The organism is Micromonospora echinaurantiaca, assembly GCF_900090235.1.
Taxonomy (GTDB): Bacteria; Actinomycetota; Actinomycetes; order Mycobacteriales; family Micromonosporaceae; genus Micromonospora; species Micromonospora echinaurantiaca.
In genome coordinates, this window is the sequence record NZ_LT607750.1 from 168911 (window position 1) to 224303 (window position 55393).

General features: G+C 73.2%; 56 protein-coding genes and 2 pseudogenes (2 of these 58 cut by a window edge). 27 read left to right on the plus strand and 31 right to left on the minus strand.

What is annotated here, in order from left to right; genetic code table 11:
- Nucleotides 1-5: 5 nt before the first annotated feature.
- Complete coding sequence (locus tag GA0070609_RS00790) at nucleotides 6-650, plus strand: hypothetical protein (RefSeq protein WP_088997401.1); 645 nt, start codon at nucleotides 6-8, stop codon at nucleotides 648-650.
- Here GA0070609_RS00790 and GA0070609_RS00795 read toward each other — a convergent pair.
- The 3 genes from GA0070609_RS00795 to GA0070609_RS34740 are packed head-to-tail and all read right to left on the minus strand — an operon-like array spanning nucleotide 583 to nucleotide 1993.
- Entirely contained in the window at nucleotides 583-1083 is a 501-nt protein-coding gene (locus tag GA0070609_RS00795; protein WP_197700204.1) for a DUF6640 family protein, read from the minus strand. The two genes, GA0070609_RS00790 and GA0070609_RS00795, sit on opposite strands and share 68 nt — an antisense overlap.
- 30 nt (nucleotides 1084-1113) lie before the next feature.
- A complete protein-coding gene (locus GA0070609_RS00800; RefSeq protein WP_088992008.1) occupies nucleotides 1114-1863 on the minus strand; it encodes a siderophore-interacting protein in 750 nt (249 codons plus the stop codon).
- 1 nt (nucleotide 1864) lies between these two features.
- Nucleotides 1865-1993 (minus strand): hypothetical protein, encoded by a 129-nt coding sequence (locus GA0070609_RS34740; protein WP_269459266.1) that lies wholly within the window; start codon nucleotides 1991-1993, stop codon nucleotides 1865-1867.
- Between the two features lie 98 nt (nucleotides 1994-2091).
- Here GA0070609_RS34740 and GA0070609_RS00805 point away from each other — a divergent pair, with 98 nt between their 5' ends.
- Nucleotides 2092-2814, plus strand: coding sequence for a TetR/AcrR family transcriptional regulator (locus tag GA0070609_RS00805; protein ID WP_088997402.1), 723 nt, complete (start codon nucleotides 2092-2094; stop codon nucleotides 2812-2814).
- Between the two features lie 64 nt (nucleotides 2815-2878).
- Here the strand turns inward: GA0070609_RS00805 and valS are convergent, their stop codons facing one another.
- Nucleotides 2879-5443 (minus strand): valine--tRNA ligase, encoded by a 2565-nt coding sequence (gene valS / locus GA0070609_RS00810; RefSeq protein ID WP_088992009.1) that lies wholly within the window; start codon nucleotides 5441-5443, stop codon nucleotides 2879-2881.
- A 187-nt stretch (nucleotides 5444-5630) separates the two neighbouring features.
- Here valS and GA0070609_RS00815 point away from each other — a divergent pair, with 187 nt between their 5' ends.
- Nucleotides 5631-7064: a hypothetical protein gene (locus GA0070609_RS00815; protein WP_157748033.1), complete on the plus strand. Its 1434-nt coding sequence runs from the start codon at nucleotides 5631-5633 to the stop codon at nucleotides 7062-7064.
- Nucleotides 7065-7133: 69 nt separating this feature from the next.
- On the opposite strand, the gene GA0070609_RS00820 is transcribed toward GA0070609_RS00815, so the two are convergent.
- From GA0070609_RS00820 to GA0070609_RS00850, 7 genes are all read right to left on the minus strand, one after another.
- The gene (locus GA0070609_RS00820) at nucleotides 7134-8702 is read right to left on the minus strand and encodes a S1 family peptidase (RefSeq protein WP_157748034.1); all 1569 of its coding nucleotides are present in this window, start codon (nucleotides 8700-8702) and stop codon (nucleotides 7134-7136) included.
- A 79-nt stretch (nucleotides 8703-8781) separates the two neighbouring features.
- Nucleotides 8782-10662 (minus strand): ABC transporter ATP-binding protein, encoded by a 1881-nt coding sequence (locus GA0070609_RS00825; RefSeq protein WP_088992012.1) that lies wholly within the window; start codon nucleotides 10660-10662, stop codon nucleotides 8782-8784.
- A complete protein-coding gene (locus tag GA0070609_RS00830; RefSeq protein WP_088992013.1) occupies nucleotides 10659-12488 on the minus strand; it encodes an ABC transporter ATP-binding protein in 1830 nt (609 codons plus the stop codon). The genes GA0070609_RS00825 and GA0070609_RS00830 overlap by 4 nt, the downstream gene beginning before the upstream one ends.
- Nucleotides 12489-12525: 37 nt before the next feature.
- The gene (locus GA0070609_RS00835) at nucleotides 12526-13041 is read right to left on the minus strand and encodes a methylated-DNA--[protein]-cysteine S-methyltransferase (protein ID WP_088992014.1); all 516 of its coding nucleotides are present in this window, start codon (nucleotides 13039-13041) and stop codon (nucleotides 12526-12528) included.
- On the minus strand, nucleotides 13038-14573 hold the full coding sequence (locus GA0070609_RS00840) for a DNA-3-methyladenine glycosylase 2 family protein (protein ID WP_088992015.1): 1536 nt from the start codon (nucleotides 14571-14573) through the stop codon (nucleotides 13038-13040). The genes GA0070609_RS00835 and GA0070609_RS00840 overlap by 4 nt, the downstream gene beginning before the upstream one ends.
- Nucleotides 14574-14758: 185 nt before the next feature.
- Nucleotides 14759-16105, minus strand: a complete 1347-nt coding sequence (locus GA0070609_RS00845; RefSeq protein WP_088992016.1) for an FAD-binding oxidoreductase — start codon at nucleotides 16103-16105, stop codon at nucleotides 14759-14761.
- The gene (locus GA0070609_RS00850) at nucleotides 16102-17001 is read right to left on the minus strand and encodes an LLM class flavin-dependent oxidoreductase (protein ID WP_157748035.1); all 900 of its coding nucleotides are present in this window, start codon (nucleotides 16999-17001) and stop codon (nucleotides 16102-16104) included. The genes GA0070609_RS00845 and GA0070609_RS00850 overlap by 4 nt, the downstream gene beginning before the upstream one ends.
- A gap of 64 nt (nucleotides 17002-17065) precedes the next feature.
- Between GA0070609_RS00850 and GA0070609_RS00855 the strand changes: the two genes are divergently transcribed.
- Complete coding sequence (locus GA0070609_RS00855) at nucleotides 17066-17458, plus strand: winged helix-turn-helix transcriptional regulator (protein ID WP_088992018.1); 393 nt, start codon at nucleotides 17066-17068, stop codon at nucleotides 17456-17458.
- A gap of 96 nt (nucleotides 17459-17554) precedes the next feature.
- A pseudogene (locus GA0070609_RS34005) lies at nucleotides 17555-17983 on the plus strand (hypothetical protein); the annotation flags it as partial.
- A 266-nt stretch (nucleotides 17984-18249) separates the two neighbouring features.
- Here the strand turns inward: GA0070609_RS34005 and GA0070609_RS34010 are convergent.
- A pseudogene (locus GA0070609_RS34010) lies at nucleotides 18250-19209 on the minus strand (EamA family transporter); the annotation flags it as partial.
- On the opposite strand from GA0070609_RS34010, the gene GA0070609_RS00865 reads away from it, so the two are divergent.
- The 3 genes from GA0070609_RS00865 to ychF all read left to right on the plus strand — a co-directional run bounded on the left by GA0070609_RS00865 (nucleotide 19115) and on the right by ychF (nucleotide 21652).
- Entirely contained in the window at nucleotides 19115-19618 is a 504-nt protein-coding gene (locus GA0070609_RS00865) for a MarR family winged helix-turn-helix transcriptional regulator (RefSeq protein WP_231928483.1), read from the plus strand. The pseudogene GA0070609_RS34010 and the gene GA0070609_RS00865 sit on opposite strands and share 95 nt — an antisense overlap.
- A gap of 88 nt (nucleotides 19619-19706) precedes the next feature.
- Entirely contained in the window at nucleotides 19707-20441 is a 735-nt protein-coding gene (locus GA0070609_RS00870) for a Type 1 glutamine amidotransferase-like domain-containing protein (RefSeq protein WP_088992020.1), read from the plus strand.
- 125 nt (nucleotides 20442-20566) lie between these two features.
- Entirely contained in the window at nucleotides 20567-21652 is a 1086-nt protein-coding gene (gene ychF / locus GA0070609_RS00875) for a redox-regulated ATPase YchF (protein ID WP_088992021.1), read from the plus strand.
- On the opposite strand, the gene GA0070609_RS00880 is transcribed toward ychF, so the two are convergent.
- The gene (locus GA0070609_RS00880) at nucleotides 21642-21905 is read right to left on the minus strand and encodes a hypothetical protein (protein WP_088992022.1); all 264 of its coding nucleotides are present in this window, start codon (nucleotides 21903-21905) and stop codon (nucleotides 21642-21644) included. The two genes, ychF and GA0070609_RS00880, sit on opposite strands and share 11 nt — an antisense overlap.
- Before the next feature lie 67 nt (nucleotides 21906-21972).
- Nucleotides 21973-22437: a GNAT family N-acetyltransferase gene (locus GA0070609_RS00885; protein WP_088997404.1), complete on the minus strand. Its 465-nt coding sequence runs from the start codon at nucleotides 22435-22437 to the stop codon at nucleotides 21973-21975.
- Between the two features lie 174 nt (nucleotides 22438-22611).
- On the opposite strand from GA0070609_RS00885, the gene GA0070609_RS00890 reads away from it, so the two are divergent.
- Nucleotides 22612-22875, plus strand: a complete 264-nt coding sequence (locus GA0070609_RS00890; protein WP_157748036.1) for a hypothetical protein — start codon at nucleotides 22612-22614, stop codon at nucleotides 22873-22875.
- Here GA0070609_RS00890 and GA0070609_RS00895 read toward each other — a convergent pair.
- Together GA0070609_RS00895 and GA0070609_RS00900 are read right to left on the minus strand one after the other, a co-directional pair.
- Nucleotides 22872-23300 carry a VOC family protein gene (locus GA0070609_RS00895; protein WP_088992024.1) on the minus strand — a complete coding sequence of 143 codons (429 nt, stop codon included), beginning with the start codon at nucleotides 23298-23300 and terminating at the stop codon, nucleotides 22872-22874. The genes GA0070609_RS00890 and GA0070609_RS00895 overlap by 4 nt on opposite strands.
- Before the next feature lie 140 nt (nucleotides 23301-23440).
- A complete protein-coding gene (locus GA0070609_RS00900) occupies nucleotides 23441-23863 on the minus strand; it encodes a hypothetical protein (protein WP_197700206.1) in 423 nt (140 codons plus the stop codon).
- Between the two features lie 179 nt (nucleotides 23864-24042).
- On the opposite strand from GA0070609_RS00900, the gene GA0070609_RS00905 reads away from it, so the two are divergent.
- The 3 genes from GA0070609_RS00905 to GA0070609_RS34745 all read left to right on the plus strand — a co-directional run bounded on the left by GA0070609_RS00905 (nucleotide 24043) and on the right by GA0070609_RS34745 (nucleotide 25585).
- Nucleotides 24043-24654, plus strand: a complete 612-nt coding sequence (locus tag GA0070609_RS00905; RefSeq protein WP_088992025.1) for a TetR/AcrR family transcriptional regulator — start codon at nucleotides 24043-24045, stop codon at nucleotides 24652-24654.
- A 26-nt stretch (nucleotides 24655-24680) separates the two neighbouring features.
- Nucleotides 24681-25346, plus strand: a complete 666-nt coding sequence (locus tag GA0070609_RS00910; RefSeq protein WP_088992026.1) for a lysophospholipid acyltransferase family protein — start codon at nucleotides 24681-24683, stop codon at nucleotides 25344-25346.
- A gap of 107 nt (nucleotides 25347-25453) precedes the next feature.
- A complete protein-coding gene (locus tag GA0070609_RS34745; protein WP_269459267.1) occupies nucleotides 25454-25585 on the plus strand; it encodes a hypothetical protein in 132 nt (43 codons plus the stop codon).
- Between the two features lie 46 nt (nucleotides 25586-25631).
- On the opposite strand, the gene GA0070609_RS00915 is transcribed toward GA0070609_RS34745, so the two are convergent.
- The 4 genes from GA0070609_RS00915 to GA0070609_RS00930 form a co-directional block, all read right to left on the minus strand.
- Nucleotides 25632-27464 carry a glycoside hydrolase family 15 protein gene (locus GA0070609_RS00915; protein ID WP_088992027.1) on the minus strand — a complete coding sequence of 611 codons (1833 nt, stop codon included), beginning with the start codon at nucleotides 27462-27464 and terminating at the stop codon, nucleotides 25632-25634.
- A 99-nt stretch (nucleotides 27465-27563) separates the two neighbouring features.
- Nucleotides 27564-27926 carry a PH domain-containing protein gene (locus tag GA0070609_RS00920; RefSeq protein WP_088992028.1) on the minus strand — a complete coding sequence of 121 codons (363 nt, stop codon included), beginning with the start codon at nucleotides 27924-27926 and terminating at the stop codon, nucleotides 27564-27566.
- Between the two features lie 5 nt (nucleotides 27927-27931).
- Nucleotides 27932-28702: a class I SAM-dependent methyltransferase gene (locus GA0070609_RS00925; RefSeq protein ID WP_088992029.1), complete on the minus strand. Its 771-nt coding sequence runs from the start codon at nucleotides 28700-28702 to the stop codon at nucleotides 27932-27934.
- Between the two features lie 15 nt (nucleotides 28703-28717).
- Entirely contained in the window at nucleotides 28718-29599 is an 882-nt protein-coding gene (locus tag GA0070609_RS00930; protein WP_088992030.1) for a LysR family transcriptional regulator, read from the minus strand.
- A gap of 113 nt (nucleotides 29600-29712) precedes the next feature.
- Between GA0070609_RS00930 and GA0070609_RS00935 the strand changes: the two genes are divergently transcribed.
- Nucleotides 29713-30105 (plus strand): VOC family protein, encoded by a 393-nt coding sequence (locus tag GA0070609_RS00935; RefSeq protein ID WP_231928485.1) that lies wholly within the window; start codon nucleotides 29713-29715, stop codon nucleotides 30103-30105.
- 76 nt (nucleotides 30106-30181) lie between these two features.
- Here GA0070609_RS00935 and GA0070609_RS00940 read toward each other — a convergent pair whose 3' ends face one another.
- Nucleotides 30182-30868, minus strand: a complete 687-nt coding sequence (locus tag GA0070609_RS00940; RefSeq protein ID WP_088992031.1) for a hypothetical protein — start codon at nucleotides 30866-30868, stop codon at nucleotides 30182-30184.
- Nucleotides 30869-31063: 195 nt separating this feature from the next.
- Nucleotides 31064-31369 carry a 4a-hydroxytetrahydrobiopterin dehydratase gene (locus tag GA0070609_RS00945; protein WP_088992032.1) on the minus strand — a complete coding sequence of 102 codons (306 nt, stop codon included), beginning with the start codon at nucleotides 31367-31369 and terminating at the stop codon, nucleotides 31064-31066.
- 183 nt (nucleotides 31370-31552) lie between these two features.
- Here GA0070609_RS00945 and GA0070609_RS00950 point away from each other — a divergent pair, with 183 nt between their 5' ends.
- Entirely contained in the window at nucleotides 31553-31993 is a 441-nt protein-coding gene (locus GA0070609_RS00950) for a (deoxy)nucleoside triphosphate pyrophosphohydrolase (protein ID WP_088992033.1), read from the plus strand.
- A gap of 136 nt (nucleotides 31994-32129) precedes the next feature.
- Here GA0070609_RS00950 and GA0070609_RS00955 read toward each other — a convergent pair whose 3' ends face one another.
- The 6 genes from GA0070609_RS00955 to GA0070609_RS00980 form a co-directional block, all read right to left on the minus strand.
- Nucleotides 32130-33224, minus strand: coding sequence for a succinate dehydrogenase/fumarate reductase iron-sulfur subunit (locus GA0070609_RS00955; RefSeq protein ID WP_088992034.1), 1095 nt, complete (start codon nucleotides 33222-33224; stop codon nucleotides 32130-32132).
- Nucleotides 33224-35155, minus strand: a complete 1932-nt coding sequence (locus GA0070609_RS00960; protein WP_088992035.1) for a fumarate reductase/succinate dehydrogenase flavoprotein subunit — start codon at nucleotides 35153-35155, stop codon at nucleotides 33224-33226. Before GA0070609_RS00960 ends, GA0070609_RS00955 begins: the two co-directional genes overlap by 1 nt.
- Before the next feature lie 13 nt (nucleotides 35156-35168).
- Complete coding sequence (locus GA0070609_RS00965; protein WP_088992036.1) at nucleotides 35169-35975, minus strand: hypothetical protein; 807 nt, start codon at nucleotides 35973-35975, stop codon at nucleotides 35169-35171.
- Between the two features lie 280 nt (nucleotides 35976-36255).
- Nucleotides 36256-37689 (minus strand): TldD/PmbA family protein, encoded by a 1434-nt coding sequence (locus tag GA0070609_RS00970; RefSeq protein ID WP_088992037.1) that lies wholly within the window; start codon nucleotides 37687-37689, stop codon nucleotides 36256-36258.
- Complete coding sequence (locus tag GA0070609_RS00975; RefSeq protein WP_088992038.1) at nucleotides 37686-39122, minus strand: TldD/PmbA family protein; 1437 nt, start codon at nucleotides 39120-39122, stop codon at nucleotides 37686-37688. Before GA0070609_RS00975 ends, GA0070609_RS00970 begins: the two co-directional genes overlap by 4 nt.
- Before the next feature lie 33 nt (nucleotides 39123-39155).
- On the minus strand, nucleotides 39156-39704 hold the full coding sequence (locus GA0070609_RS00980) for a Uma2 family endonuclease (RefSeq protein ID WP_088997407.1): 549 nt from the start codon (nucleotides 39702-39704) through the stop codon (nucleotides 39156-39158).
- 244 nt (nucleotides 39705-39948) lie between these two features.
- Here GA0070609_RS00980 and GA0070609_RS00985 point away from each other — a divergent pair, with 244 nt between their 5' ends.
- The 5 genes from GA0070609_RS00985 (at nucleotide 39949) to GA0070609_RS01005 (ending at nucleotide 46074) form a co-directional block, all read left to right on the plus strand.
- Nucleotides 39949-41049, plus strand: coding sequence for an ABC transporter ATP-binding protein (locus GA0070609_RS00985; protein WP_088997408.1), 1101 nt, complete (start codon nucleotides 39949-39951; stop codon nucleotides 41047-41049).
- Between the two features lie 55 nt (nucleotides 41050-41104).
- Nucleotides 41105-42226: an ABC transporter ATP-binding protein gene (locus GA0070609_RS00990; RefSeq protein WP_172899262.1), complete on the plus strand. Its 1122-nt coding sequence runs from the start codon at nucleotides 41105-41107 to the stop codon at nucleotides 42224-42226.
- Nucleotides 42223-43224, plus strand: a complete 1002-nt coding sequence (locus GA0070609_RS00995; RefSeq protein WP_088992039.1) for an ABC transporter permease — start codon at nucleotides 42223-42225, stop codon at nucleotides 43222-43224. The genes GA0070609_RS00990 and GA0070609_RS00995 overlap by 4 nt, the downstream gene beginning before the upstream one ends.
- A gap of 11 nt (nucleotides 43225-43235) precedes the next feature.
- Complete coding sequence (locus GA0070609_RS01000; protein ID WP_088992040.1) at nucleotides 43236-44222, plus strand: ABC transporter permease; 987 nt, start codon at nucleotides 43236-43238, stop codon at nucleotides 44220-44222.
- Between the two features lie 106 nt (nucleotides 44223-44328).
- Nucleotides 44329-46074 carry an ABC transporter substrate-binding protein gene (locus tag GA0070609_RS01005; protein ID WP_088992041.1) on the plus strand — a complete coding sequence of 582 codons (1746 nt, stop codon included), beginning with the start codon at nucleotides 44329-44331 and terminating at the stop codon, nucleotides 46072-46074.
- Between the two features lie 172 nt (nucleotides 46075-46246).
- On the opposite strand, the gene GA0070609_RS01010 is transcribed toward GA0070609_RS01005, so the two are convergent.
- Entirely contained in the window at nucleotides 46247-48388 is a 2142-nt protein-coding gene (locus tag GA0070609_RS01010) for a S9 family peptidase (protein WP_088992042.1), read from the minus strand.
- Nucleotides 48389-48474: 86 nt separating this feature from the next.
- Here GA0070609_RS01010 and mshB point away from each other — a divergent pair, with 86 nt between their 5' ends.
- The 3 genes from mshB (at nucleotide 48475) to GA0070609_RS01025 (ending at nucleotide 50408) form a co-directional block, all read left to right on the plus strand.
- Nucleotides 48475-49401 carry an N-acetyl-1-D-myo-inositol-2-amino-2-deoxy-alpha-D-glucopyranoside deacetylase gene (gene mshB, locus GA0070609_RS01015; RefSeq protein WP_172899263.1) on the plus strand — a complete coding sequence of 309 codons (927 nt, stop codon included), beginning with the start codon at nucleotides 48475-48477 and terminating at the stop codon, nucleotides 49399-49401.
- Nucleotides 49402-49418: 17 nt separating this feature from the next.
- Nucleotides 49419-49856, plus strand: a complete 438-nt coding sequence (locus GA0070609_RS01020) for a hypothetical protein (protein ID WP_088997409.1) — start codon at nucleotides 49419-49421, stop codon at nucleotides 49854-49856.
- A gap of 81 nt (nucleotides 49857-49937) precedes the next feature.
- Nucleotides 49938-50408, plus strand: a complete 471-nt coding sequence (locus GA0070609_RS01025; protein ID WP_088992044.1) for a hypothetical protein — start codon at nucleotides 49938-49940, stop codon at nucleotides 50406-50408.
- Nucleotides 50409-50444: 36 nt separating this feature from the next.
- Here the strand turns inward: GA0070609_RS01025 and GA0070609_RS01030 are convergent, their stop codons facing one another.
- Entirely contained in the window at nucleotides 50445-51404 is a 960-nt protein-coding gene (locus GA0070609_RS01030; protein ID WP_088992045.1) for a GNAT family N-acetyltransferase, read from the minus strand.
- A gap of 79 nt (nucleotides 51405-51483) precedes the next feature.
- Between GA0070609_RS01030 and fdxA the strand changes: the two genes are divergently transcribed.
- The 5 genes from fdxA to GA0070609_RS01055 all read left to right on the plus strand — a co-directional run.
- The gene (fdxA, locus tag GA0070609_RS34015; RefSeq protein ID WP_088992046.1) at nucleotides 51484-51810 is read left to right on the plus strand and encodes a ferredoxin; all 327 of its coding nucleotides are present in this window, start codon (nucleotides 51484-51486) and stop codon (nucleotides 51808-51810) included.
- On the plus strand, nucleotides 51807-52913 hold the full coding sequence (gene dapC, locus GA0070609_RS01040) for a succinyldiaminopimelate transaminase (protein ID WP_269459287.1): 1107 nt from the start codon (nucleotides 51807-51809) through the stop codon (nucleotides 52911-52913). The genes fdxA and dapC overlap by 4 nt, the downstream gene beginning before the upstream one ends.
- Before the next feature lie 97 nt (nucleotides 52914-53010).
- Nucleotides 53011-54036, plus strand: a complete 1026-nt coding sequence (locus tag GA0070609_RS01045) for a prephenate dehydrogenase (protein ID WP_088992048.1) — start codon at nucleotides 53011-53013, stop codon at nucleotides 54034-54036.
- A gap of 74 nt (nucleotides 54037-54110) precedes the next feature.
- Nucleotides 54111-54749 (plus strand): SIMPL domain-containing protein, encoded by a 639-nt coding sequence (locus GA0070609_RS01050; protein WP_088992049.1) that lies wholly within the window; start codon nucleotides 54111-54113, stop codon nucleotides 54747-54749.
- Nucleotides 54749-55393, plus strand: the 5' portion of a protein-coding gene (locus GA0070609_RS01055) for a nucleoside/nucleotide kinase family protein (RefSeq protein WP_088992050.1). It continues 3 nt past the right edge of the window; 645 of the gene's 648 nt are visible here — the first part of the coding sequence; the start codon lies at nucleotides 54749-54751; the stop codon falls past the right edge of the window. The genes GA0070609_RS01050 and GA0070609_RS01055 overlap by 1 nt, the downstream gene beginning before the upstream one ends.
- Nucleotides 55373-55393 carry the 3' portion of a hypothetical protein gene (locus GA0070609_RS01060; protein WP_088997410.1) on the minus strand. The gene runs 2625 nt beyond the window's last position, so only the last 21 of its 2646 coding nucleotides appear in the window; its start codon lies beyond the right edge, outside the window — the gene reads right to left on this strand; the stop codon is at nucleotides 55373-55375. The genes GA0070609_RS01055 and GA0070609_RS01060 overlap by 24 nt on opposite strands.

The following is a 55393-nucleotide window of genomic DNA, read 5'->3' on the forward strand; positions in this document are numbered from 1 at the left end:
GACGGGTGAGTGCAGAAGCGGGACGCGTCCTGCCGCGCCAGCCGTACCCGGCCGCGCGGCACTGGCTGGTGAGCCTCGCGGCGGCCGGGCTGGCCGCCGCGGTGACCACGACGGCGGCGCAGGGCAGCGGTCACTTCCACTGGTGGGCCGGGTTCGTGCTGATCCCGGGCGCGCTGATCGCGGCCACCGGCGGCCCGCTGCTGGCCCGCGGCGGCGGGCGGGCGTTCGCCGGGTACGTGGTCGCCTGCCTCGGCACGCTGGTCTTCGCCGTCGGCGCATTGCTGATGTTCGGCGTGATGGGCCGCGGCTGGCCGGTCATGATCATCCTGCCCTGCCTGGCGGTCGCCGGCACCTACCTGTGGCGGCCGGCGCATCCGCTGGCCCGCGGGCTGCACCGGGCCGCCGCCCTGCTGGCCCTGGCCGGCGCCCTGCTCGGCGGCACCTTCCAGCTGATCCGGGCCGGTCTGGTGGACTTCGGCGACACCGGCTGGTGGGGCGCGTACCTCATGCTGGCCGGGGTGATCGTGCTCGGCAACGCGGTCGAGCTGACCCGGCACCGGATGCCGTACCGGCTCCAGGCCATCACCCTGCTGGTCGGCCCGGCCGTGATCTCCTTCCTGCTCGGCCTGCGCTTCCTGCGCGGCTGGTGACCGCGCGACGGCCGGGTCCGCCGGCAGTCCCCGCCGCCGCGGCGAGCAGAGCCAACATGACGATGGCCAGGAAGATCTGCCCGTGCAGGCCGAGGACGAAGACGGTCCGATCGGCGAACTCCGGGTCGTAGGCGGCCGTACCCGGGAACAGCAGCGCGCCGATCATGCCGAGCCAGGGGGTGGCCAGCACCACGGTGGCGCAGCGCAGCTGGGGGCGCGGGTCCACACCCCGCCGGGTCGTGAGCACCAGACCGGTGAGACCGAGCAGGACGGTCATCACCAGGTACTGGGCGTCGTGGAACTTGGCGTGTGGTGGCCAGTGGGGATTGTGGACGTGCTGTGCCGCCAGGTCGGGGATGACCAGGTCAGCGAGGACCGCGCTGACCGTGGTCACCAGTCCGACCACGATGATCAGGATCCGGGGGAGGGTCATGATTCTCCTCGTGTCGTGGTCGCCGCCGGTTCAGTGCAGGCCCCGCTTGCCCGGGGCCCAGAACGGTTTGACCTTGATGGCGGTACGCGGCCAGTGGCGCTCGCGGACCAGGAAGTCGCGTACCAGCTGACAGGTCCTGGCCTCGCCGGCCACGTACGCGGCCCCGGCCTCGCCCGGTAGATCGAGGTCGGCCACGGCCGCGAGCAGTACCGGGGAGGACGTGGCCGGCCGCCCGCGGCGATGGACGCGGCGCAGTGGCCGGGTTCCGGGCATGGGCAGGTCGTGCTCGGGGGCCTCGCTCTCCAGCACCCCGTGGACCTCGGCCGAGGCGTCCAGCGCCCGGATCATCGGCCCGAAGGCGGCGCTGGCGGTCTCCTCCCCGATGAACACGTGGTAGGGCGCGGGGCGGGTGAAGAGGTCGCCCTGCGGCCACCAGAAGGTCACCCGGTCACCGACCCGGGCCGCGCGTGCCCACCGCAGCCCGATGCCGTCGCCCGCGTACAGGTGGATGCGCAGTTCGATGGCCCGCTTGTCGGGGTCGAGCTCCCAGATGGTGTACGTGCGCAGCGTCTCGGCCGGGCGCAGGATGCCCGACACCGACAGCGGGTCCATCAGCTGGATCCGGATGTGCTGGCCGGGGGTGTAGGGGAAGGCGACGGGCTCGTCGGCCACCAGCCGCAGCCGCCGCATGGTGGGGGTGACCTGCTCGGTGTCGGTGACCGTCGCCTCCTTGGCGTACTTGCCGAAGACGCTGACCAGGGGGTTGCGCGTGCGGGCCATGTCAGGAGTCCTCGGGTCGGCCGGCCGGGCCGGGCAGGCCGCGCCGGAGGTGAGCGGACCTGGACATCCGCCACCACACGGCGGTGAGGAGCAGCAGTGCGCCGGAAAGGAGCCACCAGCGAGGTTCCATCGACTTCTCCTTAGAGTCTCTAGACTATTTAGAGGTTCTAAGAAAACATACGTACCCTAAGCTGTCAACGGCGGAACCGGGCGACAAGAGGGGTGACGATGTCCGCACCAACCGGCAGGCGAGCGAGACTGCGTCAGGCCACCGTGGCGGAGATCCACGCGGCGGCCCGGAAGCTGCTGGTCGAGCAGGGATCGGCCGCGGTGACGATCAACGGGGTCGCCCGCGAGGTGGGCATGAGCGGCCCGGCCCTCTACCACTACTACGCCGGCCACGACGAGCTGGTCGGCGCGGTGACGGCGGGCTTCTTCCGCGAGATGGCCGCCGCGATGGAACAGGCCCGGGACGCCCACTCCGACGCGCCGGTCGGCGAGCGCATCCTGGCGGTGTGCCGAGCCATGCGCGCCTGGGCCGTCGCCCATCCGGCCGAGTTCGGCTGGATCTTCGCCAGCCCGATCGCCGCGCCGAACCGCCGGCCGGGCTCCCCGCGGCACCAGGCCGCCCAGCGGTTCGAGCAGGTTCTGCTTGACCTCATCGTCGAGCTGTGGCGGACCCGGCCGTTCCCCGTGCCCGACCTGGCCGACCTGCCCCCGTCCCTGCGCGAGCAGCTGACCGCCTACTCCGCCGCCATCGACGGGCAGCTGCCGCCGGAAGCCGCGCACCTCTTCCTGACCTGCTGGATCCGGCTGTACGGGCTGCTGTGCATGGAGGTCCTGCACCAACTGGACTTCGCCTACACCGACCTGGAGCCCGTCTACGAGGAGTGTCTGCGCGAGCTCGCCGGCCTCCTCGGCTTCGGCTACTCCGGGAGGTCGTCCGCCTGAGGCCGCCCCCGGCGCCCGGGACGGCCGGAACCCCGCCGCGCTGGCGGGCGCGGCGGGGTCGCGGTCAGAACGCGCAGGCGATGACGAGTTCGGGCGTACGGTCGGGAAGCAGGTCCAGTTTGCTGATCCGACCGGCGGCCCGCAGGTCGTCGGCGACCAGGGTCAGCTTCTCCAGCAGCGCGGCCGGGCCGAGCGCCTCGGCCAACGGCACCTCCGCCTTCATCGACAGCTTTCGCTCCGACTTGGCCCGCCGCACCTGGCTGAGCGCGTCACCGGCCAGCCGCAGCAGCTCCGGATCGCCCTCGCCCTGGATCGCCCGGCCCACCTCGTAGGTGGTCGGCCACGGCGCCCGGTGCACCGAGCCGTACCGCCACCAGGACCAGACCTCCTCGGTCACGAACGGCAGCACCGGGGCGAAGAGCCGCAACTGCACCGACAGCGCGTTGGCCAGCCCGGCCCGCGCCGACTCGGCTCCCGGGCCGGAGCCGTAGGCGCGCTCCTTGACCAGTTCGATGTAGTCGTCGCAGAACCGCCAGAAGAACGCCTCGGTGGCCAGCAACGCCGCCGTGTGGTCGTACGCCTCGAGCGCGGACGTCGCGGTGGCGACCAGGCCGGAGAGTTCGGCGAGCATGGCGCGGTCCAGCGGCTCGGTCGCCGGCGCGCGCAACGCGTCGGCGGCGCCCAGCCCGAGGGCGAACCGGGACGCGTTGAGCAGCTTGGTGGCGAGCCGCCGGCCAACCTTGATCTGCGCCGGATCGAAGGCGAGGTCCATGCCAGGCTTGCCGTTCGCCGCCCAGTACCGGACCGCGTCGGAGCCGTGCTGCTCCAGCAGCGCCATCGGGGTGACCACGTTCCCCTTGGACTTCGACATCTTCTTCCGGTCCGGGTCGAGGATCCAGCCGGAGAGCACCGCGTCCCGCCAGGGCAGCACCCCGTGCTCGGAGTGGGCCCGCACCACGGTGGAGAAGAGCCAGGTGCGGATGATCTCCTGCCCCTGCGGGCGCAGGTCCATCGGGAAGACCCGGGCGAACAGGTCCGGGTCGGTCTCCCAGCCGCCGACGATCTGCGGGGTCAGCGACGAGGTGGCCCAGGTGTCCAGCACGTCCGGGTCGCCGACGAAGCCGCCCGGCCGCCCGCGCTGGGACTCCTCGTACCCGGGCGGGGCGTCGCTGGACGGGTCGACCGGCAACGCGGACTCCGCCGGCGTGAGAGGGTGGGTGAAGTCCGGCTCGCCAGCGTCGTCGAGCCGGTACCACACCGGCACCGGCACGCCGAAGAAGCGCTGCCGGCTGACCAGCCAGTCGCCGGTCAGGCCGCTGACCCAGTGCTCGTAGCGGTGCCGCATGTGCTCCGGCACCCAGCGCAGGTCCCGCCCCCGGGCCAGCAGCGCGTCGCGCAGCGCGGTGTCCCGGCCGCCGTTGCGCAGGTACCACTGCCGGGTCGAGACGATCTCCAGTGGCCGGTCGCCGCGCTCGTAGAACTTCACCGGGTGGGTGATCGGTCGCGGCTCGCCGACCAGGTCACCCGCGTCGGCCAGCAGCTCGACGATGGTCCGCCGGGCGCCGTTGACGGTCTGCCCCGCCAGCGCCGCGTACGGCTGCGCCGGCACGCCGGCCGGCGGTTCCGGCAGCAGCCGGCCGTCCCGCCCGATCACCACCCGGGTGTCCAGTTGGAGCTCGCGCCACCAGGTCACGTCCGTCAGGTCGCCGAAGGTGCAGACCATCGCGATGCCGGTGCCCTTCGCCGGGTCGGCCAGCGGATGCGCGCGCACCGGCACCTCGACCGCGAAGAGCGGGCTGCGCACGGTGCCGCCGACCAGGTCGGCGTAGCGCTCGTCGTCGGGGTGGCAGACCAGCGCCACGCAGGCCGGCAGCAGCTCCGGGCGGGTGGTGTCGATCAGCACCTCGCGCCCGCCCCGGCCAGCGAACCGCAGCCGGTGGTACGCGCCGGGACGCTCCCGGTCCTCCAGCTCCGCCTGGGCGACCGCGGTGGCGAAACCGACGTCCCAGAGGGTCGGCGCCTCCGCCTGGTAGGCCTCGCCCCGGGCCAGGTTGCGCAGGAACGCCCGCTGCGAGGTGGCCCGGGCCGCCCGGCCGATCGTGGTGTACGTCAGCGACCAGTCCACCGACAGGCCGAGCCGGCGCCACAGCGCCTCGAAGACCTGCTCGTCGGCGACCGTCAGCCGCTCGCACAGCTCGATGAAGTTCTGCCGCGAGATCGGCGTCGGGTCGCGGCGGGCGGCGTCGCTGACCGGGGTGGCCGGCGGCCGCCAGCCCGGGTCGTACGGCAGGGCGGGATCGCAGCGCACCCCGTAGACGTTCTGCACCCGCCGTTCGGTGGGCAGGCCGTTGTCGTCCCAGCCCATCGGATAGAAGACCGCCCGACCGCGCATCCGCTGGAAGCGGGCCACCAGGTCGGTGTGCGTGTACGAGAAGACGTGCCCCATGTGCAGCTCGCCCGATACGGTCGGCGGCGGGGTGTCGATCGCGTACACGTCCGAGCGCTGCTTCGAGCGGTCGAACGCGTACGTGCCCTCCTCCTGCCAGCGGCGCGCCCAGGTCTCCTCGAGCCCGTCCAGGGTCGGACGCTCGGGGACGCCGGCGCGGGCCGTCCTCGCCGTATCGGTCATCCGTCGATCGTAGGCAGCAGCCGGTGCCCGGACCACGCGTTAACCCGCGCGCCGCGACCGAATTCGGGCCGCTCGGCCCGCCGACCGGGAGCGGCCCGCCGCCCGGTGTCCGACCGTCCCGGGCGGGGCAGCGGCGGGTTGATCGGTTGTGACACCATCGGCCTCCATCGCGCTCGGGAGGCCGCTCATGGCTGTGGAACCGCAGTCCCGTCCCGCCATGCCGGTCGGCGAGACGGTCGCCGGCGCGTTGGCCGCGCTCGCCGTGGGCGCGTACTTCGCCACCGAGCCGGTACGGGTCGCCGTCTACGCCGGCATCGAGGGCCTGATCAGCCCCGAGTGGACGGTGACCGGGCTGCTCGCCGCCCCCGTCCTGCTCCTCGCCCTGGTGGCACCGCTCCTGCTCGCCCGGGCCGGCGGCTGGTGGCTGGCGGCCGCCGGCCTCACCGCGCTGGCCGTCGTCGACCTGGTGCCGGCGCTGACCGGCGAATCCGACCAGCTGCCCCGGTCCACCGCGATGATCCTGGTCGCGGTGTCCGGCGGCGGCCTGGCGGTGGGCGGGACGCTGCTCGCCCTCGCCCAGCTCGGCCGGCGGTCGCGGCAGGTGGTCGCCGTCGCCTTCGCGGCCGGGGTGGTGCTCCAGCCAGCCACCCCGCTCGCCGACCCCGGCCGCTCCGCCGACACCGCCGTCGACCTGGTCGCCTGGGTTGCTCTGCTGCTGGTGGCGGGCGCGGCGCTGCTGACCGGCGGTGGCACGTTCACGGTGCCCGGCCCGCCGGTCCGGCGGGGCGTGGTGCCGCTGGTCGTCGCCGTGGCGGCGGCCGCGGCGGCCGTGCGGTGGTGGCTGGTGGAACGGTCGTCGCCCCGGTTGCCCGACGAGCGGGACGTGCTGGCGGCACACCCGCCGGACCGGCCGTACCAGATCGGGTTGGCCGTGCTCGCCGCGATGGTGCTGGTCGGCTACGCCTGGTACGCCTGGCGTGCCACGGGCGCCCGCTGGGCGCTGGCGGCCTACGTGCTGGGCCCGGCCACGCTCTACGTCTTCGGCGGCCGCCCGGACCGGGCCTCGGCGCTGCTGCTGCCACTGGTCCTGGCGGTCGTCGCCGTCGCCGTCGTGGTCACCCGGTACGCCGAGCGGGCGCTGCCCTGGGACGCGGTGGCGCTGCTGCTGCTCGGCGGGGCGTACGCGCTGGTTGCGGAGGTGTCGTTCGGGCGCGAGGATGCCACGACCGCCGGGCATCTGCTCGTCCTCGCCTTCGCCCTGGGCTGGGTCGCCGCCTTCCTCCGGGCGGCGGGCCGGCCGGATCCGGCGCCGGAACCACCCGCCGGGCTGCTGACCCTGGGCGTCGCCGCGCTGCTGCTCGGCTGCCAGCTGGTACTGCCGGTGCTGCTCGGCGCGGGGGAGGACCAGCCCGGGGTGCGCACCTGGGGGGTGCCGGCGTTGGCCGCCGGGGCCGCCCTGGTGGTGGTGCTGCTCTTCGCCGTCGACCTGTCGACCCGTGACCGGCGGCGCACACCCCCGACCGACCCGGCGCCGGTCGCCGCCGACCCGGCGGATCCGGCGTCGGTCACCGGTGGCCCGGCCGAGCCCGCTGCCGGCGAGCGGGCCACCGGCCCGGCCTGAGCCACCGCCGCGCAGGCCCGTCACCCCCGCTGGCCGCGCCGCCCGTGGACGCGGCCAGGAGGGGGCCGGTCAGGGTGCGATCGGGCCGAGCAGCGGGCCGCGGGTGGGCAGCTGGAAGCCGAGCCCGGTGCGCGCGTTCACCCGGTCGAGGATGGTGGAGACCGGGGCGTAGTAGTTGCGCTCGTTCGGGTTGGTGCAGGCGCCCTGCCCCGGGTCACCGGTGGAGAGGATGCCCAGCGCCGTGCCGGTCGACTCGACGAACAGCGGGCCGCCGCTGTCGCCCGGCCGGGCGCAGATGTACACGTCGATGCCGCCGCTGGCCTTGCCGAAGACCTCCCCGCACCGGGTGCCCGGCACGTAACCGGCGCCGGCGCCCGAGTCGACGTACGTCTCGCCCGCCTTCGGCGTGTACGCCGACCCGGTGGCGCAGACGATCCAGCCGACCTGGACCGCGCTCGCCGCGACGTACCCGGTGATCGGCACGTCCCGGCTGCCCTCCTCGTCGGTGCAGTTCGGGTTGTCCGACACGCACCAGTAGTTGACCAGGTTGACCGGGTCGGTGGTGGCGCGGCGCGGGTACGCCCAGCGGTCCGCCGCACCCGGCTGGTACGGGATCACCGCGTAGTCGTTCGGGAAGGTGGCGTTCTCGGCCAGCACCGGGCTGGTCGACTCGACCCCGATCGGCACCTTCGGCCCGAGGAACTGGTGCCAGGTGCGGTCCTGCTCCTGGTGCCGGCCACCGACCACGCAGTGCCCGGCGGTCAGCACGTAGTACGCCCCGGAGCGGGCGCGGAGGTTGAAGCCGGAGGTGCAGCCGCCCACCGTGTCGTCGTCGCGGGGCACGTCGAGCCGGATGCCGCCGCGCATCGGCGCCTGGGCGCAGTAGCGGGGGTCGCACGCCTTCTGCACGGTGCCGGCGGGCAGCCGGGTACGCGCCCGCGCCGGCACCCCGGCCGCGCCGAGCGCGTCGGCCAGCCGCGGGTCGTCGGCGGCCACCACGTCGCCGGTGAGCACCGCCACCTCGTTCGCCTGTACGTCGACCACCACGTCGCTGCCGGCGGTGGCGTCCAGGGCCGAGGCGAGCCGGGTCGTCCCGGCGGTGAGCTGCCGCAGCGAGTGCCGCACCGGCACCACCTTGACGTGTGCCGCGTCCGGCAGGCCGGCCACCGCCGCGCGCAGTGGCGCCGGGTCGGTGGCTGCGATGGTGAGCACGCCGCCGCCGGCCTGGTCCAGCCACATGCCGGCGTACTGGTCGGGGAAGCGGGTGGTCAGTTCCTCGGCGAGTGGCGCGGAGAGTTCCTGGAGGGCGAGCCGGCGGGCCGCCTCGTCGGCGCCGACTCGGTAGCGGGCCCGCAGGTAGGAGGTGGACGCCGGGCCGTCCTTGGCGACCGCGTCCGCCGGGCGGGCGGCGCCGGCCGCGGCGGCCGAGCCCGGGGCAGTGGACGGGCGGGCCGCGCCGAGGCCGGCCGTCCCGGCCGGTTCGCCCGGATCCGCGTCGGCCGTGCCGGTCGTCGCCGCGGCGGGCGGGCCGCCCGCCGGCTCCCGGTCCGCCCCGGACGCCAGCACCACCGCCGTCGTCCCCAGCACGCAGACGGCCGTGGCCAGCCCTGCGATGATCATGCGCCGTCGTGTCCGCACGCCCACACCTTCCCCCGTGTGTCCGGCGCCGCGCCCACGATCCTGCCGAGGCGGCGGCGCAGTGGCTGGCTGATTGTAGTCAGAGCAGCGATTCGCGCCACTGCCGGTGCAGATCGGCGTACCGGCCGCCGCCGGCGGCGAGCCGCGCGGGCGGGCCGTCCTCGACGATCCGACCGCCGTCGAGGACCAGCACCCGGTCGGCGATCTCCACGGTGGAGAGCCGGTGCGCGATCACCAGCGCGGTGCGGTCGCGCAGGATGGTGCCGAGTGCGCGCTGCACCAGCCGCTCGGTGGGCACGTCCAGCGACGAGGTCGCCTCGTCCAGGATCAGCACCGTCGGGTCGGCCAGGAAGGCCCGGGCGAACGCGACCAGCTGCCGCTGCCCGGCGGAGAGCCGGCCGCCGCGGCGGTGCACCTCGGTGGCGTACCCGTCGGGGAGGGCGGCGATGAAGTCGTGCGCGCCGATCGCCCGGGCGGCCGCCTCGACGGCGTCGTCGTCGGCGCCCGGCCGACCGAAGCGGATGTTCTCCGCGACCGTACCGCCGAACAGGTGGGTCTCCTGGGTGACCAGCACCACCGCCCGGCGCAGCTCCGCGTCGGCCACGTCCCGCAGGTCGACCCCGTCCAGGCTCACCGTGCCGGCGAGCGGGTCGTGGAACCGGGCGAGCAGCTTGGCGATGGTCGACTTGCCCGCGCCGGTCGGCCCGATCAGCGCGACGGTCTGCCCGGCCGGGACGGTCAGGTCCAGCTCGGTGAGGATCGGCGTCTCCGGTCGGTAGCCGAAGGTGACCGCGCGGAAGGCCACCGCCCCACGCGGCGGCCCGGCGGGCAGCGGTACGGGCCGGGCCGGCTCGGCCACCGCCGGTCGCTCGTCGAGCACCCCGGCGAGCTTCTCCAGCGCGGCCGTGGCCGACTGCAACGAGTTGTAGAACTGGCTCAGCTCCTGCATCGGTTCGAAGAACCGCCGCAGGTAGAGCAGGAACGCCGCGAGCACGCCGACGCCGGTGGCCCCGCCCAGCACCCGCCAGCCGCCGTAACAGAGCACCACCGCCACGGTGACGTTGCCGATCACCTTGATCCCCGGCGAGTACGTCGCGATCAGCCGGAACGCGTCCCGGCTGGCCCGCCGGTAGTCGTCGTTCACCGCGTCGAAGATGCGCTGGTTGCGCGGCTCCCGGCGGAACGCCTGGACCGCGCGGATGCCCCGGGTCGACTCGACGAAGTGGACGATGACCAGCGCCATCGCCTCCCGGGTGTGCCGGTACGCGCCGGCCGAGGCGCGGGCGAACCAGCGGGAGAGCCAGAACAGGAACGGAAAGGCGAGCAGCGTCACGGCGGCCAGCGGCAGGTCCAGCCAGAGCAGGATGGCGGCCACCGACACGATCGACAGCACGGCGAGGACCAGGCTGTCGATGCCGCCGTCGACGAGTTCGGCGATCGAGTCGAGGTCGCTGGTCAGCCGGGAGACCATCCGCCCCGACGTGTACCGCTCGTGGAACGCCACCGGCAGGCGCAGGAAGTGCCCGTACACCCGCTGGCGGAGGTCGAGCAGGACGGCCTGGCCGAGCTGCGCGGAGCGGGTCAGGAAGCCGCGCCGGGCCAGGAACTCGACGGCGGTGGCCGCGCCGAACGCGCCGGCGACGGCGACCAGCGGGCCGGCGTCGCCGGCGCGCAGCGGCGGGATGGCCCGGTCGATGCCGAGCATCACCAGGTACGGCCCGGCCATCGCGGCCGCGTTCTGGCTCAGCAGCAAGGCGACCGCCGTGCCGAGCCGGCGCCGGTGCGGGCGGAGCAGGTCGCGCAGCAGCAACCGGCTGCGGGCCCGCAGCCGGGCCACCGCCTCGGGCGTGGCCTCCTCGGCTCGGCTGCGGTCGGCCTCCGGGTCGGTGGCGATTCCGCGCCACCGGGCCAGGTCCGGCCCGTCGTCGGCCTCCTCGCCGGACCCGGCCTCGGCGGTCACGACCGCACCAGGCCACGACCGCCGGGCGCCGGTTCGGTGGTCGCGTCCGGCGGCTCGGCGGAGAGCACCGCGCGGTACGCCGGCACCGTGGCGAGCAAGTCGGTGTGCCGGCCCACCGCGGCGATCCGGCCGCCGTCGAGCAGCGCCACCCGGTCGGCGAGCGCGATGGTCGACGGCCGGTGTACCACCAGCAGCGCCGTGGTCTCCCGCAGCACCCGCTTCAGCGCCGCTTCCACCAGCGCCTCGGTCTGCACGTCGAGAGCGGAGAGCGGGTCGTCGAGGACGAGCAGCGCCGGCCGACCGAGCACCGCCCGGGCCAGCGCGAGCCGCTGCCGCTGCCCGCCGGAGAGGGAGAGCCCCTGCTCGCCGACCCGGGTGGCCAACCCCCACGGCAGGTCGTACGCGAAGTCGGCCTGGGCCAGCGCGAGCGCGGCCCGGACCTCGTCCTCGCCGGCGTCCGGCCGGCCCAGGGTGAGGTTCTCCCAGACCGACATGGAGAACAGCGTCGGCTCCTCGAACGCCACCCCGACCAGCCGGCGCAGCGAGGCCAGCCGCACCTGCCGCAGGTCGTGCCCGTCGAGGGTGATCCGCCCACCGGTCACCTCGTGCAGCCGGGGCACCAGGGAGAGCAGCGTGCTCTTACCGCAGCCGGTCGCGCCGACCAGGGCCAGCGTCTCGCCGGGCTCGACGGTCAACTCCACGTCGCGCAGCACCGGGGTGCCGGCCCCGGGGTAGCGGAAGCTGACCCGCTCGAAGCGGAGCCGGCCGCGGACCGCGGCGCGGGGCAGCGACACCGCCCCGGGGGCGTCCACGATGGCCGGCGGGGTGTCCAGCACCTCCTGGACCCGGTCCGCCGCGGTGGCCGCCTCCTGCCCGTTGGCGATGATCCAGCCCAGCGACTGCACCGGCCAGATCAGCATCAGCTGGAGGCTGACGAAGGCGACCAGCTCGCCGATGGTGAGCACCCCGGCGGCGGCCGCCGCGGCCCCGGCCACCAGCACGATGCCCAGGGTCAGGTTCGGCACCAGGTCGAGCCGGGCGGAGGTGCGGGCCAACAGCCGCCCCTTGCCCACCCCGGTGTCGTGCAGCGCCCGCGCGCCGGCGGCGAACCGGGCCGCCAGTTCCGGCCCCCGGCCGTACGCCTTCATGGTGCGCAGGCCCTGCGCGGTCTCCTCGACCAGCGTGGCGACGTCGCCCTGCTGGTCCTGCATCCGCCGGGACGCGGTGTGGTACGCGCGGGCGAAGCGGCGACTGATCAGCAGCAGCGGCACCGCGCTGGCCGCCACCAGCAGCCCCAGCGCGGGGTGCAGCCGGATCAGCAGCACCACCACGACCAGGTAGGTGACCAGGTTGAGCACCAGGAAGAACAGGCCGAAGGAGAGGAACCGGCGGATCACCGACAGGTCGCTGGTGATCCGGGAGAGCAGTTGGCCCGACTGCCACCGGTCGTGGAAGCTGGCCGGCAGGCGTTGCAGGTGGGCGTAGACGTCCGCCCGGATGGCCGCCTCCATGGCCACCGACGAGGACGACTGCACCCACCGCCGGACGAAGATCAGCAGCGCTTCGGCCAGACCGAGCAGCAGGGCCAGCCCGGCCAGCCGGAACAGGCCGGCCGGGTCCTGCCGGGCGACCGGCCCGTCGACCACCCGCTGGGCCACCAGCGGGATCGCGATGCTGGCCCCGGTGGCGGCCAGCGCGGCGAGCAGCAGCCAGCCGAACTCGACCGCGTACGGGCGCAGGTAGTGGCGCAGTCGCCAGAGGTTGTGCAGCGGATGCCGGCCAGCCGCGACCCCGGGAGCCGGGTTGCCGTCGCTCTCCGCAGGCACTACCCGACGGTATCGGCAAACATGAGATCGACAGGTGTCAGCTTGCCGTCAACCGCCGCTCATGACCGAGAAGCCACTTCTTCACGTCCAGCCCCCAGCGATAGCCGCCGAGGGTTCCGTCGGTGCGCAGCACCCGGTGGCAGGGGACGAAGAGCGCGGCGGCGTTGCGCGCGCAGGCGGCCGCGGCGGCGCGTACCGCCTGCGGGCGGCCGGCCAGCCCGGCGAACCCGGTGTAGGTGACCGGCTCGCCCGGCTTCACCTCGCGCAGCACGTCCCAGGCGTGCGCCAGGAAGACGCCGCCGCTGTGCTGCCGTACCGGCACCCCGTCGATCGCGGTCAGGTCGCCGTCCAGGTAGGACGCCACGGCGGCGGTGACCGGGCCGAGGTCGGCCCGGTGCCGCAGCGGCGCCCGCAGGCTCGGGTGCATCACCGGCAGCAGCTGCTGCGGGTCGGCGGTGAAGCCGGCCGCCCGGACCGCGCCGTCGGCGTCGACGAGGATGCTCAGCGGTCCGGTCGGGGTGGTGAGGACGGTGCTGTCGATGGTCGTGCTCATGCTGCTCTCCAGAGTCTGATCACCGCGTACGAGCGCCAGGGGCGCCAGCGTTCGGCGTACGCGTCGAGGGTCTTCGGGTCGGTGGGCAGGCCGAGGGCGGCGGCGCCACGGCGGACGGCCAGGTCGGTGGGGAGCAGGACGTCCGGGTCGCCGAGTGCGCGCATGGCCACGTAGCCGGCGGTCCACGGCCCGATCCCGGGCAGCGTCAGCAGCCGCCGCACCGCCTCCTCCCGGTCCCCACCCGGATCGAGGTCGAGCTCGCCGTCGGCAACGGCCCGGGCCAGCGCCCGAATGGTCTCCCGCCGCCCGGCAGGCATCCCGAACGCCCCATCCGCCAGCCCAACCACCTCCGCCGCCCCCGGAAACCCCCGCAACCCCCCACCCCCGCCCCCGGGGCGCTCGCCGCCCTCAGGGTGTTGATCATGAGGTTGGCGGTGGTTCCGGAGATCCAGTTCGCCGTCAACCTCATGATCAACGGCGGCAGCGGCGGTGGGCGCGGGTTGGGTGTGGGTGAGGAGGCGGGTGAGGGTGGTGCGGGCGGAGGTGACCGAGACCTGCTGGCCGACGATGGCGCGGACGGCCATCTCGAAGCCGTCGACCGAGCGGGGGAGGCGGATCCCGGGCTCGGCGGCGACCACCGGGGCCAGCGCCGCATCGGCGGCCAGGGTCTGGTCGACGGCGGCGGGATCGGCGTCGAGGTCGAGCAGGCGGCGGCAACGGGCCACCGCCGGAGCCAGATCGCGCATGTCGGTCAGCCGCAGCGTCGCCGACACGTGCCCGTCGGCCGGGGTGAGCGCCACCTCGCCGGTGCCGTGCGGCAGCCGCAGGCCGCGCCGGTAGGTGCCGTCGCGCACCTCCTCCATGCCCGGCAGCGCGCGCAGCGCGAGGAAGTCCAGCAGCGCGCGGGCGTGCAACGGCGGGCGGTACGCCAGCCGCAGCGTGATCGTGCCCGCCCCGCCCGGCGCCGGCCGCCGCCGGGCGGCCCGCAACTCGGACGGCGGCACCCCGTACACCTCGCGGACCGTGTCGTTGAACTGCCGTACGCTGCCGAACCCGGCCGCGAACGCGATCTCGGCCAGGCCGAGGTCGGTGGTCTCGATCAGGGTGCGGGCGGTCTGCGCGCGCTGCGCCCGGGCCAGTGCGAGCGGCCCGGCGCCCATCTCCGTACGCAGCATCCGGTGCAGGTGCCGCTCGGTGTAGCCGAGCCGGGCGGCCAGCCCCGGCACGCCCTCCCGGTCCACCACCCCGTCGGCGATCAGCCGCATCGCCCGGCCCACCACGTCGGCGCGGACGTCCCACTGCGGCGAACCGGGCGCCGCGTCCGGCCGGCACCGGCGGCAGGCACGCAGCCCGGCGCCCTGGGCCGCCGCGGCGGACGGGAAGAACCGGACGTTCTGCCGCTTCGGCGTCATCGCCGGGCAGGACGGCCGGCAGTAGATCCCGGTCGAGGTCACCCCGGTGTAGAACCACCCGTCGAACCGCTGGTCGCGGCTGTCGACGGCTCGGTAGCACCGTTCGAAGTCCAATTCCACGACACCGATGATGCTCCTGCTCGCGGCCCCTGGCTCGCGGGATTCGGACATGGCCGTGCGGCTGGTGTCCGCCGCCTCTGCCGGGTTGGCCGGCCAGTGCCCGCCGGCCCGGGTGCGAGCGTCGCCGCCGTCCCGGCCCGGCCCGGCTTGACCCGGCCCGGCCCGGCTCGGTCAGCGCCGCCGGGTCAGCGGCGCCGACCGGGTCGCTCGGGTCGACCGCGCTCGGCGAGCAGGGCCGGCCGGAACAGGCCGTCCGGGTCGTAGCGGCGCCACGCCCGGGCCACCCGGCGGCCGGTCTCGCCCGGGTAGATCCGGTCGAACGCGGCGCGGTCCGGCCGGGACTCGAAGTTCACGTACGCCCCGTCGGTGTGCCGGGCGACGTCCCGGAAGGCCGCGTCGAGCGCCGCCCCGCCCTGCGGCGGGAAGACCGAGGCGACCACGAGCGTGCTCTGGTGCCGGTGCGGGTACGCGGTCGCCTCCGGGGCGACGTCGTTGACCGCGCCGCCGACCGACCGCAGCTGCACCAGGGCCCGGTGCGGGCCGGTCACCGTCCGCATCACCGCCCGGGCGCTGCCCTCGTCCAGCTCGGGCAGCAGCCCGTTGGTGGTGAGCGACGGCTGCTGGCCCACGTTCGGGTGCAGGTGCGCCGGCGGCACCAGGGCGGCGTACGGCACCAGGTCGCTGCGGTGCTCCAGCAGCTTGCCGATCTCCAGCAGCGGTGCCACGGCGGGCCGGACCCGGCGCGGGCTCTCCGCCGCGACCACGGCGGTGATCTGCATGACCGCCGACGACCCGTACGGGAACAGCACCACCGCCGTGCTGAGTTCCCGCGGCGCCTCGGCCAGCCGGCCCGCCCACTCCCGCAGCGTGCTGCCGTCCGGGCTCGCCTCGACGGCGAGCTGGGCCACGCCGACGGTGCGGATCTCGGCCGCCTCGATCTCGAAGGCCACCACGATGCCGACGCCCGCGCCGGCGCCCCGGACCGCCCAGAACAGCTCCGGCTCGTGCTCCGCGTCCGCGCGCAGCACCGTCCCGTCGGCCAGCACCACCTCGACCGCGCGGACGTGGTCGATGGTGAGCCCGTACGAGCGCACCAGCCAGCCGACGCCGCCACCGGTGGCCAGGCCGCCGACGCCGACGTTGCCGTGGTCGCCAGAGCTGATCGCCAGCCCGTACCGGGTCAGCGTCTGGGCGACCTGCGCCCAGCGCGCGCCGGCCTCGACCCGGACCAGCCGGGTGCGCCGGTCGAGCACCTCGACCCGGTTCAGCGCGGACAGGTCGATGACCACCCCGCCGTCGTTGCTGGCGGAGCCGGACAGGCCGTGGCCGCCGCTGCGGACCGCGACCGGCAGCCCCTGCTCGCGGGCGTGGCGGACGGCGGCGACCACCTCCGCGGTGGTCTCCGGCAGCAGTACGGCCGCCGGGTTGGCCCGGGTGGTGTACGTCGAGCGGAGCATCGCGTACCGCCGGTCGCCGGGCGTGACGAGCTTGCCGGTCAGCTGCTCCGGCAGGTTGGCTCGCACCTGGTTCACCGCTGCCCCCTGATCTGTCGTACCTGCTCGCGGACGGCCGGCACCACCTGCGCGGCGAACACCTCGAGCTGGGCCCGGTGGGCCGTCACCGGCCAGAAGACGAACGTGTCGAAGCCGAGGTCGACGGCCCACCGGGTGAGCGTGTCCACCCAGACGTCGGTGTCGCCGACCAGGCCGGTGGCGCCGCGGTACGGACCGATGGCGCCGATGACGTTGTAGATCCGCCGGATCGACGCCGGGTCCCGGCCGGCCGCCCGGGCCGCCTCGTCGATGACCCGCTGGCGGGCCGGCACCTCGGCCGACGGCACGTAGATGTTCAGCGGTGAGATCCACCCGTCGGCGTATCGGCCGGCGACGCTGAGCATGCGTGGTCGCTGGCCACCCAGCCAGAGCGGCACCGGGGCCGGTGGCACCGGCCCGGCCTGGTAGCCCTCGACGGTGTGCTGCTCGCCGCGGAAGCGCACCGCTTCGCCGGCCAGCGCCCGCCGCATGATCTGCAGCGCCTCGGCCGTGTACGCCACGGTGGCCGGGCCGCCGCGCCGGGGCCCGCCCATCGCGGCGATGGCGTCCGGGCTCGGGCCGCCGCCGACGCCGAGGACCACCCGGCCGCCGGTCAGCACGCTCAGCGAGGCGGCCGACTTGGCGAGCATGGTCGGCGGGCGCAGTTGCAGGTCGGCCACGTCGGTGAGGAACGAGATCCGCTCGGTCTCGGCGGCCAGGTGGCTGATCAGGGTCCAGGTGTCGAAGTAGCTGGGCTGGTAGGCGTGGTCCTGGACGGCCAGGTAGTCCAGTCGGCCCGCGACGGCCGCCCGGGCCATCTGTCGGGTTTCGGGTAGTTTGTCGACTGACGGGTCGAGGCTCACCCCGAACGTCAGCGGCTGTTGGTGATCGGTCATGACCCCAGGCTGCGCGGACCGGATCCGCTTGCCAAACCCCAGGTTAGTTACTAATCTTTGGTAAGTGACCGATCGACCACCGCCCATCAGTCGGGCGTACCAGGACATCGACGACGCGGGCTGTCGGGTCTTCCAGGACGCGCTGGAACTGGTCGGCCGCCGGTGGACCGGAGCGATCCTGCTGGCCGCGGCCCGCGGCGCCCGTCGGTTCGGCGAGTACCGGGTGGCGGTGACCGGGATCTCCGACCGACTGCTCGCCCAGCGGCTCAAGGAGTTGGAGGCCGACGGCCTCATCGAGCGCACCGTGATCCCGACGTCCCCGGTGCAGGTCCGCTACGCCCCGACCCGCGACGGCGCCGAGCTGATGAGGGTGCTGCAACCCCTGGTCGACTGGGGCCACCGGCACCGCGGGCGGGTGGCCGGCGGCCCGCCCGGGGCCGGCGACGGCGGCCGGTGACCGGCCGGCGGTGACGGCGGCGGGCGTCGTCGGCCGCCGAAACTGTCGGTTGTGGTCGGTACCGTCCCGGCACCAACTCAAGAAGGGGTGCGAGCGATGGCGAGCGTGGCGGGTCGAGAAGCGGCGTCGACACGGGACGGGCACCCCCCGCTGGACCGGGCCGTGGTGCAGGGCTTCTACGACCGGATGCGCGCGGTCGCCCCGGCCGCGGTCGGCGCCATCGAGCGCGACCGGGCCGGTGACCCGGGCCGCGCCTTCGGCGACACCGCCTGCGGCCGGCTGGTCCGCTCGCTCGACGCCCCGGGGCTCCGCGCGCTCGGCATGTGGGTGCACCACTGGTGCATGCGGTTCTACGACGACGACACCCGGGTGGGGCTGCGCCTGCTCCGCGAGATCGCCGGCCGCTCGCGGCTCGGCTGGACGGCCGACGAGGTGCGCTGGATGCTCCGCGAGTCGTACGCGGCCGGCCCGGCCGCCGACGCCCGCTTCACGCTGCCCCTGGTCGCGGCCGGCGAGCTGCCGCCGGGCTCGCTCGCGCCCGAGGAGCTGCCGGTGGGCCGGCCGGCGACCGGCGGGCCACCCGTGGCCGAGCCGTTCGCACCGCCCGCGCCCGCCACGTCCCGGCCCGGGCCGGACGCCGCTGGGCGGATCGCGGCGATGATCCCCCGCCAGCCCGGCCCGGCCCAGCGGGGCTGACCGGTGCCGACCGGTCGGGCCGGCAGTTGCCCGACCACGGTCGCGCCCACCGCCACCGCGAAGCCGGCCAGCTGCCACCCGGTCATCGCCTGACCGAGCACGACCCAGCCGAGCACCGCGGCGGTCAGCGGGCTGAGCGCCCCGAGCAGTGAGACCTGGGTGACCGGCAGCCGGGCGGCGCCCCGGAACCACAGCGCGTAGGCCAGCGCCGTACCGACCAGGGTCAGCCAGGCGTACCCGGCGAGACCGGCCAGGTCGGGCGTCGGCGGCCGCCCCTCGACGGCCAGGGCCAGCGGCAGCACCATCAGCCCGCCGGCGGTGAGCTGCCAGCCGGTGGCGGTCAGCGTGCCGACGCCGGGCGGTCGGCCCCAGCGGCGGGTCAGCACCAGGCCGGTGCCCATCGCGGCGGTGCCGGTCAGCCCGGCGGCGATGCCGGCCGGGTCCAGCCCGGCGGTCGGGCGCAGCACCACCAGGGTCACTCCGACCAGCGCCGCCACCGCGGCGGCCAGGGCCCGGGGCCGGGGGCGCTCGCCGAGCAGCAGCACGGTCAGCCCGGCGACCAGGAGCGGCTGGGTGGCGCCGAGCACCGCGGCGGTGCCGCCGGGCAGGTGGTAGGCGGCGTAGAAGAGCAGCGGGAAGAACGCCCCGATGTTCAGTGCGCCGAGCACCGCCGACCGCCACCACCACGCGCCGTGCGGGCGGTGTCGGGTGAGCGCGAGCAGCAGCAGGCCGGCCGGGAGGGCCCGGATCACGCCGGACCAGACCGGTCGGCCGGGCGGCAGCAGCTCGCTGGTGACCAGGTACGTGGTGCCCCAGGTGATCGGCGTGACGGCGGTGAGCAGGGGGTCGGCCCAGCGGCGGTCCATCGGTGCTCCAAGATAGCTTGACGATAAATAGCTTAGAGCTAAGCTACTTGAGGTCAAGCGAAAGGGGAAGGGCGGCGTGCGGCACAATCCGGGAGTGGCGCAGCGGGATGACGTGGACGGCATCGTCGAGCAGTGGCGGCGCGAGCGGCCCGGGATGCGGCCCGAGCCGATGGCGGTCTTCGGCCGCATCTACCGGATCGCGCGCCTGGTCGGCGACGAGCAGGAACGCACCTACGCGCGCTGGTCGATCAGTCGGGGCGAGTTCGACGTGCTGGCCACGCTGCGGCGCTCCGGTGAGCCGTACACGCTGGCGCCGAAGCAGCTCGCCGCCTCGATGATGCTCACCTCGGGCGGGATGACCGGCCGGCTGGACCGGCTGGAACGGGCCGGTCTGGTCCGCCGCTCACCCGACCCGGCCGACCGGCGCGGGCTCCAGATCACGCTCACCCCCACCGGGCGACAACTGGTCGAGGAGGCCGCCGAGGCGGGGCTGGCCGTGCAGCGCCGCTTGCTCGACGCGCTGCCGCCCGAGGACCAGGACCGCCTCGCTGACCTGCTGCGTACGCTGCTCGGCGCGATCACCGAGCGGGGGCGGTGACCGGCGCGCGGACCGCGCGCCCGGCGGTCGCCGGGACCGCCGGCTCGGGCAGGATGGGCAGCGTCAGCCCTCGACGGAAGGACGACCCGTGCCCGCCAGCGAACCGACCATCCTCGCCACCAGCATGGGCATCTACGCGCCGCGCCGAGGCGGCGAGCCGCGCCGGGTCAACCCGGTCTTCGACCTGGCCGCCGACCTGGCCGACGCCGGGCCGCAGCCGAAGATCTGCTTCCTCAACCAGGCCGAGGGCGACCAGCCCACCACGCTGACCCGGGTCTACGAGGCGTTCGCCGGCAGCCGGTTCCGGATGTCGCACCTGGCGCTGTTCCCGATGCCGAACGTGGACGACATCCGCGCCCACCTGCTCGGCCAGGACGTGATCTGGGTGGGCGGCGGCAGCGTCGCCAACCTCTGCGCGGTGTGGCGGGTACACGGCCTCGGCGAGATCCTGCGCGAGTGCTGGGCGGCCGGGGTGGTGCTCGGCGGCGTCTCCGCCGGCTCGATCTGCTGGCACGTCGGGGGCGCCACCGACAGCTTCGGCACCGACCTGCGCGGCTTCACCGACGGCCTGGGCTGGCTGCCGTACGGCAACGGGGTGCACTACGACAGCGAGGAGCAGCGCCGGCCGCTGATGCACCGGCTGGTCGGCGACGGCACGCTGCCGACCGCGCACTGCACCGACGACGGCACCGGGCTGCTCTACCGGGGCGAGAAGCTGGTCGAGGCGGTCGCCGACCGCCCCGGCGTCTCGGCGTACGAGGTCACCCGCGGCCCCGACGGCACCCCCCGGGAAACCCCGATCAGCCCCCGCCTGCTCGGCTGACCCGGTAGATCTGGGAACGGAAGTGCCCCTGCGGGGCCGTTTCCTTCCAAGATCCGATCAGCGGTGGTCGGCGACACCGCACCGCGTTCCAGCCGGCGGGGGTCGGCGGCGTAAGCTGGCTCGTCGTGAGTCTCACCATCGGCATCGTCGGCCTGCCCAACGTCGGCAAGAGCACCCTGTTCAACGCGCTGACCAAGAACGACGTGCTCGCGGCGAACTACCCGTTCGCCACCATCGAGCCCAACGTCGGCGTCGTCGGGCTGCCGGACGAGCGGCTGCACAAGCTCGCCGAGATCTTCAGCTCGCAGAAGGTACTGCCCGCCCCGGTGTCGTTCGTCGACATCGCCGGCCTGGTGCGGGGCGCGTCCAAGGGGCAGGGCCGGGGCAACGCGTTCCTGGCCAACATCCGCGACGCCTCGGCGATCTGCCAGGTGGTCCGGGCCTTCTCCGACCCGAACGTGGTGCATGTCGACGGCAAGGTCTCCCCGGCCGACGACATCGAGACGATCAACACCGAGCTGATCCTGGCCGACATCCAGACCCTGGAGAAGGCCGTGCCGCGGCTGGAGAAGGAGGCCAAGCTCCGCAAGGACCGGGCCGCCGCCGCCACCGCCGCCAAGAAGGCCGTCGAGCTGCTCGACACCGGCGTCACCCTGTACGCGGGCGCCAAGGACGCCGGCATCGAGCTGGAGCACCTGCGCGAGCTGCACCTGCTCACCACCAAGCCGTTCCTGTACGTCTTCAACGTCGACGAGGCCGAGCTGGGCAACGCCGAGTTCCTCGACGAGCTGCGCGCGCTGGTCGCCCCCGCCGAGGCGATCTTCATGGATGCCAAGATCGAGTCTGAGCTGGTGGACCTGCCCGAGGAGGAGGCCCGCGAGCTGCTGGAGTCGATCGGGCAGAACGAGCCCGGCCTCGACCAGCTGGTCCGGGTGGGCTTCCGGACGCTCGGGCTCCAGACGTACCTCACCGCCGGGCCCAAGGAGGCGCGGGCCTGGACCGTCCCGATCGGCGCGACCGCGCCGGAGGCCGCCGGGGTGATCCACTCCGACTTCCAGCGCGGCTTCATCAAGGCCGAGGTGGTCTCCTACGACGACCTGGTCGCGGCCGGCAGCATGGCCGCCGCCAAGGCGGCCGGCAAGGTCCGGATCGAGGGCAAGGAGTACGTCATGCAGGACGGCGACGTGGTGGAGTTCCGCTTCAACGTCTGACCCAGTTGACGGTGACGAGGCGCTCGCCGGTGGCTGTGGCTGCGGCGGGAATGTCGATGTGGCCGTGGAAGCTGGCGTCTTGCGCCTCCCGGTCGACGTCGCAGTGGCAGCCGAAGTCCCGGTCGAGCCGTTCGACCAGTTGGTTGAACCGTGCCCTCGCCCGCCGGTGGTCGTAGTTCGCGGGGAACTCGAGGTGCTTCGGGTCGTCGAGGGAGTGCAGCAGCTGCCAGAGCTGGGCTTGGTCGGCCGGCATCCGGTCATTGTGCCCGGCTCTGTCCGGTCTGTGGCGGCTGCTGCGGGACGACGACCTGTTGTAGAACCTAGAGGTCCAGCGCGTACCAGCAGGCGTCGTCGGTCTCGTGCGTCTTGGCGAAGCCGGCCTTGTCGAGCACCCGCTGCGAGGGCAGGTTGACCTTCTCGGTGTCGGCGACCACGCGCTTGGCCGCCGGTTGCCGCGCCGCGTAGTCGACCAGCGACCGCAGCGCCTCGGTGGCGTAGCCGTGACCGCGGGCCGGCTCGACGAGGCCGTAGCCGACCATCACCGTGCCGGTCTCGTCAGGCGGGCCGAAGAAGCCGATGGTGCCCACGGCCTGGCCGGACGCCTGCTCGACGATGACGAAGTTGCCGAACACCGGGTCGCCCTGGCGCAGCCACCCATTGACCCCGTCGCGGTCGTCTTCGCGGGGGAACTGCTCGTGCCAGGCCCGGCCGGTGCGGTCATTGTCCACAATCGCCTGCGCTGTCTCGTGGTCGAGCGGGACCAGGCTGAGCCGCTGGGTAACCATCACACGGGTCAGTATCGCAAGGGTCGGTCACGCAGGTCCTGACACTTTCCGTCCCGCAGGTTCAGTGGTCGGACGTTGTCACCGACACCCGCGGACTGTTTGCTGGTCGGGCCTGCCCGCGTCAGCACGCCTGGGACCCCTCGACGACCTCGCCGATGTCGTACGGTGATCGCCATGACGCGGATCGACGTCTTGCGTGATCTGCTGGACAACGGTCGGGACTGCGACCCTCCGCGGCTGGAGGCGATCGCCGCCGAGCTCGGTCACCACGTCGGCGCGGTGTTCCTGGCCGCCGTCCGCCGGACAACCGAGCAGTTGGTGCGCGCCGCACGCGAGGCGGACGGGCCGCCACAGGCCGCACCGGCTGCCGAGCCGGACCACGTCGGGCGCTCACCGACGCGCTCCGGACCCTCCGCTCGGGCGGCGGGCAGCGGCTAGGCGACGAAGACGCAGAAGGGATGTCCGGCCAGGTCGGCGTACACGCGCAGCGGCTCCTCGGGGTCGTCGATGCGGTCGTACAGCAGCCGGCCACCGAGGTTCAGGACGCGTTCGTGCTGGACCCGCAACTCCTCGACCGACTCCACGGTCAGGTCCAGGTGCAGCTGCTGGGCCACCGGACCTTCCGGCCAGGTCACCTCCGGCAGGTGATCCACCTGTTGGAACGCCAGCTGCGAGGCGCCCTCGGGAGTCCTCAGGACGAGCCAGTCGCGACCGCGCTCGTCGGCCTGTCCCGCCGCCGGCGGCTCGTCGCCAGGTCGGTAGACCAGGCCCAGCAGGCGCCGGTAGAACTCCGCCAGAGCCCTGGCGTCGGTGCAGTCGAGCACCACCTGACACAGCTTGGGCACACCCTCCCGGTCGACCACCCTCGACCACCTCCGAGAGCCATTCTGTTGGCACCACACGGATGCCGCACCTCGGGCTTACCGGCTGAGGTCGGTTGCCCCCTCGTCACGGCTCCAGACGCCGCTTCGACGTCAGGCACCGAAGGGCAGCGGGCCCGAGGTCACGCACTGCCCATCCGGGTCCGTCGGCGTACGACGGCCAGCCAGACGGCCAGGCCCAGGCAGGTGGCGGCCAGCAGGGGCAACAGCACCAGAGCCGGGTTGACCCACACCGGGACGAGGTCATGGGTGGCGTTGCACTTGTTGTGCAGGGGGAACCATCGCGAAGACTCCCGCCAATGGGCGGAGCGGTAGGCGTCGTCGTAGGTGACGCCGGCCGCGTGGCAGGACTCCGCCGGGTCCAGGGAGGAACCCGCGAAGGCGCCGAGGAACCAGGTGACAGCGGTGGCGACGGCGCAGATCGCGGCTGTCCGGACGAACCAGCCTGGAGTCCTCCATCGGCCGGCGAGCACGGGCCTGATCCACAGCCACAGGACGAGCAGGGTGGGTGTGGCGAGGCAGAGGGAAATCGCGATGAGACCCACGCTCGAGTTGCCCGCCCTCTCGTCGGGTGAATGTCCGGCCGTCGCGACGGAAGAACTTCTCCGGCCGCTGGTCGACCCGCCTTCCGGCACTTGATCATGGCACGTGCAGTCGACACTGGGATGAGGGGCGGCCGTTGGCGCGGTAGACAGTGTCTACCGCGGAGTGGTAGACACTGTCTATGCCAGAGCTGGAAGGTGGTCTTCGCGTACGCCTGGTTGAGGTCGGCGTCGATTTACTGGCGCAAGAGGGGCCCCGAGCCCTCACCTTGCGCGAGATCGCCCGTCGGGCCGGGGTCTCCCACGGCGCTCCGCGTCGCTACTTCCCGACCCACCAGGCCCTGTTGGCCGCCATCGCGCGGGAGGGTTACCAGCGACTCGGCCAGCAGGTCGCCGAGCTGGTCGGCGGCGACGACCCGGACCCGCACGCACAACTACTCGCGCTCAGCCGGCTGTACCTGAGCTTCGCGCAGGACAACCGCGGCATGTTCGAACTCATGTTCCGGCACGACCTGCTGCGGGGCAACGGGATCGGCCTGCGGGAGGCCAGCCAGGCGCTGTTCGGCGTACTGGTCGACCTGGTCGACCGGGCCCGGCCCGCCGTGGCCGGCGCGCCACCGCCCGCCGTCACCGCCGCCGCGCTGTGGGCCAGCCTGCACGGCATCGCCGAACTCTGGCAGTGGGGCAGCCTCCAGACGACGGTGCGGACGGACGATGTCGAACCGCTGCTGCGCGCGGCACTGGACGCCCATGTCGGGCGCCGAAGACCCTCGCGCCGCACCAGCGGCCCGTGAACCGGTACTGACCGTCGGGAGGACGAGTGCTGCTGCAAGCGACCGTACGCCTGGTGATCGCTCCGCTCGCCCGGCTGCTCTACCGGCCCGTCGTCGAGGGCCGGGAGAACGTTCCGCGGCGTGGCCCGGTGATCCTGGCCGCCAACCACCTGTCCTTCATCGACAGCGTGGTGATCCCGCTCGTGGCGCCCCGACCGGTCGCCTTCCTGGCCAAGGCGGAATACTTCCGGCGCCCGGGGTTCAAGGGATGGCTGACCCGCACCTGCCTCACCGGCATCGACGCCATCCCGGTGCAGCGGGGCGGCCACCGGGAGGCCCGGGCGTCGCTGCAACTGGCTCTCGACGTCCTCGCCGAGGGGCGAGCCTTCGGGCTCCACCCCGAAGGCAGCCGGTCGCGCGACGGCCGGATCTACCGCGGCCGTACCGGCGTCGCCTGGCTCGCGCTCGCCTCCGGCGCTCCGGTGGTCCCCGTTGCCGTCCTCGGCACCGACCGGATCCAGCCCATCGGCGCCCGACTACCCCGACTCGGGAAGGTGACGGTGCGATTCGGTGCGCCGTTGCACTTCACGCAGCCCGCCGGCAGCGTCGGCCAGGCCCGGCGGGCCGTCACCGACGAGATCATGGCGGCCATCCGGGACCTGTCCGGGCAGGAACCAGCCGACGGCTACAACGACCTGACCACCGCCGCCTAGCCCGGCGGACCAGAACGGCGACACGACGATGTCCCGGTCGGGTCGACACCGGCGCGCGTGGCACTCGGTGCCGAACGGGGACCCGGCGCAGCCGTACGGCCCCGGACGTGCCCTACCTGGCGGCGGTGATCACGCGGATGGTGCGCTGCGCACCCGAGGGCACCGACGCGCTGCTCAAGGCGCTCGACCGAGGGCTGGTGAGCGAGGTGTTCGATCCGGCCCGGCCGAGCAGCGTGTGATCCGGGGCCAGGCAGCCGACCCTGGCCCGGGCGAACCGGACGGTCGCTACCGGCGGCTCTCGTCGAGGAGTCGGTTGAGGGCGAGCGCGGTGTTGATCAGCGCCAGGTGGCTGAACGCCTGAGGGAAGTTGCCCAACTGTTCGCCGGTGGGGGCGATCTCCTCGCCGAAGAGGCCGAGGTGGTTGCTGAAGGTGAGCATCTTCTCGAAGGTGAGCCGGGCGTCGTCGAGGCGACCGGCCTCGGCGAGGGCCTCGACGTACCAGAAGGTGCACATGTTGAAGGTGCCCTCGTCGCCGGGCAGGCCGTCGGGGGCGTGGGTCGGGTCGTACCGGTAGACGAGGCTGTCGGAGACCAGGTCGTCCTCGATCGTGCGAAGGGTGGACTGCCAGATCGGGTCGTTCGGGGCGACGAAGCCGACCATCGGCATCATCAGCAGGGCGGCGTCGACGACCTCACCGCCGTAGCTCTGCACGAAGGAACGGCGCTCCCGGTGGTAGCCGCGTTCCATGATCTGGTTGTACACGGCGTTGCGCTGTTCGACCCAGCGCGCGATCTCGCCCGGTCGACCGTGCCGTTCGGCGAGGCGGACCGCCCGGTCGAAGGCGACCCAGGACATCACCCGGCTGTGGGTGTAGTCGCGGGGGTGGTGGCGGCTCTCCCAGATGCCCGCGTCGGGCTGGTCCCAGTTGCGGCAGAGCCAGTCGACCAGCCGCACCGTGCTGAGCCAGACCTGGTGCGGTGCGCGGATGCCGTGCCGGTCGGCGAAGTACATGGCGTACAACGCGTCGCCGTGGATGTCGAGTTGGAGTTGCTCGGCGGCGCCGTTGCCGATCCGGACCGGTGCCGAGCCGCGGTATCCCTCCAGGTGGTCGAGCGTCTCCTCGTGCAGGTCGGACGTGCCGTCCACGCGATACATGATCTTCAGCGGCACGTGGTTGTCGCCCGCCCTGCGGACGCGTTCGTCGATCCAGTCCACGTAGCGGTGGGCCTCGTCGGTGAAGCCGAGGCCGAGCAGGGCGTGCACCGAGAACGACGTGTCCCGAACCCAGGTGTAGCGGTAGTCCCAGTTGCGGGTTCCCCCGATCTTCTCGGGCAGCCCGGCGGTCGGTGCGGCGATCATCGCGCCGGTCGGCGCGTACGTCATGAGCTTCAGGGTGATCGCTGACCGTTCCACCATCTCCCGCCACCGCCCGGTGTAGTGCGAGCGGTCCAGCCAGCGCCGCCAGTAGTCGCGGGTCTGTTCGAACATCGCCTGGATCTCCTGGAACGGGAAGGCCTGCGGACCTCCCGGAGCGGCGGTCTCCAGGACGATCGCGCCCGTCTGGCCCTCGTGCAGGTCTGTGAAGGCGATCAGGTCCCCGTTCTCGTTCCTGATGTTCTCCTCCGGGATCAGCCGACCGGGCGCCCGGGTGGTGTGCAGGGTCAGGCTCATCGACGCGGCGCGGAAGACACTCCCGTCCGGGTGCCGCTCCATCTCGTGGGTCTCGCGCCCGTAGTTGAACCGTGGACGGCACTCGGCCCGGAACCGCATGCTGCCGCGGACCACCTTGATGATCCGCACGATGCGATGCCGGTCGGTGACCTGCTCGCCCGCGACGGGCATGAAATCGGTGATCTCGCCGACCCCGTCCGCGCTGATGAACCGGGTGATGAGCATCGGCGTGTCCGGCAGGTAGAGCTGTTTGGACACGTAACGGACGCCGTCCGGGGTGATCCGGAAGAATCCGCCGCGCTGCCGATCGAGGAGCCCGGCGAAGATGCTGGGCGAGTCGAACCGGGGAGCGCAGAACCAGTCCAGCGTCCCGTCCCGGGAGATCAGCGCGGCGGTCTGCAGGTTGCCGATGATCCCGTGGTCCTCGACCGGCGGATATTCCTTCACAGCGCCCCCCGTCAGCGGTCATCAAAGGATGAACGGCCGTGACCGGGAAAGGTGATGTCGTCGCCGGTGGGTCGGTGGCGCCGGCGGCGACGAGGCTCGTCAGCTGATGTAGTGCAGGATGACGTTGTGCACGTGGTGGCTCTTCTGGGCGCCGCGGAACTCCACCTCGTAGGTGTGCGTGCCGACGTGGATGGCGATGGCGCCGGTGGAGAAGAACGACCCGCCCCACGACTTGTTGCTCACCACGCTCACGCTGGTGATCTTCGAGTACGGGATGCTGGTGATGGCGTACCGCTTGCCGATGAAGGAGCGGTCCTGGATGATGACGCGCCGGTCGGTCAACCCGAGGAAGCCGGTGCCGGTGCCGACCGCGTCGTAGACGGCGATGATCTGTTCTCCGTCCAGCAGGCCGCTCTGGATCTGCTGGAACTGCTCCTTGCGGTCATAGGTCGCGTTCGCCATGCCCCTCACGGTAGGTCCGGCGCGCCACCGGCAAGATCGTCGCCGCCGGCCCGGGCCTGGACGATGAACTCGCCGTCACCCTGCCCCACCGGCTCCCCGCCCCAGCCGCCGTGGATCCGCTCCACGGTGAACCCGGCCGCCCGCAGTGCGCCGCGCAGCTCCTCCTCCGTGCGGAACCGCACAGTGGCCGAGCTGAGCAACTCGTCGCCGCCGGGGAAGAGGTAGTGGTGGACGAAGCTCACCACCCCACCGGTCACCGCGGTCACCTCGGTCCACCCCCGCACCACGCCGCCGTCGGTCAGGGCGATCCACCGCCGGGACTCGTCCGGGTTCCACCGCTCCCATCGCCGGTCCGCCGGGTCGCGCGCGTCGAAGACCAGCCGGCCGCCGGGAACCAGCGCCCGGCGCAGGTCGGCCAGGGTGGCCGCCCACTCGGCATCGGTCACCAGGAACTGCGCCACGTGGCTGGTCAGCACCGCCACGTCGTACGCCCGGTCCGGCAGCCGGGCCGAGGTGCCCTCGATCCAGGTCACCCGCTCGGCGCCCGGCTTGGCCCGGGCCGCCGCCAGCGACGCGGCGGCCGGGTCGACGCCGGTGACGGTGTGCCCGGCGGCGGCCAGGGCGAGGGTGAGCCGGCCGGTCCCGCAGCCGAGGTCGAGGACCCGGGCGGGGGCCTCGCCGACCACGGCGAGGAAGTAGTCGTCGTCCCGCGACCAGGTGCACTCCGCGTCGTAGACGGTCACCAGCCGCGGATCGCGGAACTCTCCGTGTCGCATGATGGCTGGATCGTCTCAGCCGTTCGCGTCGCTGGCGGCGCGGACGAACTCGCGGACCCGGGCCGTGGTGTTGTCCTCCCGCCAGACCAGGCCACGCCGGATCGGCGGTGCGTCGTGGATGGGCACGTAGGCGACGTCCGGGCGGGGGTAGTAGTGCCGGGTGTGCTCGCCCACCGGTAGCACGCCGCGGCCCAGCGCCACCAGGGTCAGCATCTCGGAGAACGTGTTCCCGGTGGGGCCCTTCGGCACCGGCCGGCCCGACGGGGTGTGCTCGGGGGTGCGGTCGCGCTTGAACTCCGCCGAGGTCACCGCCGGGTACTGGACCACCGGATGGTCGGCGAGGACCTCCAGGGAGACCGACGCCGCGCGGGTCAGCGGATGCCCGGCCGGCACCGCGAGCAACCGGCGCTCGGTCAGCAGCGGCGGGCCGCAGGCCATCCCGTCGAACGGGTACGCCGCCATGAGCAGGTCGATCGAGCCGTCCACCAGGCTCGGCCGCGAGTTGTAGAGCTGCACCTCGTGCACCTCGACCTGGCATTCCGGGTGCCGCTCGGTGAACAGGGCGACCGCCTTGAGCAGCACCGGCGCGGTCCACTCGCCGAGGAAGGCGACCCGCAGCCGGCCGGTGACGCCGCGCCCGGCGTCGACGGCCCGGCGTACCGCCTCGTCCATGCCGGCGACCAGCGGGGCGAGGTCGTCGGCGAGCTGGCGGCCGATCGCGGTGAGTTGGACGACCCGGCTGGTCCGCGCGAACAGCGGCGCGCCGATACGGCGTTCCAGCTTCTTGACCACGTGACTGATCCGCCCGGTAGTCACCCCGAGCCGCTCGGCCGTGCGGCCGAAGTGCAGCTCCTCGGCGAGGGTCAGGAAGGTCTCCACCTCGTACCGTTCGAGCACGTCACGTCCCATCGTTGAACCGGGATCAACGATCGTAGCCCGATCATGCCTTGGTCGCGGTCGCGGGGCGGGCGATGGTGAACGGCATGAAGACGACAACAGCTGGAGGCGAAGTGAGCGCGGTGCGGGTGAAGGCCTTCGACCACCTGGTGCTCAACGTGGCCGACGTCGAGCGGGCCCTCGACTTCTACTGCGGGGTGCTCGGGCTGGCCCCGGTACGGGTCGACGAGTGGCGAGCCGGCAAGGTGCCGTTCCCCTCGGTACGGGTCGGCCCGGAGACCATCATCGACCTGGTCCACCGCCCGCGGGGCGAGTCGAACGTGGACCACTTCTGCCTGGTGGTCGAGCCGCTGGAGTGGGCCGAGGTGATCGCGTCCGGCGTCTTCGAGGTGCTGGAGGGGCCGGTCGGCCGGTTCGGGGCGCGGGGGAGCGCGACCTCGATCTACGTGCGCGACCCGGACGGCAACTCGGTCGAACTGCGCTGGTACCCGCAGGACGCGGGCTGAGCCGGTGTCGGGTTCCGGTGGGTGTGGGGAGCCAGCCCACCGGAACCCGGGGCGCGAGGCCTGAGCCGCCGGCTGCTCAGCGCGACGGCTGGCGGGTCCAGTCCGTCGACCGGGCGGTCTTGTCCCCGGCGTCACTCGACACCAGACCGGCCCAGTCCGAACGGCCGGCCCAGTCCGATCCGCCGGTCCGGACCGGCTCCGGCTCCGGCTCCGGCGCCTTCTCGCGCGGGATACCCAGGCCGAGCCCGTCGGCACCGAGTGGGCGCTCCCGGCGTGCCAGCGGCGGGATGACCTCGTCCGGCACCAGCGCCTCGGGCGTGTCGTCGGCCGGGGCGGGCTGGGGCCAGCGCTGCCAGCGGCGGATGCTGACCACCCCGACGAGCAGCAGCGCGCCCATCAGCAGGGTCGTCCCGTTGCGGACCGGGGTCGCCAGGTCGACCTGGTAGCCGATCAGGGTTGGCTCGTGGTCGACCAGGTTCATCACCGCGCTCGGGCTGATCAGCAGGCCCAGGTAGCTGGCCGAGTAGACCAGCCCGGTCACCGCCGCGCCCAGCGGCGAGAACCGGAGCGTGCCGATGAGCCCGAGCAGCAGACCGGCGGCGGCCAGCACCAGCGCCGGTCGTACGAAGTCAGCGCCGTCCAGCGAACCGCCGTCCGCTGCGTCGGCGAACGCCTGCGCCGACCGATCCTGGCCTAGGGCGAACAGGACCCAGGCCAGCGGACCCACGACGGCGGCGGCGATCACGGTTCCGATGTGTCGCATCCGGGCAAGGTACCGATCTTGCAGGTGGATCAGGAGCCCTGATAAGCAAAACTTAAAGTCGATCCCACGGCCACGCCGGCACCGGGACCCCGACGGCCGCCTCCGGCGGCGCTCGACCACTGCTCGATGTCGCTGATGGTCCGGGTGTTCGTCCGGTGCACCTCGGCGGGGCGGCGGGCGACCGGTCAGCGTAGGTCAGGGCGCGGTGACCGCGCGGTACGCGTCCTCGATCCGGGCGGCCAGCAGGACTTCGCCCTCGGTCAGCGGCGCGTTGCCGTGCCCGACGCGGATCTGGGTGTGGTCGGCCCGGCGGCTGATCTCCGGGCGCAGGTGCAGGGCGTCGGCGACCACCTTGACCCGCTCGGTCAGGGCCGCGTGCTGCGCGTCGTCGATCACGAGAGTCCGTCGGATCTGCTCGCCCTCGCGGACCCATCCGTTCAGCAGAGCGAGGGCGTCGCTGAGGTAGTCATGCTTCGCACGACCGCTGAACAGCGCGCGCATCACCGCACCTCCCAGGCGCCGTTGCCGGCTTGTGGCCAAATCGTCGCCGTCCCGTGTCTTGTCGGTGCCCTCTAGTCTGTCGTCGCACGGATGGTGTGTCCACGCCCACACTTCCGTGTCTTCCTGGCCTGACGGTCGGCCAAGCTACCCAAACCGCCGATTGATCTGGCACGCTGGACGCCCGTGCGGACCGAACGGGCTAACCACGGCGGGCAGATCGAGCGACGGGACCTGAAGGTGATCGTCGGGGCGGCGATCATCGAGGGCGGGCGGGTGCTGGCCTGCGCGCGGTCGGCCCCGCCGGAGGTCGCCGGGATGTTCGAGTTCCCCGGCGGCAAGGTCGAGCCGGGGGAGAGCGAGACGGCCGCGCTGGTCCGCGAGTGCGCCGAGGAACTCGCCGTACGCGTGGAGATCGGTGAGCGGGTCGGCCGCAACGTCCGGATGGCCCACGGCCGGTCGGTGCTCAAGGTGTACGCGGCGCGCCTGCTGCACGGCGACCGGCCCCAGGCGCTGGAGCACTCGGCGCTGCGCTGGCTCACCGCCGCCGAACTGGACGACGTCACCTGGCTGCCGGCCGACGCGCCGATCGTCGCCGCGCTGCGCCCGATGCTCACCCGCGGCTGACCGCCGTGACCGCCGGTCGCGCCGCCGAGGGTCGGGCGGCGCGCGGCCCCGCGCCTGGACGTCGAATCGGACAGGTGGGCGAAAACGGGACGGGGGCCGGCGGCAACAGCCGCGGCCCCCGTCGTCACTGTGGTCCTCAGTGCTTGTCCTGCTCCGGGTGGGCGAAGTTCAGGTGCTCCGGGGGCAGTGGGAAGGTCACGTCGTCGCCGAACGGCGATGGCGCCGCCGCCCGGTCGAAGGTGAGCTCGGTCAGCGGCAGCCGACCGCGGTCGTCGACCGCCGGGGCGGTCGGGTGTGGCACCTCGCGGTGCCAGTTCACCCCGCGCTGCGCCTGCACCTCGGCGCGCGGGTCGTGCGAGCCGCCCGCGTGCGAGTGCACCCCGGCGGGGCCGCCGGCGGCCGCCGCCGAGCCCGGACGGGGGGTGGTCACGCTGGTCTGGGGCGTCTCACCCCGACGGAAGATCTTGCTACCAAGCCACACAAGGGGATCGTACCTGCGGTCCACGACCCGCTCTTTCATGGGGATGATCCCGTTGTCAGTGATCTTGATGTGCTCGGGGCAGACCTCGGTGCAGCACTTGGTGATGTTGCAGTAGCCGAGGCCCTGCTCCTGCTGTGCGTACTCCTTGCGGTCGGTCTTCGCGTCGAGCGGGTGCATGTCCAGCTCGGCGGCCCGGATGAAGAACCGCGGCCCGGAGAAGGCCGGCTTGTTCTCCTCGTGGTCGCGGATCACGTGGCAGACGTTCTGGCACAGGAAGCACTCGATGCACTTGCGGAACTCCTGCGAGCGCTCGACGTCGACCTGTTGCATCCGGTAGTCGCCCGGCGCCAGGTCGGCCGGCGGCGCGAACGCCGGCGTCTCCCGGGCCTTCTCGTAGTTGAACGAGACGTCGGTGACCAGGTCCCGGATGACCGGGAAGGTGCGCAGCGGGGTGACCGTGACCGTCTCGTCCGGCTCGAAGGTCGACATCCGGGTCATGCAGCTCAGCCGCGGCTTGCCGTTGATCTCCATCGAGCAGGAGCCGCACTTGCCCGCCTTGCAGTTCCACCGGCAGGCCAGGTCGGGGGCGTCGGTGGCCTGGAGCCGGTGGATCACGTCGAGGACGACCTCGCCCTCGTTCACCTCGACCATGTAGTCCTGGAGGTCGCCGCCGCTCTCGTCACCCCGCCAGATGCGGAACTGGCGCTTGGTGCCGGACTTGCCGGCCCCGGTGGACTTCTGCTCCGCCATTACTTGCCCGCCTCCTCGGCCTCGGCGTCGGTGACGAGGGCGTCGAACTCGGCGAGTTCCTCGTCGGTGAGGTACTTGGCCAGCTCCGCCCGGTCGAAGAGGCGGATCAGCTCCGCGCGGATCTTCGGCAGCGGCTTGCGCTCCAGGCGTACGGCGTCGCCGTCGAGCGAGCAGACCAGGTTGACCCGGCGCCACGACGGGTCCATCGCCGGGTGGTCCTCCCGGGTGTGCCCGCCGCGCGACTCCCGCCGCTCCAGCGCCGCCTTCGCGGTGCACTCCGACACCAGCAGCATGTTCCGCAGGTCCAGCGCGAGGTGCCAGCCCGGGTTGTAGCGGCGACCGCCGGACGCGCTGACCTTGGCCACCCGCTCGCGCAGCTCGGCCAGCCGGCCCAGCGCGTCGACCAGCTCGCCCTCCCGCCGGATGATGCCGACCAAATCCCCCATCACCGCCTGGAGGTCCTGCTGGAGGGTGTACGGGCTCTCGCCGGTGTCCCGCTGCAGCGGGGCCAGCGCCGTCTCCACCGCGGCCTCCACCGCGCCGACGGACACCTTCGGCCGGGCGGTCAGCCCGTCGGCGTACGAGGCGGCGTGGCCGCCCGCGCGCTTGCCGAAGACCAGCAGGTCGGACAGGGAGTTGCCGCCGAGCCGGTTGGAGCCGTGCATGCCGCCGGAGACCTCACCGGCGGCGAAGAGACCGCGGACGTGACCGAAGGCGGCACCGGAGTCCGGGTCCACCTCGACGCCGCCCATCACGTAGTGGCAGGTCGGGCCGACCTCCATCGGCTCCTTGGTGATGTCGACGTCGGCCAGCTCCTTGAACTGGTGGTACATCGACGGCAGCCGGCGGCGGATCTCCTCGGCCGGCAGCCGGCTGGCGATGTCCAGGAAGACGCCGCCGGCCGGGGTGCCCCGACCGGCCTTGACCTCGCTGTTGATCGCCCGGGCCACCTCGTCGCGGGGCAGCAGCTCCGGCGGACGGCGGTTGTTGTCCGGGTCGGTGTACCAGCGGTCGGCCTCCTCCTCGGTCTCCGCGTACTGCTTGCGGAAGACGTCGGGGACGTAGTCGAACATGAACCGCTTGCCGTCGGAGTTCTTCAGCACGCCGCCGTCACCGCGGACCGACTCGGTGACCAGGATGCCCTTCACCGATGGCGGCCAGACCATGCCGGTCGGGTGGAACTGGAGGAACTCCATGTTGATCAGCGTCGCGCCGGCGCGCAGCGCCAGGGCGTGCCCGTCCCCGGTGTACTCCCAGGAGTTCGAGGTGACCTTGTAGGAGCGGCCGACGCCGCCGGTGGCCAGCACCACCGCCGGCGCCTCGAAGAGGACGAACTCGCCGGACTCCCGGTAGTAGCCGAAGGCGCCGGCGACCCGGTCGCCGTCGAGCAGCAGCTCGGTGATGGTGGTCTCGGCGAAGACCCGGATCCGCGCGTCGTACGAGCCGTGCTCGCGCTTGTCCTCCTGCTGGAGCGAGACGATCTTCTGCTGGAGGGTGCGGATCAGCTCCAGGCCGGTCCGGTCGCCGACGTGCGCCAGCCGCGGGTACTCGTGGCCGCCGAAGTTACGCTGCGAGATCTTGCCGTCCTTGGTGCGGTCGAAGAGCGCACCGTACGTCTCCAGCTCCCAGATCCGCTGCGGCGACTCCTTCGCGTGCAGCTCGGCCATCCGGAAGTTGTTCAGGAACTTGCCGCCGCGCATGGTGTCCCGGAAGTGCACCTGCCAGTTGTCCCGGCTGTTCACGTTCCCCATCGCGGCGGCGGCGCCGCCCTCGGCCATCACCGTGTGCGCCTTGCCGAACAGCGACTTGGAGATGATCGCCGTCTTCTTGCCGGCGAGCCGGGCCTCGATCGCCGCGCGCAGGCCGGCGCCGCCGGCCCCGATCACGACGACGTCGTAGTGGTGTCGTTCGATTCGAGTGGTCGTAGTCATGTCCAGGGGCCCTTTAGTTGATGAACCGCAGGTCGTTGAACCAGCCGGCCGCGACCGCCATGACGTAGAAGTCGGTCAGCGCCAGGGTGCCGAGCGTGATCCAGGCGAGCTGCATGTGCCGGACGTTCAGCCAGGACACGCCGGTCCAGGCGCGGTAGCGCAGCGGAGCCTTCGAGAAGTGCTTGAGCCGCCCGCCGATGATGTGCCGGCAGGAGTGGCAGGAGATGGTGTACGCCCAGAGCATCACCACGTTGCCGAGCAGGATGAGGTTGCCCAGGCCGAACCCGAAGCCCTCCGGCGAGTGGAAGGCCAGGATCGCGTCCCAGGTGTTGATCAGCGAGATGATCGCGGCGGCGTAGAAGAAGTAGCGGTGCAGGTTCTGCCCGAGCAGCGGGAACCGGGTCTCCCCGCTGTACGACTTGTGCCCGTCCGGCACGGCGCAGGCCGGCGGCGAGAGCCAGAACGACCGGTAGTACGCCTTGCGGTAGTAGTAGCAGGTGAGCCGGAACAGCAGCAGGAACGGCAGGGTCAGCGCGGCGTCCGGGATGATCCACCAGTCGGGGAGGAACCGTCCGAAGTGCGCGGCGTCAGGCAGGCACCGGTCCGTCACGCAGGGGGAGTAGAACGGGGTCAGGTAGTGGTAGTCCTCGACCCAGTAGTTGTCGTGCTGAAAGACCCGGACCGTCGCGTACGCGACCCAGGCGCTGAGACCGACGACGGTGATCAGTGGGGCGAACCACCAGCGGTCGGTGCGCAACGTCTTCGCCGCGATGGCGGCGCGGTTCCGCACGCCCCCCGGCTTCGTTGCCGTTGATGTCATTCGAGTCGTCTCCCTGGCGCCGGCCCGCGACAGGCGGGCGGATCTTCCTCCGGTCGGCACGCGGACCGCGAACCCGCACCCGCTTGCCACGTCATGCGCACACCAACGACCACGCCGGGCGAACCGGCGCAGCTAAGTGACACACGTTACGCCGATCTCCGCGGGCCGTCCGCGCAAGGCAGTGTCCCGTGTGTCCTGGCTGGTGGAAAGCCCCGTATGAAGATCGATGTCGCGATGTTAAGAACTTCACTGCCGGCCCCGCCGGCGCGCCGGGGCCGGCTCACCCGGACGCGCCGCCGGTGAAGTTCCACGCGGCCAGCCGCAGCGGCGGGGCCTCCCACCAGACTCCGTCGACCCGGTCCGGCTGGCGCACCGCCCGGCGGCCCAGGCCGAGCACCGCGCCCGGGCCGAGCGCCCGCGGGTACGACTCGGTGAAGCGCAGGTCGCGTACCGCGCGGGTGACCATGCCGTCCTCGACCAGCCAGACCCCGTTGCGGGTCAGCCCGGTGACCACCAGGCTCTTCGGGTCCAGCACCCGGGTGTACCAGAGGTCGCTGACCAGCAGCCCGCGCCGCACCCCGGCGACCAGCGCCGCCGTGTCGGCGTCGGCGACCGCCCCGGCCACGCCGGTCGCGGGCGGCGGGCCGTCGGCGGCCACCGCTGCGCCGTCCGGGGCGCCGCCGGCGACGGACGGGGCGAGCAGCCGGATGTTGTGCGGGATCGGGCCGAAGGTGGCCCCGCCGGGCGCGGCGTGACCGGTGGAGCTGGCGCCGATACCGGCACCGCTGCGCCGGTCGTGCGCCACCGCGCGGGTGACCCCGGCGTCCACCAGGGTCAGCTCCCGCCGTGCCGTTCCCTCCAGGTCGTACGGCAGGCCGGAGCCATGCAGCGGATCGTCCACCAGGGTCACCGACCGGTCGAACTGCGCCTGGCCCGGCTCCGCGAAGGACTGCCGCTCGGCGTACCGCTTGCCGTTGAAGCCGAACCAGGAGAGGTTCTGCAACAGGTCGGCGACGGCGGCCGGTTCGAACACCACCTCGTAGCGGCCCGGGGGCAACTCCACCGGCTCGGCCGCGGCGCGCGCCTTGGCCGCCGCCCGGGCACCGAGGGCGGCGCCGTCGAGGTCGGCGAGGCGGTCCGCGCAGCGGCGCGCCACCGCGTCCGAGCCGCCGGTGCGGGCGATCCCGTCCATCGCCGCCTCCACCGCCCGCCCCTGGGCGTACTGGCCGGCGGAGTTGGCGAACGCCCTGGACCGGTGGGACGTGCGGCAGTACCCGGCCGCTTCCAGGCCGCCCAGCGCGTCCACGAAGGCGCGGACCCGGGCCGCCCGCTCGTCCGGCTCGGCGTACGCGGTGGCCTCGTCGACGGCGACGCCGGCCGCCACCGGCGACGGCGGGGTCAGCCCCGGCCAGCCCGGGTCGGGCGGGCAGAGCCGGGCGGCGGCCAGGGTGCGCTCGACCAGCGCGCGCAGCCCGTCGGCGCTGACCAGGCTGCCGCTGCCGGCCGCGGTCCGCCCGTCGACGTGCAGTCGCAGCCGGACGCCGACGGTGGACTCGGCGACGTTCTGGTGGATGAACGAGTTGGCGAACCGGGTCAGCGCCAGGTCGCTGCGGGTCACCACCGCCTCGGCCTGCGCGTCCGGCCCGGCGAGTCGACGGACCAGCTCCACCACCTGCCCGGCGAGGTCCAGCTCGGCGAGTTCCGACGCGGTCATGCCCGCACCCCCACCCGGACGTTGCGGAAGCGGGCCGGCGCGGCCGGGTGGCCGGTGTGCCCGATCTGGCCGGGCTGGCCCTTGCCGCAGTTCGGCGTGCCCCAGGCGACGATCTCGGCGGAGAGCATGTCCATCGACCGCCAGAACAGCGGGCCGATGCCGGTGTAGGTGGGGTTGCGCAGCATCCGCCCACGCCGGCCCTTCCTGACCTCCCAGCCGATCTCGCAGCCGAACTGGAAGTTGAGCCGTTTGTCGTCGATGGACCAGGAGCGGTTGATGTCCATCAGCACCCCGTCGTCGGTGGCGGCGATGATCTCCTCCAGGGTGTGCGGACCGGGCTCCAGGCCCACGTTGGTCATCCGCACCATCGGCAGCCGGGCCCAGCCGTCGGCCCGTACGCTGCCGCCGTAGTCCAGGCCGGCGACGGCGGCCGAGTCCCGGCCGGCGAGCACGCCCACCCAGCGCCCCTCGCGCACCGCGTCCCGGCGCACCGCCGGCGAGCCCTCGTCGTCGTAGCCGAAGCTGCCGAGCGCCCCGGGGATGGTCGGGTCGATGGTGACGTTCATCAGCTCCGAGCCGTAGCGCAGCGAGCCGAGCTGGGCCAGGTCGAGCCAGGAGGTGCCGGCGAAGGCGGCCTCCCAGCCAAGGATCCGGTCCAGCTCGATGGCGTGCCCGACCGACTCGTGGATCTGCAGCGCGAGTTGCTCGCCGCCGAGGATCAGGTCGGTCTCGCCGGCCGGGCAGAGCGGCGCGGTGAGCAGCGCCCGGGACTCCTCGGCGATCCGCGCCGCGTGCGCGGCCAGGTCGAGTGAGTCGACCAGTTCCCAGCCGCTGGTGCCGTACTGCCCGCGGTAGCTGGGATAGGAGCGGCGCTGGGTCTCGCCGTCGCCGATCGAGGTGGCGGAGATGCCACCGCCGCACTCCCGGATCCGCTGGTCGATCCGGTGCCCCTCGCTGGAGACGAACCATTTGGCGGTGTCCCAGATCTGGTAGAGCCCCTCGGCCACGTCGGCGCCGTGCTCGGCCATCGTCCGGGTCGCGCCGACCAGCAGGTCACCCTTGCTGGACAGCGGGACGCCGAGCGGGTCCACCGCGCACGGCGAGGCCCAGCTCGCGGTGGCCGCGCCGGTGGGCACCAGGTCGACCGCCGGGCCGGGCACGCCGGCGCTCGCGGCGGCCGTCCGCGCGGCACGCCGCCCGGCGTCGCGGGCCACGGCGTCGGAGAGGTCGGGTACGGCGTGGAAGCCCCAACTCGATCCGACCAGCGCGCGTACGCCCAGACCGATGCTCTCGTCCTGGGCCAGCTCCTCGATCTCACCGTTGCGGGCCGACATCGACTCGTAGCGGCGGTGCATCACCCGGGCGTCGGCGTACCGGGCTCCCGCGTTCAGCGCGGCCTGCACCGCGGCGGTCGCCGCGTCGAACTCGGTCATGCGACCGACCCTAGGCGAGCGGACGGACGTCCGTCAGGGCAGCAGATCCGCGGGCCGGATCATCGCTCGTACGGGTTCGGTGAGCTCGAGGCGCTCACCGGCCTTTGTCACCGAAATTTCCCGGTAGTGCCGGCCCTGTCGCCGGTACAGGTGCAGCGTGCCGTTGTCCTGTTCCACCAGCAGGTACCACTCGATCCCGGCGGCCGCGTAGTAGTGCATCTTGAGCACCTTGTCCGTGGCGGCGTTGCTGGGGGAGATGATCTCGCACACCAGCAGTACGTCGCGCGCTTCGACGTTGACCTCGTCGAAGTCGATGGGACCCGTGATCACCAGATCGGGGATCGGGATGCGACCGGGCCGGAGGCGGACGTTGACGCCTTCGAGGACGTGCAGCCCCGCCTCGCGGCAGGGGCCGCGGAGAGCCGAACGGAGTTCACCGGAGATGTTCTGGTGCCGGGGGGTGGGGGCTGGGGTCACGTGAAGGCTCCCGTCGAAGAGTTCGACGCGTTGCTGCGTCTCGCCGAGGGCGAGGTACTCCTCTTCGGTCCACGGGCCTTCGTGGTCGAACACCGCCACGGTCATGGTCACCTCCACCTCGCTGCCGGCGGGAATCCTCCCGGGACTGCCGCAACCATGGTCGCACCCGCCGTGCGATCGGGCGTGGACTCGTCGAGTTGCGTCCATGGATGTGCTGGTGAGGACTGTTCACAGCCGTTGCCGACTCGTTACTCTGAGGCCCGCTGACAGTCTCCGGCTTTGTAGCTTATTTTCGCCCTCAGGAGTTTGCTGTAGGTTCTCTTCACTACTGAGGGAGGCGGTCGTGGACATGCCGGAGTCGGCGCCGTCCGGGCAACCGGACGACCGCCCCAGCGTGCCGGAGCAGCGCGGTACCGACGCGCCCTACCTGCGGGTGGACGACCTGCGGGTGCGGTTCGACACCGAGGACGGCGTAGTGCGCGCGGTCGACGGGGTGTCGTTCGCGGTGCAGCGCGGCCGGACGCTCGGCATCGTCGGCGAGTCCGGCTCGGGCAAGAGCGTGACCTCGCTGGCCATCCTCGGCCTGCACAACCCGAAGCGCACCACCGTCACCGGGGAGATCCACGTCGGCGGCCGCCAACTGGTCGGCCTGCCCGAGGGCGAGGTACGCCGGCTGCGCGGCCGGGACATGGCGATGATCTTCCAGGACCCGCTCTCCGCGCTGCACCCGTACTACACGGTGGGCAAGCAGATCGTCGAGGCGTACCGGGTGCACCACCCGCGGGCCGGCAAGCGGGAGGCCCGGCAGCGCGCGGTGGACATGCTCGGCCGGGTCGGCATCCCGCAGCCGGCGCGCCGGTTCGACCAGTACCCGCACGAGTTCTCCGGTGGCATGCGTCAGCGCGCGATGATCGCGATGGCGCTGGTCAACGACCCGGAGCTGCTGATCGCCGACGAGCCGACCACCGCGCTGGACGTCACCGTGCAGGCGCAGATCCTGGACCTGCTGGCCGACCTCCAGGCCGAGTTCCACTCCGCGATCATCATGATCACCCACGACCTCGGCGTGGTCAGCCAGGTCGCCGACGACGTGCTGGTGATGTACGGCGGCCGGGCGGTCGAGCACGGCAGTGTCGAGCAGGTGCTGCGCCGGCCGCAGCACCCGTACACCTGGGGGTTGCTCTCCAGCGTGCCGTCACTGCGCGGCGACGCGGACGCGGAGCTGGTGCCGATCCGGGGCAACCCGCCCAGCCTGATCAACCTGCCGTCCGGCTGCGCCTTCCACCCGCGCTGCCGGTACGCCGACCGCAACGGCGACCGGTCCCGCACCGAGGTGCCGCAGCTGGGGCCGGCCGGCGAGGACGGCCACCTGGTCGCCTGCCACCTGCCCGCCGCCGAGCGGACCCGGCTCTACCAGGAGGACATCGCACAGGTGGGGGTGGCGCGGTGAGCGCGAGGAACGCAGCGCAGTGGAGTACCGCAGTCGCGAACGAAGGCGGGCTCCGGTGAGCGCGAGGAACGCGCCGGCGACCGGCGACGAGCCGCTGCTGCGGGTGAGCGGGCTGACCAAGCACTTCCCGGTGCGCAGCGGGTTCCGCAACCGCAGCGCGGTGCGGGCGGTGGACGGGCTGGACTTCGACGTGCGCCGGGGCGAGACGCTCGGCCTGGTCGGGGAGTCCGGCTGCGGCAAGACCACCACCGGCCGGATGCTGGTGCGGCTGCTGGAGCCGACCGCCGGCACGCTCACCTTCGACGGGCGGGACATCACCCACGCCGGGCGCCGGGAACTGCGGCCGCTGCGGCAGGACCTCCAGATCATCTTCCAGGACCCGTACGCGTCGTTGAACCCGCGGCACACGGTGGGCCGGATCGTGGCCATGCCGCTGGAGGTCAACGGGGTCAAACCGCCGGGTGGGGTGAAGAAGCGGGTCCAGGAGCTGCTGGAACTGGTCGGGCTCAACCCGGAGCACTACAACCGCTATCCGCACGAGTTCTCCGGCGGCCAGCGGCAGCGGATCGGCATCGCCCGCGCGCTCGCGCTGCGGCCCAAGCTGATCGTCGCCGACGAGCCGGTCTCCGCGCTGGACGTGTCGATCCAGGCGCAGGTCATCAACCTGCTCCGCGACCTGCAACGCGACCTGGACCTGGCGTTCGTCTTCATCGCCCACGACTTGGCCGTGGTCCGGCACTTCTGCCAGCGGGTGGCGGTGATGTACCTGGGCAAGATCGTGGAGATCGGCGACCGGGCCGACATCTACGAGCGCCCGCAGCACCCGTACACCCGGGCCCTGCTCTCGGCGATCCCGGACGTCACCCAGCTCGGCGCCTCGGGGCGGATCCGGCTGGCCGGGGACGTCCCGACGCCGCTCGACCCGCCGTCCGGCTGCCGCTTCCGCACCCGCTGCTGGAAGGCGCAGGAGCGGTGCGCGACCGAGGAGCCGGCCCTCGTGCCGCGCGGCGGCGACCAGGCCACCGCCTGCCACTTCCCGGAGACCGGGCCGATCGGCGCCGGCCCGGGGACGACCGGCGACGGCGCCCCGCCGGCGGCGCGCGACGCCGCCGGCGACCGTGGCTCGCCGGCGGGGAGCGACGAGGCCGGCGCGACCGCCGAGGAGGTGACCCGATGAGCCTGTCCCCGACCGAGGGCGTGGCCCTGGCCGAGATCGAGTCCACCGGCGACGGTCCGGAGGAGAGGGCCCTGGTCGGCCGCTCGCCGGGCCAGCTCGTCTGGAGCCGGCTGCGGCGCGACCGGACCGCGCTGGTCAGCGGCGTGGTGCTGGTGGTCTTCGTGCTGCTGGCGCTGGGCGCGCCGCTGGTGCAGCGGCTGTACGGGGTGTCGCCGAACGAGCAGTTCGGCGAGCTGCTGGACGCCACCGGGATGCCGCTCGGCTACGTCGGCGGGGTCAGCGGCGACCACTGGTTCGGGCTGGAGCCCGGCCTGGGCCGGGACATCTTCATCCGGATGATCTTCGGGATCCGCACCTCGCTGCTGATCGCGCTCGGCGCGGCCCTGATCACCACGACCGTCGGGGTGGTGCTCGGCATCATCTCCGGCTACCTGGGCGGGGTGGTCGACTCGGTGATCAGCTGGTTCACCGACGTCGCGCTGGCGATGCCGTTCCTGGTCTTCGCGCTGGCCGTGGTGCCGACGTTCTCGCTGCGCTTCTACGGCCCGCGGGACGCGGTGCCGACCTGGTTCGCGGTCACCACGCTGATCGTGGTCTTCGCCGCGTTCGGGTGGACCAGCACCGCCCGGCTGGTCCGCGGCCAGGTGGTGTCGCTGCGCGAGCGGGAGTTCGTGGAGGCGGCCCGGGCCAGCGGCGCCGGGCTGGGGCACATGCTCTTCCGGCAGCTGCTGCCGAACATCTGGGCCCCGATCCTGGTGTCGTTCTCACTGCTGGTGCCGTCGTACGTGACCGGCGAGGCGGCGCTGTCCTTCCTCGGCGTCGGGCTGCCCGAGTCGGTGCCCAGCTTCGGTCGGATGATCTACCGCAGCATCGACTACCTGCAGACCGACCCGGCCTACGTCTTCTTCCCCGGCATCACGATCTTCGCGCTCGTGCTGGCGTTCAACCTCTTCGGCGACGCGCTGCGTGACGCGCTCGATCCGAAGTCGTCACGGTAAGGGGTCTACGCATGGTGCGCTTCCTGCTGAAGCGGGTGCTGCTGGCGGTCTCGGTGCTGCTCGCGGTGAGCGTGGTCAGCTTCCTGATGTTCTTCGCGCTGCCCCGCGACCCGGTGACCGGCATGTGCCCGAAGAACTGCAACGCCGAGCGGCTGGAACGGGTGCGGACCGAGCTGGGGCTCAACGACCCGAAGGTCGAGCAGTACGCCAACTACATGAAGGGCATCTTCGTCGGCCGCGACCTGGGCAGCGCCCAGGGCGGCGAGTGCGCGGCGCCCTGCCTCGGCTACTCGTACGTCAACAGCGAGGCGGTCACGGACACCTTCGCCCGGGTGCTGCCGGTGACGCTGAACATCGTCATCCCGGCGGCGGTGCTCTGGCTCGCCATCGGGGTGGGGCTCGGCATGGTCTCGGCACTACGCCGGGGTTCGCTGCTGGACCGGATCTCGATCGGGCTGACCCTGACCTTCGCCTCGCTGCAGCTCTACTTCGTCGGCGCGGTGCTGCTGCTGATCTTCGTCTACGCGTTGAAGATCCTGCCGACACCACGCTACGTGCCCATCTTCGAGAATCCGGTGGAGTGGGCCCGCGGTCTGGTGCTGGCCTGGGTGACCCTGGCGCTGCTCTTCTCCGCGATCTACGCGCGGCTGTCCCGGGCGCAGATGCTGGAGACGCTCTCCGAGGACTTCGTCCGCACCGCGCGTGCCAAGGGCATGCCGAAGCGGCAGGTGTACGGGCGGCACGCGCTGCGCGCGGCGATCACGCCGATCGTCACCATCGCCGGTCTGGACGTCGGCGCGGCGCTCGGCGGCACGGTGATCACCGAGACCACGTTCGGCATCCAGGGCCTGGGCCGCACCGCCGTGGAGGCGGTCCGGCAGGGCGACCTGCCGACCATCATGGCCACCGTGTTGATCTCCGCCCTCTTCGTCGTCGTCGCCAACGTCGTCGTCGACCTGCTCTACGCCTTCATCGACCCGCGGGTACGGCTGGGCTGACCGCCGTGCCGGGTGCCGATCGTTGTGGCCCCGTTATCTGATCGAAATTTACCAACATCGAAAGCTACGCGAAGCTTTCCTTCATCGGCGATCCGGAGGAGTGAGTATGCGAGCAAGACACCTCACCGCCATGGGCGGTGCGATCGCACTGGTGGTTGCCCTCGGTGCGTGTAGCGAGAACACCGGCGAGAACGCCGCCGGCGTGGACACCAACACGCCGCGCACCGGCGCCATCGCGACCGACCCCAAGGACTCCCTCGGCCCGGCGCCGGAGGTGCCCGGTGCCACCAAGGGCGGCACCTTCTACATCCTGCGGGAGAGCAAGATCTCCCACCTGGACCCGCAGCGGGTCTACTCGTTCGCCGGCCTGATGGGGAGCCAGCTCTACGCCCGCTACCTCACCACCTTCAAGGACGACGGCAAGGGGAACGTGACCCTGGTCGGCGACCTGGCGGAGACCCCGGGCACCAACGTCAACAACGACTGCAAGGTCTGGGAATTCAAGATCAAGCAGGGCGTGAAGTTCGAGGACGGCCGGCCGATCACCAGCAAGGAGGTGGCGTACGGCATCGCCCGCTCCTTCGACCCGGACCTCACCGGCGGCCCGACCTACATCCAGGAATGGCTGGTCGACGACCCGCAGTACGACACCAAGTGGGACTTCAAGGCCAACAAGACGTCGCTGCCGCCGGGGCTGACCACGCCGGACGAGCGGACGCTGCGCTTCGAGTTCAACAAGCCCCGCTGTGACCTGCCGTTCGCCGTCTCGCTGCCGGCCACCGCGCCGCTGCCGGCGGACAAGGACACCGGCGTCAACCTGGACAACCACCCGTTCTCCTCGGGCCCGTACAAGATCACCAAGCACACGCCCGGCGTGGAGATGGTGCTCGAGCGCAACGAGCACTGGGACCCGGCCACCGACGCGGTGCGGCACCAGTACCCGGACAAGTTCGTCTGGTCCTTCGGCGCGGACAACGCCACCCAGACCAACCGGGTGCTCGCCGGCACCGGCAACGACGCCGCCGCGGTGGCCACCGGCGGTGTTCCGTCCGAGCTGATCGCCAAGGTCACCGGCGACCCCGCGCTCAAGGAGCGGATGATCGTCGCGGCCACGCCGAACGCGTACCGGCTGAGCATCAACACCAGCCGGGTCACCGACCTGGCGGTCCGCCAGGCGATCAACCACGCGATCGACCGCAGCAGCATCACCAAGAACCTCGGCGGCCCGTACGGCGCCGTGCCGCTCACCACGCTGCTGCCGCCCACCACGCTCGGCTACAAGCAGTTCGACGCCTACCCGGCCGGCGAGACCGGCAACCCGGAGAAGGCCAAGGAGGTGCTCGCCGGCAAGACCGCCAACCTGGTGCTCGGCACCTCCGACGACACCCCGTCGCAGGAGACCGCGACCCAGATCAAGAACGCCCTGGAGAAGGCCGGCCTCACCGTGACCGTCAAGGTCATCCCCGAGGACGGCTACCTCGACCACGTGAAGAAGAAGACCAACCCGTGGGACCTCTGGGTCGACTCGTGGGCGGCCGACTGGCCCAGCGGCGCCTCGATCCTGCCGGTGCTCTTCGACGGCCGGAACATCAAGGCCGAGGGCAACAGCAACACCTCGCAGCTGAACAACGACGCGATCAACGCGGAGTTCGACCGGGTGCTCGCGCTCGACCCGGCCAAGCAGGCCGAGGAGTGGAGCAAGCTGGACGAGCGGCTGATGAAGGAGTCGGCCCCGGCCGTGCCGCTGTACACCGAGGTGGTCTCGCTCGCCCACGGCGAGAAGGCCGGCGGCGTCTTCGTCGGCAGCATCTTCGGCTGGGCGAGCTTCGTGAACGCCTACGTCAAGCAGTGACGCCACCCATCGAGCCGTAACACCGCACGGACTGGCCCCCGGTCGACAACGTCGTCGGCCGGGGGCCACCGCGTTGCCGCACCGGCCGTGCCCCGGCGCCGCGGCGGCTGCTCCGCATCGGGTGCGTCTGTTGTCGCCGAGGCGCCAACAGACGCACCCAAACCGGCTCGGCTCAGAGGTGGGTACGGAGGAAGTCCAGCTCCAGCTTCAGCAGCCGCTCGGCGGTGCCGCCGGCGGCCATGTGGGTGGCCCCGGTCAGCGGCAGCACGTTGTGCGGGCGGCCGGTGGCCAGCAGCGCCGCCGAGAGGCGCAGCGTGTGCGCGGCCACCACGTTGTCGTCGGCCAGGCCGTGCACCAGCAGCAGCGGCCGGGCCTGCTCCGGGGCGGTCACCGGCTCGCCGGCCAGCTCCACCAGCGAGTGGTGCGCGTAGACGTCCAGCCCGTCGTCGGGCAGGCCCAGGTAGCGCTCGGTGTACGCGGTGTCGTAGAGGGCCCAGTCGGTCACCGGCGCGCCGACGATGCCGCACCGGAACAGCTCCGGATGGCGCAGCACCGCCAACCCGGCCAGCCAGCCGCCGAACGACCAGCCCCGGACGGCGACCCGGCCCAGGTCGAGGTCGGGATGCTTCTCCGCCAGCGCGGTGAGCGCGTCCACCTGGTCGAGCAGGACGACGTCGGCCACCCGCCGGTGGATCGCCTTCTCGAACGACGGGGCCACCCCGGGCGTGCCCCGGTTGTCCACGACCACCACCGCGAAGCCGGCGTCGGCCCACCACTGCCGTTCCAGCCAGGCCGCCCGGGCGGCGACCACCTCCTGGTGCCCCGGGCCGCCGTAGACGTCCAGCAACACCGGCAGCCGACGACCGGTGACGTGGTTGTCGGGGTAGAGCACCGCGCTCGGCAGCCGCCGGTCGGTCACCCGTTCCAGCAGCGGCAGCGGCGAGTACGGCGGGGTGGCGGCCAGCGAGCGGAGCACCGCCACCTCCCGGTCGCCCTGGTGCACCGTCCACCGGACGCCCGGATGGTCCAGTGAGGCGCTCCCCATTACCAGCACGTCCCCGCCGACCGCGCCGGTGTGCCAGCCCGGGTCGGTGGTGAGCCGGCGGGCGTCCACACCGCCGCCGATGGTCGTCCGGACCCGGAACAGGTGCCGCTCGCTCGGCTCCCCGTCGCTCGCCTCGACCAGCAGGTCGGCCGGGCCGGAGCCGCCCGGCAGCCGCCCCACCACCCGCCGCACGTAGAGCGAGGGCGGGGTGAGCAGGGTGCCGTCGGCGAAGAGGCAGCGTGCGTCGTACCCGTCGTGGGCCAGTTCGCCGCCGACCAGCACCCGGCCGTCCGGCAGGTGCGCCGGGGTGCCGGCGATCGGCTCCACCCAGCGCGGGTCGGCCAGTTCCGCGTGGACCTGCGTCTCGCCGGTGCGCGGGTCGACGGCCAGCACCAGCCCGTGCTGCTGGGAGCGGCGCAGCACGGTGATCAGCGGCCCGCCGTCGGCCCACTGCACCGAGGTCAGGTAAGGGTAGGTCTCGCGGTCCCAGTGCACGTCGACCCAGCCGCCGTCGAGGTCGAGCAGGTGCAGGCTGACCTCGGCGTTCGGGCCACCGGCCCGGGGGTACGCGACGGTGGTCGGCGGGCTCGCCGGGTCGGCCGGGTCGTGCAGGTGCCACCGGTCGAGCCGGGACTCGTCCACCCGCGCGGCCAGCACCGAGCGGCCGTCCGGCGCCCACCAGTAGCCGCGGAACCGGTCGAACTCCTCGGCCGCGATGTGCTCGGCCAGTCCCCAGGTGACCCCGGAGTCCTCGCCGGCCAGCAGGTTGTCGGCGCCGTCCGGCTCGACCACCCGCAACTGCCCGCGGCGCACCCCCTCGGCGGCGTCGGTGACGTACGCCAGCCGTTCTCCGGTCGGGTCGGGCCGTGGGTCGAGCACCGGCCCGACCGCGGCCACCTCGACCACGTCGCCGTGCACCAGGTCGGCCCGGAACAGCCGCCCGGCCAGCGCGAACACGGCCACCCGACCGGCGCCGTCGAGGGCGTACGAGCCGATGCCGGCGGCGCTCAGCCGCAGCCGCTCGCGCAGCGCCCGCTCACCCGGCCCGAGCGCGGCGCTGTCGGCGTCCGCGCCGAGCAGCGCGGCCGGGTCGGCGACCAGCCGCTCCTCGCCGCTGGCGACGTCCAGCAGCCAGAGCGCGTCGGCGGGATCCTCCGGGCCGGCGGAGCGCAGGAAGACCACCCGGGAACCGTCCTCGGCCACCGAGACGGCACGCGGCGCACCGTGGCTGAACCGGCGGGTACGGGCGGCCAGCTCCGGAAAGTCCACAGGCCAGATCGTAGAGCGGGCTCCGGGGTGATGTGGCCGACCTGCCTGGACGCGTACGGGTCGGCGGGGCAGAACCGCCGGTTAGAGTGACCGTCGTGACGACGCTGCCCGACCGACGCCTGCTGCTGGTCCACGCGCACCCCGACGACGAGTCCATCGGCACCGGCTCGACCATGGCCCACTACGCCGCCACCGGCGCCCACGTCACGCTGGTGACCTGCACCCTCGGCGAGGAGGGTGAGATCCACGTGCCGGCGCTGGCCCAGCTCGCCGCCGCCGAGGCCGACCAGCTCGGCGGCTACCGGATCGCCGAGCTGGCGGCCGCCTGCGCCGCGCTCGGCGTCACCGACCACCGCTTCCTCGGCGGCGCCGGCCGCTACCGCGACTCCGGGATGATGGGGCTGCCCACCAACGAGCACCCCCGGGCCTTCTGGCAGGCCGACCTCGACGAGGCCGCCGGGCACCTGGTGGAGATCATGCGAGAGGTACGCCCCCAGGTCATGATCACGTACGACGGCAACGGCTTCTACGGCCACCCGGACCACATCCAGGCGCACCGGGTCGCGATGCGCGCCCACCAGCTGGCCGCCGCGGAGGGCTTCGCCCCGGCGAAGGTCTACTGGACGGCCATGCCGCTGAGCGTGCTGGAGGCCGGCATGAACCACTTCGTCGAGTCGTCGGACAATCCCTTCGCCGGCATCGAGGACCTCTCCGAGCTGCCCTTCGGCACCCCGGACGAGCAGATCGCCGCCCGGATCGACGCCACCGAGCAGCACGCCGCCAAGGAGGCGGCGATGCGCGCGCACGCCACCCAGATCCCGTCCACCTCCTGGCTCTACTCGATCGCCGGCAACTTCGGCAGCGAGTTCATGGGCGTGGAGTACTACACCCTGGCGGTGGGCGAGAAGGGGTCGGGCTCCGGGCCGTACGGCTGGGAGGACGACCTGTTCGCCGGGCTGGACGTGGCCGACGGCCCGGACCGGTCCCCGGTCGCGGCGGCCGGTCTCCGGTGACCCTGCCCGCCGCCCCGATGTCGGTCGCCCCGGACGAGACCACCCCGCCGCCGGCCGGCCGGCCGCACCCGCTGCTCGACCTCGCGCTGCGGTGGGCCGGCGGCCTGGTGGCGGTGCTCGCCGGGGTGGCGACCGGGGTGCTGGAGCTGCTGCTCGCCACGGTGCGGGTCGGCGGGCAGCTGATCGGGCTCTCGGCGCTGGTCGCCATCGGCGCGAACATCGCGCTGAGCTGGTTCGCCCACGAGGCGGTCGGCCACCGGTGGGCGGTGGCGCTGCCCGGTGTGCCCTGGTTCGCGCTGATGGCGGTCGCCGCGGTCCGTACCGACGAGGGTGACCTGCTGCTCGCCGGGGACAACTGGGTCGGGCTGGCGATGATCGTGGCCGGCGCGATGACCTTCGCGGTGATGGGCTTCCGGCAGATCCTGGCGCCGCCGCCGGCACCCGGACGGGACTGACGACACACAGCTTCCGGTGGTAAGTATTCCTGCCAGGAGGCCCGCCGCCGCGGCGGGCGCGAGTACGGCGGGAGGCGTGCGATGAGGGAGCGGTGGCGCGCGATCGGTTTGCTCGCGGTCGCGCTGTTCGCGGTCAACGTGGTCGCCCGGCTGATCATCCGGTTCGGCTTCGACGGTGGCGACGACACCACCGCCGCCGACCGGGTGTCGCTCGGGATGTTCGTGGTGATCGGCCTGGTCCTGGCCGGGCTGGCGTTCGTCTGGGGCCGGCGCCGGCCGGTGGGCCGCTGGGCGGCCGACATGGCCGCCGGGGTGGGGCTGGCGCTGCTGCTGACCGTGCTGGTCGGGCCGCTGCTGGTGGGGCAGAACCCGTTCGGCGGGGGTGCCGGCACGTTCTTCGCCCAGATCTGGCTCTACCTCGCCGCCACCGCGGCCGGGGTGCTGCTCGGCTACCTGGTCCTCACCGCGCTCGGCCTCGACCACCGTTCGCAGACCCTGAAGCGGTACGCCGAGATCAAGACCGCCAAGCCGCGCCGCCCGGTCCGGCGCTGACCCCGGCCGCGCCCGGCTTGGTCGCCGGGCGGTGGGTCAGTGCGGGGCGACCCGGGTGAGGTAGGTGTGGTGGGTGGTGAAGCCGAGCCCGCGGTAGAGCGCCACCGCCCCGGTGTTGCGCTGCTCGACCTGGAGGAAGGCGTGGCTGGCGCCGGTCGCCGCACCCCAGTCGGCGAGCGCCCGGATCACCCGGCCGGCGAGCCCCTGCCGCCGCGCCTCGGGCAGCACCTCGATCAGGCTCAGCCCGAGCCAGCGACCGCCGCCGGTGACCGTGCCCCGGCCGATTGCGACGAGCGTGCCGGCGGCGTACACCTGGGCGAAGCGGACCTGGTCCACGGCGGTGAGCACGTGCCGGGCGGCGTCCGGCAGGCCGCCCTTGCGGCCGGCGGCGATCGCCAGCCAGTCGTCGGACGGCGTGCCGACCAGCTCGACCGGCGGCGCGCCGGGACGCTCCGGCGGGCCGGGCGGCATCCCGGCCAGCGGCATGGTCTGCACCAGCACGGGCGGGCGGCTCTGCCAGCCGCGCGCGTCCAGTTCGGCGCCGACCGGCGCGGCGAGCGGCAGCGGGGTGTTCACCAGCGCGGGCTGTCCGCGTTCGGCGTACCAGCGGACGACCGCGTCCACCGCCGCCGGCAGCGGGCGGTCCGGGTCGCCCACCGGCAGCGCGCTGTTGGCCCGGCCGGTCCAGCCGTCGGCGCTGCGCAGCAGCCAGCCGCCGAGCCGTTCCCGGGTGGGCGCTGGCCAGGCCTCGTCGGCGGCCAGCTCCAGGGCGGTCACCGCGGCGGCGGTCGGCCGGCGCGACGGCGGCACCCGCTTGGCCCGGTGCACCTCAGATCGGGGCACCTGGAGCCTGCCGTGGTCGGTGGTGAGGGTGAGATGAGTCTCGCTCAGCTCGACCAACTCGCCGAGGGCGTCCGAGAACAGGGGTCTGCCTTCGCGAATCCCCACAATCCGGCGTACCACCACCCGGTGGCCCACATCCTGCTGACCGAGCACGATCGACCCCCTCCCCGGCGAGATACTAGGCTCTAACCGTCGCGGGTGATCGCGGCGTGTCTTGCGGAGGAGAAGATCGGTGACCTACATCATCGCCGAGCCGTGCGTGGATGTGCTCGACAAGGCATGCATCGAGGAGTGCCCGGTCGACTGCATTTACGAGGGCAACCGGATGCTCTACATCCACCCCGACGAGTGCGTCGACTGTGGTGCCTGTGAGCCGGTCTGCCCGGTCGAGGCGATCTTCTACGAGGACGACGTCCCGGAGCAGTGGAAGGACTACACCGCCGCCAACTACGAGTTCTTCGAGGACCTGGGCTCGCCCGGCGGCGCCTCGAAGATCGGCAAGGTGGAGAAGGACGCGACCTTCGTCGCCGCCCAGCCGCCGCGCGGAGAGGGCCACTGAACCGGCCCGCGCCGGTCTCGTCGCGGTTGCCCGAGTTCACCTGGGACGCCCTGGACGCCGCGGCCGCACTGGCCGCGGCGCATCCAGACGGCATGATCAACCTCTCCATGGGTACACCGGTGGATCCGGTCCCCGAGGTGATCCGACGGGCGCTGGCCGACGCGTCGGACGCCCCCGGCTACCCGCTGACCGCCGGCACCCCCGCGCTGCGGGACGCGATCGCGGCCTGGGTGGCCCGGGCGTGCGGGGCCGGCGTCGACGGGTTGGGCGTGCTGCCGACGATCGGCTCCAAGGAGCTGGTGGCCTGGCTGCCCACCCTGCTCGGGCTCGGCCCCGGCGACGTGGTGGTGATCCCGTCCGTCTGCTACCCGACGTATGAGGACGGGGCCCGGCTCGCCGGTGCCACCACGGTGCGGACCGACTCGCTGACCGCGGTCGGCCCGACCCCCCGGGTGCGGCTGGTCTGGGTCAACTCCCCCGGCAACCCGACCGGCCGGGTGCTGCCCGCCGCCCATCTGCGCAAGGTCGTCGACTGGGCCCGCGAGCGCGGTGCGGTGGTCGCCAGCGACGAGTGCTACCTGCCGCTCGGCTGGTCCGCCGAGCCGGTCTCGGTGCTCTCGCCCGAGGTCTGCGGCGGCTCGTACGACGGCGTGCTGGCGCTGCACTCGCTCTCCAAGCGGTCCAACCTCGCTGGCTACCGGGCCGGTCTGGTCGCCGGTGACCCGGCGCTGGTGGCCGAGCTGCTCAAGGTCCGCAAGCACGCCGGGATGATCGTGCCGGCGCCGGTGCAGGCCGCCATGGTGGCCGCGCTAGGCGACGAGCGGCACGCCGACGAGCAGCGGGAGCGCTACCGGGCCCGGCGGGAGCGGCTGCACGCCGCGTTCACCGCGGCCGGGTTCACCATCGAGCACTCCGAGGCGGGGCTCTACCTCTGGATGACCCGGGGTGAGGACTGCTGGCAGACCGTCGACTGGCTGGCCCGCCGGGGCATCCTGGTCGCCGCCGGCGCCCTCTACGGCCCGGCCGGCGGGCAGCACGTCCGGGTGGCGCTGACCGAGTCGGACGAGCACGTCGCGGCGGTCCCCGGCCGGCTCCACGACTGACCGCGGGGCCGATGGGCTGCCGGATAAGCGATATCCTCGGCGCCGAACCGAGTCGGGGTGTCCTCGACTTGTACCGACCGAACCGCCGAGGTGCGTGATGGTGGACAGGCCCGGTGGGCAGTTGCGGGCCGCCGTGGTGGGCACCGGCCTCATCGGCGGGTCGATCCTGCTCCGGCTGCACGAGTCGGGCGTGCCGGTCACCGGCTGGGACCCGGACGGGGCGACCCGGGTCGAGGGGCGCCGGCACGGGGTGCCGTTCCCCGACGACCTCGGCGAGGCGGTTCGGGACCGCGACGTGGTGTTCCTCTGCGGGCCGCTGCCGACCCTGCCGGAGACCCTGCTCACCGTCACCAAGTACGCCCCCGACGGCTGCGTCGTCACCGACGTCGGCAGCACCAAGGGCTCGGTGTCGGCGTTCGCCGTCGAGCACGGGCTGACCGACCGGTTCGTGCCCGGGCACCCGATGGCGGGCACCGAGCGGTCCGGGTTGACCGCCGCCGTCCCGGCGCTGTTCGAGGGGGCGGCGTGGGTGCTCTGCCCGGCCGCCGAAGGGCTGCCGGCGTTCCGGCTGCTGGTCGACCTGGTCCTGGACGTCTTCGCCGCCCGGGTGGTGCCGATGACCCCGTCCGGGCACGACTCGGTGGTCGCGCTCTCCTCGCACGTCCCGCACCTGCTGGCCGGCGGGCTCGCCGGCGCGGTCGCCGGCTCGGCGGTACGCGACGCGGTGCTCGGGCTCGCGGCCGGCAGTTTCCGGGACGGCACCCGGGTGGCCGGTACGCCGGCGAAGCGAACCGCCGACATGCTCTTCAACAACCGGGAGCAGGTGGTCCGGCAGCTCGACCAGGTGACCGCCGTGCTCGGCGAGCTGGCCGAGGCGTTGCGCGGGGACGACATGGACGCCCTGGTCGGGCACTACCGGCGGGCCGGGGAGGTGCGCGCCGCCCTGCTCGACCGTGACCTGCACCCGCACCACCGGGACTTCCCGGTCGACGGCGACCGCGCGGCCGAGCTGGCGTACCTGCTGGAGCTGGGCGCGGCGGGCGGCTACCTGACCCGGTGCCGGGTCGACGCCGGATCGGTGTCGTACACCGGCCACCGCCCCGACGGGCCGGCGGCGTCCTGACCCGGTGCCGGCCGTGCCGGGCCGGCGGCCGGGCATCGGGCGCACGGCGGTCGGGCCGCCGTTAGGGTGAGGGCATGGTGGACGGGCCGGTGGTGGCGGTGCGTGGCGAGGCGTACCGGGAGGTGCCGCCGGAGATCGCCCGGTTCTCGGTGACCGCGCGGGCTCGCGACCGCGACCGCGAGGCCACCCTGGCCCGGCTGGCCGAGCGGGCCGCCGCGGTCCGGGTGCTGCTCGACGGGTACGGCCCGACGATCGAGCGCCGCGAGACCGGTGAGCTGCGGGTCCGGCCGGAGACCCGGCGGGCCACCGAGCGGGTGGTGGCCTGGCACGGCAGCGTGACCACCGCCGTGACGGTCAGCGACTTCACCGCGCTGGGTGAGCTGATGCTCCGCCTCGCCGACCAGGATCAGGTCGAGGTGGCGGGGCCCTGGTGGTCGCTGCGTCCGGACAGCCCGGTGCACCGGGAGGCGCGGCACGCCGCGATCGCCGACGCGCTGCTGCGCGCCCGCGAGTACGCCGAGGCGCTCGGTGCCCGGGTGACCGCCCTGATCGAGCTGGCCGACGCCGCTGCCACCGAGCAGCCGATGTTCGCCCGGGCCGCGTACGGCCAGGCCGCCGGTGGGCCGCCGGAGCTGGAGCTCGACCCGCAGCCGCAGCCCGTCCAGGCGACCGTGCAGGCGCGGTTCGCGATCAGCGAGCCGGTCCTGGGCTGATGCCGGCGGCCCGGGTCCTCCCCGTCGACGAGCTGGTGGCGCGAGCGCGCGCCCTGGCCGAGGCCGGTCCACGGCAGCTGCTCGGCATCGCCGGCGCGCCCGGCGCGGGCAAGTCGACGCTGGCCGAGCGGGTCGTCGCGGCGGTCGGCCCGACCGCCCGGCTGGTGCCGATGGACGGCTTTCACCTCGCCCAGTCCGAGCTGCAGCGGCTGGGCCGGGCCGACCGCAAGGGCGCGGTGGACACCTTCGACGCGAACGGCTACGTCTCGCTGCTGCGCCGGTTGCGCCGGCTGGAACCGACCTCGGTGTGGGCGCCGGCGTTCCGCCGCGACCTGGAGGAGCCGATCGCCGGTGCGATCGAGGTGCCGCCGGAGGTCCGGCTGGTGGTGACCGAGGGCAACTACCTGCTGCTGCCCGACTTCCCGTGGGAGGAGGTGCGGACGCTGCTGCACGAGGCCTGGTTCCTCGACCTGGACGTCGAGCTGCGGCTGCGCCGGCTGACCGCCCGGCACGTGGCGTACGGGCGGTCGCCGGAGCAGGCCCGGGCCTGGGCGATGGGCAGCGACGAGGCGAACGCCACCCTGGTGGTCGGTACCGCCGACCGGGCCGACCTGGTGGTCCGGCTAGCCGAACCCCCGCCGGGG

Excerpts from the sequence above, each read along its gene's own strand:
- GA0070609_RS00795 (WP_197700204.1), bottom strand. The coding sequence starts at position 1,083 with ATGACCCTCCCCCGGATCCTGATCATCGTGGTCGGACTGGTGACCACG.
- GA0070609_RS00800 (WP_088992008.1), bottom strand. The coding sequence starts at position 1,863 with ATGGCCCGCACGCGCAACCCCCTGGTCAGCGTCTTCGGCAAGTACGCC.
- GA0070609_RS34740 (WP_269459266.1), bottom strand. The coding sequence starts at position 1,993 with ATGGAACCTCGCTGGTGGCTCCTTTCCGGCGCACTGCTGCTCCTCACC.
- GA0070609_RS00805 (WP_088997402.1), top strand. The coding sequence starts at position 2,092 with ATGTCCGCACCAACCGGCAGGCGAGCGAGACTGCGTCAGGCCACCGTG.
- valS (WP_088992009.1), bottom strand. The coding sequence starts at position 5,443 with ATGACCGATACGGCGAGGACGGCCCGCGCCGGCGTCCCCGAGCGTCCG.
- GA0070609_RS00815 (WP_157748033.1), top strand. The coding sequence starts at position 5,631 with ATGGCTGTGGAACCGCAGTCCCGTCCCGCCATGCCGGTCGGCGAGACG.
- GA0070609_RS00835 (WP_088992014.1), bottom strand. The coding sequence starts at position 13,041 with ATGAGCACGACCATCGACAGCACCGTCCTCACCACCCCGACCGGACCG.
- GA0070609_RS00850 (WP_157748035.1), bottom strand. The coding sequence starts at position 17,001 with ATGACCGATCACCAACAGCCGCTGACGTTCGGGGTGAGCCTCGACCCG.
- GA0070609_RS00880 (WP_088992022.1), bottom strand. The coding sequence starts at position 21,905 with ATGCCGGCCGACCAAGCCCAGCTCTGGCAGCTGCTGCACTCCCTCGAC.
- GA0070609_RS00885 (WP_088997404.1), bottom strand. The coding sequence starts at position 22,437 with ATGGTTACCCAGCGGCTCAGCCTGGTCCCGCTCGACCACGAGACAGCG.
- GA0070609_RS00890 (WP_157748036.1), top strand. The coding sequence starts at position 22,612 with ATGACGCGGATCGACGTCTTGCGTGATCTGCTGGACAACGGTCGGGAC.
- GA0070609_RS00905 (WP_088992025.1), top strand. The coding sequence starts at position 24,043 with ATGCCAGAGCTGGAAGGTGGTCTTCGCGTACGCCTGGTTGAGGTCGGC.
- GA0070609_RS00920 (WP_088992028.1), bottom strand. The coding sequence starts at position 27,926 with ATGGCGAACGCGACCTATGACCGCAAGGAGCAGTTCCAGCAGATCCAG.
- GA0070609_RS00925 (WP_088992029.1), bottom strand. The coding sequence starts at position 28,702 with ATGCGACACGGAGAGTTCCGCGATCCGCGGCTGGTGACCGTCTACGAC.
- GA0070609_RS00940 (WP_088992031.1), bottom strand. The coding sequence starts at position 30,868 with ATGCGACACATCGGAACCGTGATCGCCGCCGCCGTCGTGGGTCCGCTG.
- GA0070609_RS00945 (WP_088992032.1), bottom strand. The coding sequence starts at position 31,369 with ATGCGCGCGCTGTTCAGCGGTCGTGCGAAGCATGACTACCTCAGCGAC.
- GA0070609_RS00955 (WP_088992034.1), bottom strand. The coding sequence starts at position 33,224 with ATGGCGGAGCAGAAGTCCACCGGGGCCGGCAAGTCCGGCACCAAGCGC.
- GA0070609_RS00960 (WP_088992035.1), bottom strand. The coding sequence starts at position 35,155 with ATGACTACGACCACTCGAATCGAACGACACCACTACGACGTCGTCGTG.
- GA0070609_RS00965 (WP_088992036.1), bottom strand. The coding sequence starts at position 35,975 with ATGACATCAACGGCAACGAAGCCGGGGGGCGTGCGGAACCGCGCCGCC.
- GA0070609_RS00970 (WP_088992037.1), bottom strand. The coding sequence starts at position 37,689 with ATGACCGCGTCGGAACTCGCCGAGCTGGACCTCGCCGGGCAGGTGGTG.
- GA0070609_RS00975 (WP_088992038.1), bottom strand. The coding sequence starts at position 39,122 with ATGACCGAGTTCGACGCGGCGACCGCCGCGGTGCAGGCCGCGCTGAAC.
- GA0070609_RS00980 (WP_088997407.1), bottom strand. The coding sequence starts at position 39,704 with ATGACCGTGGCGGTGTTCGACCACGAAGGCCCGTGGACCGAAGAGGAG.
- GA0070609_RS00985 (WP_088997408.1), top strand. The coding sequence starts at position 39,949 with ATGCCGGAGTCGGCGCCGTCCGGGCAACCGGACGACCGCCCCAGCGTG.
- GA0070609_RS00995 (WP_088992039.1), top strand. The coding sequence starts at position 42,223 with ATGAGCCTGTCCCCGACCGAGGGCGTGGCCCTGGCCGAGATCGAGTCC.
- GA0070609_RS01000 (WP_088992040.1), top strand. The coding sequence starts at position 43,236 with ATGGTGCGCTTCCTGCTGAAGCGGGTGCTGCTGGCGGTCTCGGTGCTG.
- GA0070609_RS01005 (WP_088992041.1), top strand. The coding sequence starts at position 44,329 with ATGCGAGCAAGACACCTCACCGCCATGGGCGGTGCGATCGCACTGGTG.
- GA0070609_RS01020 (WP_088997409.1), top strand. The coding sequence starts at position 49,419 with ATGTCGGTCGCCCCGGACGAGACCACCCCGCCGCCGGCCGGCCGGCCG.
- GA0070609_RS01025 (WP_088992044.1), top strand. The coding sequence starts at position 49,938 with ATGAGGGAGCGGTGGCGCGCGATCGGTTTGCTCGCGGTCGCGCTGTTC.
- GA0070609_RS01045 (WP_088992048.1), top strand. The coding sequence starts at position 53,011 with ATGGTGGACAGGCCCGGTGGGCAGTTGCGGGCCGCCGTGGTGGGCACC.
- GA0070609_RS01050 (WP_088992049.1), top strand. The coding sequence starts at position 54,111 with ATGGTGGACGGGCCGGTGGTGGCGGTGCGTGGCGAGGCGTACCGGGAG.